Below are 57,671 nucleotides of genomic sequence, written 5' to 3' on the forward strand. Positions count from 1 at the left end.
ATGGAGGCGAAGCGCCTCAAGGAGCCATGTCCGGTGTTTCACGCGATAGTGTCCATTAAAAAATGATGGACACTATTTTCCCGGAACCGGAGCCCGCTGCACAGACGGTTTAAATGTGACGCTTACAAAAGAACTGACAACACCTGTGGTTGCGAAGGCATCCTGGCAGCGCAGGGGCTTTTATTAAAGCCGGACGGCAACGAACCCTGTAAATGGACTGCGGCACTGCGCGGCGTGCAGCTTCAGAATGTCCAGGTCACGCCTGAAGACAGCGTCCAGAAATACTGTTGATCCGTCATCGGGCTGTCGCGGAGGGCCCCTGTAAGGAAGGTGACTTTGGGTTGCAGGTAGACATGGAAGGATTTTACAGGGTGCCAGTCAAACGCCACGGCAAGCCATGGCGTTACGCCCTGATGGTTCCAGGTCGGTAAACCACTGCGGGCAGATTCCTCTTCGCTTACCCCGTAGTAATAGCTTGCCTGCTGTTTACTGAGCCAGTCCACACCGGCCTGAGGATAAACGTCCAGTTGCATCAGAGAGACCTGGCCTGCCCAGGCAACCGTACCCAGCCATCCCCGGCTTTCGTTCAGCGTATCGCCAGACAATTCGGTTCGAAACGCACCAAGGGGCGTGATCTTCTGGTAGCTCATGCCTCCCATCATGGTGCTGTGGCGGATGCGTAACTGGCGGAGTGCCGAATCAGAAGTCTGGTCCGGATCAAATTCGTTATCCAGATACCACCAGCGCGCTTTCAGTTGTGTGGTGTCATCTTTGATAAAATAGGCGCCCACTTCTGTGCCATCAATATAGACATGATCATTGTCATAGCCCACATAGGGCAGGCCAGAAAACTGAGTTTTATACGCGCGATAGGGCGTAAAGTTCGCTTTGCGCACCCAGGGTCAGTCCCTCAGCCCAGGCATGCGTAATATTACCGAGCAGGAGGCAACACAATGCCGTTCTGAAGCGTAATGGGATGGTCGTCATTTTGTCCGGTTATCGTCTGGCTGAGGCAGTGATCTGTCAGGCCTCACAGCCCGAAACGGGGCGTGAGCATACATAAAAATTTGTGCCGCCTTTTCATCCTGAGCGCGCGGGTTGTCTCAGAACAGGGCTGCCCGAAAGGTATATCGGACCCGCTGCAGCAATGCAAGAGATGGCTACGCTTATTCTCACGGAGTTCATCCCCTGTTTATACTGGTCACGACGGACAGGTTCAGGCTACTGCGCGAATGTGCCATTCCGTGGTGATGGGTAAGGGGAATAACGGAGACGTCGACAGCCCTTTACGTGGGAAAGCAAGGGTTGCAGACTGAAATGCGCTAAGGAAACAGGCTGTCAGCACCGCTACCGGCATCAGCGCTGACAGCCTCGCCGATCAGGATGCCGGCGGCGTGGTTCGGGCAAAACTTTCCCGTTGAAAGAGTGTTTCGGCCAGCCTGACCAGTGCGGGCCGCTGAACGCACCAGTTAGGGACAACGCGACGGAAATTCAGGTAGCCAATCATGCAGCCTGTGGCAATGTCGGCCAGATTCAGTTCGCCATTATCGATCCACTTTCCTTCACTCACTTCTTTTTCCAGGCTGTCCAGCCCGCGCTGAATCTTGTCGCGATGGCGTAACAGCACTTCTTCTGACTGGGCGTTACCTGACCGCATTTGCTCACGTACGATCACCAGTGCCGCATCGCTGATGCCATCGGCCAGCTTTTCAAGCTGACGAACCTTTAAAGACGCCAGCGGATCAGCGGGCAATAAAGCCGGTGCCTGACCACGCAGTTCGAGGTACTCCGCAATGATGCTGGAATCGAACCAGACCTGCTGATCCTCCGCGACCAGCGCGGGCACTTTCCCCAGCGGGTTATATTGCGGAACATGGCTGTCTTCGCTGTAGGGCGACGCATTAACAAATTCGAACATCATGCCTTTTTCCAGCATGATGACAGAAATCTTGCGGACAAAGGGGCTGGTATAGCTGCCAATCAGTTTCATTGCGTTACTCCCGTTTAGCGAGGTTTCATCAGCAAAAAACTATTCACCGGGAAACATAAAAGGATTCAGGCCACTGCGTACAAAACCTTCCTGCTCCATACGTGCATCCAGCACTAAAGAGGCGAGATCGTCGGCGACCGGTTCAATGGCCGGATTTTTTTCCTGATAAAGCATTTTCATGTAGCTGCCACAGTCGCCGCAGCTTTCTGCTTTGACGGCCGCGTGCTCGCTGTCCAGTGACCAGTAATGCAGATCGCGGTTTGGGTCGCAATGAGAGCAGGTGTTCTGCACGACGTGCCATTCACTTTCGCACAGGTTGCAGTGCAGGTAGCGCGCACTTTCATGCGAACCCATATGTACGATGCTGGCGACCGGCAGGCTGTGACATACCGGGCAGTGCTGGCGTTGTGCGCCCATCTCCGCCTGAGCCGTACCGGGAATCAATGCCGCCATTTGTGCCCAGTAGATCGACAGCGCAGCCCAGATAAAAGGGGCTTTATCACTGCTCACCTGCGCGTACTCACCCGCAAACAGGGCACTGGCCAGCGTTTCCAGCTCGGTCGCTGACGCTTTCTCCAGGTTCTCTAACACCGCCAGCGCCTGACCGCTCATTTCGGGCTTTAGCTCCGCAACTAACGAGTGCAGCAGGCGATGCCAGTGTGGATCGCGCGAAAGAGTATGAATATCCAGCGGCGCTTTATATTCCTGAGCGCTCCTGAGCAGATGTGCGTGAAGGTTCATCTGCAGAGGATGATCGTACAGAACGATTTCCTGCGCCTGGGCGATGACGGCGGCAAAGCGTAAATAGTCACCCAAAGGATTTTTTGCCGCCAGATCACGCAAACGCGCCGCCCGACGGCTGTATAAATTTTTCAGCCGGGGGAAGAGTAACGGCGGGATCATTTCCGCTGGGTTTTTTTCGCTCTTCTCCAACGGGTCTTTCGGGATAATGCGGATGCGCATAAAAGGCATTTTCCTGTTTGTTGGCTGATTACGCTACTCACGACACCAGCAAAAATGAGGTTGTCTGTATCGGCTACGAATAGCCGTTATGGGCCGGATCTTTCGCCATTTTCCCTCGTAAGAGGTTCTCAGCGAGCAAAGCAGGCGGAAAACCGCGTCAGGAAACCGCAGTGCAAAACAGCTCCCAACAGGCTGAGCATAGCAGTCCAGCCCTTTATCTTCAGTATGAAATACATTTTTCGCCGGCGACAACAGGCATAACGCATTGTGAATAACGGCAAATCGGTGGGCCTTTCACGCTTTATGCTGTCTGCCACCCACAGACTTGTTGCAGCACGGCGCAGGGTACAGAATAGAAGCTATTCAGCATGGCGCAACAGGGTTACCTTTACGCCATCCGCAACAGCTCAGGGTCAGAACAACGTGAAGAACAACGAAGTGAAAGAGGAAACCGGTGCGAGTGAGCGAGCAGGCTTGCGTGAAATCCATGTCTGGCAACGTGACGACCTGCACCATGCTCAGGCCGACTGGTTAGCCGAAGAAGTGCCCGTGGCGTTGGTGTATAACGGTATTTCTCACGTTGTGATGATGACAACGCCCAAGGACCTGGAGGCGTTTGCTGTCGGTTTTTCACTCTCAGAAGGCATCATCGATTCTCCGGCCGATATTTTCGGAATGGATGTGGTGACCGGTTGTCACGGCATTGAGGTGCAGATTGAATTATCCAGCCGACTTTTTATGGCGCTGAAAGCCCAACGGCGAGCGCTGGCCGGCCGGACGGGTTGCGGCGTATGTGGCGTGGAGCAACTGGAGCAGATCGGAAAGCCGCTGACGCCGTTGCCGTTTACGCAGACTTTTCCCCTGGCGCAGCTGGACAGCGCGCTGGCGCAGCTCAAGGACGTCCAGCCCGTCGGGCAAAAAACAGGCTGCACGCACGCGGCCGCCTGGATACATCCTGAGGGTGGACTGATTCATGGCTGTGAGGATGTCGGCCGCCATGTGGCACTGGACAAACTGCTGGGCTATCGCAGTCAGGCCGAATGGGGCAATGGTGCCGTACTGGTCTCCAGCCGGGCCAGCTATGAAATGGTGCAGAAATCGGCAATGTGCGGCGTTGAAATTCTGTTTGCCGTGTCTGCCGCAACCCAGTTAGCGGTGGAGGTGGCCGAACGCTGTCATCTTACCCTGGTAGGATTCAGTAAACCGGGCCGTGCCACCATCTATAGTCATCCGCAGCGGCTGAGATAACGTCTGCGTGTTCGGGGCGCTTTGCAGGTAATCCTCTTTACGCACCCAGGCTTTCCGCCACCGAAAAATCTGGCTGCTTTGCATGCTTTTTCAAAACCTTATGTTTAATAGGGCATTGATTACGCTTTTACCGATCATGAATTTAACTATAATGATACGACTGCTTACGCGGCACGTGCCGACATTGTCGTGCTGCTCAAACACTAAATGGAGAGGAAGAACATGAGTTATTCACTGCCATCCCTGCCTTACGCTTACGACGCACTGGAACCGCATTTTGACAAGCAGACGATGGAAATCCATCACACCAAACACCACCAGACTTATGTCAACAACGCCAATGCGGCGCTGGAAGGGACTGAATTTGCCGATCTGCCTGTCGATGAACTGATCACCAAACTGGATCAGCTGCCAGCAGATAAAAAAGGCCCGCTGCGCAATAACGCGGGTGGTCACGCTAACCACAGCCTGTTCTGGAAAGGCCTGAAAACCGGCACCACGCTGCAGGGCGAGCTGAAAGCTGCGATTGAAAAAGATTTCGGCAGCGTAGAAAAATTCCAGGAAGAGTTTGAAAAAGCGGCAGCGACCCGTTTCGGCTCCGGTTGGGCCTGGCTGGTTAAGAAAGGTGACAAACTGGCCGTGGTTTCAACCGCTAACCAGGACAACCCTCTGATGGGCGAAGCGATCGCTGGCGTATCGGGTTACCCTATCATCGGTCTGGATGTGTGGGAACACGCCTACTACCTGAAGTATCAAAACAAACGTCCGGATTACATCAAAGCTTTCTGGAACGTGGTTAACTGGGACGAGGCGGCAGCGCGCTTCGCATCCGCTAAGTAAGCGCTAAGCGCCACAGGTACTTTCAACCGGCAGAATGGCTCTGCCGGTTTTTTTACGCCCGCAGGATGTTCCTTACCCCTGATAATCCTCGTTGACGCAATAGTAACGCTTGCTTAGCGATGCTGCCGCCCCGCATTTTACAATTCTGAAACCGCCGTTCTTACCTGCAACAGCCAGACAGGCTTAGCATTCTAAACAATCATTAAACGAAGCGTGATTTTATCCCGCTAAATTTTTAACAATTTGAGTCATTAACCTGCCGTTGATGCCGGTCGTTTTATCATCAGTGTCACTATCAGACTAATAAGAACGTAGGCTATGTCTATTTATACTACACATGATGTGACGGCGGATTCCTGCGCCGGTTTATTTTTCCAGTTACTTAGCGGAAAGTACGTCCCCAACAAACTCTGGCGTAGCCGTCTTTTCCGGCTTAAATTTGCTTTAAGAACGCTTATTGCGCCTGTTACGACTTTGCGTTATTTACAGCAACTTTCTGCGTTACCAGGAATCACCCAGTTAATGCACGTACAGGGGCTGTTACCTGCAAAACTTCATCGCCCCTATCTGCGTGCGGGGATGAGCGTCGCGCAACGGGCGCAGGCGATTCTTGATCATTATGCGTTGATGGGAAGTCTGGAGAACAGTCAGCTTCGCCAGATTCTGCAAAGCGGAGAGGAGACAGTCCTTGCCAGGTTTGAAGGTAAAAATAATGAAGCGTTCAATATTACTTGTCGCTCCGGATATTTCGATCGTGAAGGGGAAGTCACGGTTGTTTTACGTTATGAAAATGAGGCGCTGGCTTCTCTGTCATTTACCATTATGAATGACGAAAAACAGCGAACTTTGCTGATTGGTGGTTTGCAGGGACCACGTAAACATATCTCAAATGATGTTATTCGTGATGCAACGAAAGCCGCATACGGCTTATTTCCTAAACGCCTGTTAATGGAAGTTGTATTTATTTTGGCTCAGCAATGCGGCGTTAAGAAAATTGCGGCGGTTGGCGACGAAACCCATGTTTTTCGTAGCCTGCGTTATCGTCACAGCAAAGGTGATAAGTTTTTCGCCAGCTACAGTGAATTCTGGCTGACGCTGAATGGTCAGGCCCGCGCTGACGGCATGTTTGCACTGCCGCTGATGTTGCCACGAAAAACGCTTGAGGACATTGCCAGCAAGAAGCGGGCCGAATACCGCCGTCGTTATACGCTGCTGGATACGCTGGCAGAGCAGGTGAATACGGCTACTGGCCAGCATGCGGTGGATCAGGCGGCTGCCTGATCGCACACATCAAAAGGCGCTTTTCGCAAAGCCTGTCATGACCTGCAGGTTCATTTCTCGCCCCAGCGCGGTCATAGGGTGCACGACAACCAGGCCGCGTACACTTTTCTTTAAGGCACCCAGATTGGCCTGTTCTTTTTTGGTAATTTCGCGGCTGAACGGCAATTTCTGCAGCTTTTGCGCTTCCTGGCTCAATTTGGCGTCGCGCTGATTGCGCAGACGTTCAATTTCCGTCACCAGCGTTTCTTTCTCTTTTAAAAGCGCGCCCAGCTTTTCAGCATCACCCGCTTCCAGTAGCTGAGGCTCTTTACGGTTCAGCGCGTCCAGTTGATCGCTGAGGCGTTTAATTTCGTTCTTTTCTTGCTCTTTCATGACAACAACTCGTTGAGGAAAACAGGCTAAGGATACACCAAATTCACGACAGATTCTCGGGAGAAGGGTGAAAGAGGGAGCGGTTCAGGCTCCCCGCAGGATTTAGCTGGATGCCTTCTTAAACGCCTGTTTCAGGCTGATACGGGAAATGAGTTCTGTCAGAGACAGGACCATCGTGGAGCGCACCATTTGCAGGTAGCGTTGCTGCTGCATCGCCTGTAAGGCGGGATCGTCTGCCTGTAAGGTGGGAACCGGCGGCCAGGCTGAGACGCAATGCAATTCACCGAAAGGATCCAGGATTTCATCATCGGTAAAACGATAATCGCCCGCGTCGTGATTCAGCTCTTCGCGCAGGGTCAGCAGCAGCTCACAATCTTCATATTCATGACGACTAATCACCCCAAGGCCATAAATCAGCTTAAGCCTGACCGACAGCTCGCCGAGCGGGCCGTCGCCCAGCAACAGGGGCTCCACGGCGTATTTCACGGCGTAGTCATCTTTACGGAATACTTGTAACACCAGCACATTAACGGCTTCGGCCAGCAGTTCAACTGCGGCGAACAGAAAGCTCCGCACCGATCGCCCCGCGTTCAGACGTTCAAGCACACGATTTTCAAAAGCCTGCTTTTCTTCCATTATGGCCTGCGTCAATGTCGTACTGCTGTCGGAGGCGACGTCATCGCCCCCGATCTGGATTGCTAACATGGCGTTATTATGCCATGGCGTGCCAGGCGCTAACGGCTTCTTTTACAATCTCACTGTCAGCCTCCAGGCCAGATACCTGAGCCAGGGTTGCCTGTGGCCCTTTTTCCGCCAGCAGTGCAGCCAGCTCTTGCGCCTGCGGATCCTGGTCGCTGTGGTAGTGCATGGCGGTCGCAATCCCTTTCACCAAATTGGCATGCGGCAATCCGTATTCCAGTGTGCCCAGCGTTGGTTTAATCAGGCGATCGCCCGCACTTAACTTACGAAGTGGCTGCCGACCCACGCGTTCAACATCATCTTTTAAGTAAGGATTTTCAAAGCGGCCCAGGATTTTCTGGATATAGGCAGCATGTTTATCGGCGTCGAACCCATAACGTTTGATGAGCACCGCGCCACTCTCTTCCATGGCACCCTGAACGACGGCGCGAATACCCTCATCAAGAATGGCATCGCGGATGGTCTGGTGGCCAGCCCGTTGTCCCAGGTAGGCCGTAATCGCGTGGCCGGTGTTGAGTGTAAAAAGCTTACGCTCAACAAAGGCCATCAGGTTGTCAGTCAGTTCCATGCCCGGAATGGTGGGCAGATCGCCCTTAAACTGGGTCTTATCCACAATCCATTCGCTGAAGGTTTCCACGGTGACTTCCAGCGGATCCTCACTGCCGGCTTCAGAAGGCGGTACAATACGATCAACCGCAGAATCGACAAAGCCAACATGCGCCTCAAGCCAGGCGTGATACTGGGACGGTAGTGCCTGGAGCACATGCTGTTTGAGCTGACTGGTACCGCGAACCATATTTTCACAGGCGATAATATTTAGCGGCTGAACATTGCCGTTATCACTGCGTTTGGCCAGACCTTTGGCGACGCTGGTGGCGATGCGTTCCAGGATTTGCGGGCCAACCGCAGTGGTAACGAGATCAACTTCAGCGATCAGAGGGATAATATCGTCGCTGGTACTGTTAACGGCGCTGACGCCTGTAACGATGTCGACGTTGGCCTGTTCACCGACGACATGCACAGGATATTCATGACGTGCATTCAGGGCATCCAGTACCGTCTGATTCACATCTGCGAAAACCAGCTCAATACCTGCGTCTGCCAGCAGTTTACCAATAAAACCGCGACCAATATTACCCGCTCCAAAATGTAACGCTTTCATAATTTTGTCCCATATCAAATGACAACGGGGCGGGCATGTCCGCCCCAACAAAGTGGGACGGGCATAACCGCCCCAGGGAAAATGTCGGACCGAATCAGGCTAACGCTGGCTTGCCTGATAACAGATCCAGCACATCTTGAACGCTGTTGGTATGAGCCAGTTTTTCAATGACCTGCTCATCGTCAAGTGCGTTGGTCAGGCTGGTGATCACCTGAATATGCTCGTTATTGCGGGCGGCGATACCAATGACCAGGCGCGCCACCTCATCTGGTTCATCACCAAACTGCACGCCAGCAGGGTACTGGCAGAAAACCACACCGGTTTTCAGCACCCGGTCTTTAGCCTCAACCGTGCCGTGCGGGACCGCGATCGACTCGCCAAGGTATGTCGGCGTCAGCTTTTCCCGCTCCAGCATCGCATCAACGTACTCGGGCTGAACATAACCCCCTTTCACCAACTGCTCACCCGCAAAGCGGATGGCCTGCTCTTTATTACTGGCATTCAGCCCCAGGAACACGTTGCTCGCCCCCAGTTTAAACAGGTTGGCACTGCCGTCATCATAGCTGTCACCCAATGTTTTCTGTACGACTTCCCGGTTCGCTTCACTCCGGTTTGCCGCCGCCAGGCGCTGGGTCAGCGTGCTGTACAGAGCACTGTCCAGAAAGTTATTCAGTGAAATGTGTTGGGCATGAGGAGCCTGACGAATGGCGCGTTCGGTCAAATCGCGATGCGTAATGACTAAGTCAACATCACCCGGCAGCGCGTTAATGGCGCTGTTGGTTACCGACACATGCGTTAAGCCTGCATCCTGAACTTTCTTACGCAGTACGCCTGCCCCCATAGCGCTTGACCCCATGCCGGCATCACAAGCCACGATGATTTTACGCACATGGTTCAGGTCAACGCTCATCGCATCGCTGGCAACCGCGGCACCTGACACCGCCTGCCCTTTTGACTCGGCTTTCATGTCATGCATGCGCTGCGTAGCCGCTTCGATATCATCGTCTTCTTTCACTTTGCTGGTTTTGAGCAAAATAGCAGAGACCACGAAGGAAACAGCAAAAGCAGCGAAGACGGCGGCAATATTCGCAAAATAAGCGCCTTTTGGCGTCATGGCTAATACTGCCAGAATAGAACCCGGTGAGGCAGGAGAAACCAGGCCGCCATGCAGAACCGTCAGAGTAAACACGCCGGTCATACCGCCGAGGATCACGGCCAGCAGCAGGGGTGGTGCCATCAGGACATAAGGGAAGTAGATTTCGTGAATACCGCCCAGGAAGTGGATGATAGCCGCACCGCCGGCAGACTGCTTCGCACTACCACGACCAAAGAACATATAGGCCATCAGTACGCCCATACCCGGGCCTGGGTTGGCTTCAATCAGGAAGAAGATTGACTTACCGGCTTCGCTTGCCTGTTGAATCCCCAACGGTGAGAAGATGCCGTGGTTAATAGCATTATTAAGAAACAGGATTTTCGCCGGTTCGACAAAGACAGACGTCAATGGCAGCAGGTTATTTTGCACCATCAAATTGACGCCAGCGGACAGAATATGTGACAAACCTTCGACAAGGGGACCAATCGCCAGGAAGGCCAGCAACGCCAACAACATGCCGATGATCCCGGCAGAGAAATTGTTAACCAGCATTTCGAAGCCGCTTTTGATTTTGCCGTCAACCATGCGGTCAAATGACTTAATTGCCCAGCCACCAAGCGGGCCTGCGATCATCGAGCCGAGGAACATCGGCATATCAGCACCGACAATCACGCCCATTGTCGTGATGGCACCCACCACACCGCCGCGATCGCCTCCCACCAGACGCCCACCTGTAAAGCCAATTAGCAATGGCAGCAGGTAAGTGATCATCGGGGCGACAAGTTTCGCCAGTGTTGCGTTTGGAATCCAGCCCGTTGGAATAAACAGCGCGGTGATAATACCCCAGGCGATAAACGCGCCGATGTTAGGCATCACCATATTACTCAAAAAGCGACCAAAGCTTTGAACTTTGACCTTTACTGATGAGGACATAAGCCCACCCCTTGTTGAGACGCGCTGCAACAGGAGCGCGCGTTTGTTTTTGTTTAGCCACTACGGCGATGCGCCGTCAGTATTACTGTATGCAGGCGGACTTTATCACGCGAATATTGGCCTGCGTAGTGGGTGAACCCATGAGTGATGCAGGTCACATTTATGATGGGGTGACAGGGGCGTTTTAAGTGATTTAGATCACAAAGTAAGGGTCATCCAGGAAAGTTTTGACCACTTTCTGACCGTTTCTTTTTACTTTAAGTGATATTGATCACATTTTTATTATGCTGCTTTGTTTATAAAATGTGATTAAAGTCACAACTTAATTTAATAAAAAACGGGCCAGATCACATTTTGATCTGGCCCGTTTTTATGAAGCGCAAGCGCGTGGTGAAGTGATTATGAGATGAAGAGTCGCTAATCTGTCCGTGTGAAATTTATTGTCCCGTGCCCTGAACGGCATTCTTGGCCTGAGTCAGTGCCTGGACATTCGCTGATAAACTGGTCATCAGGCTGTTGTACTGGGTAGCCTGTTCCTGAGTAGGGAACTGGACTCCGCCATTATTAAAACTGACGCGTGTCCCCTGTGCCTGAAGAAATTCACCAGTTTTAACCGCATCCTGACTAAGCGCCTGGAGTTTAGGTAACAATGGGATCAACTGAGCGGCAGGCTGAGTGACGACCTTGTCATAGGCGGTATCGAAAACCTTTTTCAGATCGTCAGACTGTTTCAGACCGGCTTTGCTCTTATCCGCCTGCATTTTGGCGCTTTCGAGTTGTTGGGTGGCGACGGTCAGGGCGCTGGTGGCCTGAGCCAGAGAATCCCGGCGACTCAGGTAGTCCTGCGGCACGCGAATAGCAGAAAGCTCATCCACGACCGGGCGCATGCCCTGATCGACCGTCTTATTCACCTGTTGTGAGAAACCATACAAAATCGCGTAATCCCCAGCAAAGGGACCAAAACTCTGTTTCTGGTTTTCACTCAGACTCGGCAGATGTTCACCGCTACGCATAACGGTATTTTGCATGAAATCGATAAACGCTTTGCGTTGTTCGCCTTCTTTATCACCACACGCGGTGAGTTGCAGAACGATAAGCACGCCAGCCAGCATAATGCCGCTGCGTGCCAGGACGCGGGAAATTCCTGAAGCCATGGGTTCAACTCCTGTCAGTAAAACTGGCTGATGTCCGGGTAAGCAGTGGCCTAAAGAATAGAACAAACGTTAATGGCCACACAATGTGAAAGCGCGCTGTCAGGCCATTATGGGTAAGAAAAAAGAGGTTAAACGTAAAATCAGGGCCTCATCCGTTTACAAAGCCTGTTAAAGAGCAGTGAAAAGGCTTTTTTCCATACCCGATAAGGGGCGGCTCGTGCTGTAAAGGCAGTAAGAATAAACCCTGAGCGGGGCCTGTTCAGACGCCCTTTGTTAAGCCTGCCCGGAACCGCGCTCACTGCCTGAGCATCCCGTACCGGGTGCAGGCTGTATTAACAACTATCTTGTAAATGCCCTCTCATTGTTCAGTTGCCTTAAAGTAGTGCAACCCGTTGCTCTGGCTCGCTATGGGAAGGGCCTGTCCAGATGACAGAGCAGGATTAATCGTACTGGTGATCGCCTGATAACCGTTATGTCTTTGGGCGCTGGCGGCACGACAGCCACGGCATCACCAGTGTGTAGCTTGATAAATTGCTGGTACTGACCGTTTTGTTGTAGAAAATCAAAAGATCTGGCGCATATTTTGCAAATTCTTTTGTTGTAAGCGCGTGCGGGGTTCTGACGATTTATTCACCGAAGAGGGTGAAGAAAAAAAGATCGGAACGCGAAATGGATGCCGTATCAACAAAATCAATTGCATCAAACGGTTAGGGTTTTTAGCCTTTTTTCAGAATTGTAAAGTTAAAAAAAATGTTTAATTTGCACTGCAAATTGTCAGGTCTCTATCCATACTTAGTCTCCCGGCATATGTTGCATTGCGTTGTCATGTTTAAGCAGCGGTGCAGTACAGGCTGTGTCCCATATGATTTTCATCATAAATACAAACTCTTATGGGATGCAGCTTGCTTAGTCCGGTTTCTGAACCTGATTTCAGGTTCGTGTACCTTCTTTCACGTGATTCATAGTGAGTTTTAAGGAGTTCTCTATGGAGTTAAAAGATCCTATGTTTGAATTGCTCAGCAGCCTTGAGCAGATTGTTTTGACACGTGATAACAGCCCTGTTGCGCTGCAAACTCAGCGTCAACCTGCAATGCCAGAGCCGCAACGTCTGCGCGAAATGGCGGGAATGCAGGTCGATGAGTTTGCAAAAATCATGGGTGTTAGCGTTTCTTCGGTTAAAAGTTGGGAAGCACAGCGTACGCGCCCTTCAGCAACGGCACAGAAATTGATGAAATTACTTCACGCCAATCCGTATCTTGGACGTCAGCTGCTTGATTAAGTTTTAAAACCCACCCGTTTACAGGTGAGGCCGGTCACAAGGGTGGCCGGCTGTTTAGCCTCCAGCACACAACGCCATCCGTATTTCCTGCCAGCGTCTTATCAGGCAAGCTTCGGTAACACGTCCAGTACGTTACCTACCCAGCAGACAATCACAACAACACCAAAAATGATGACCATGGCGGGAATGATTCTGCCACCCCACACGGTAAAAATTTGGTCGGGAAAGCGTCTCCGGGACTGCATTGCCAGTAGGGCAGGCACGATGACGGCCCACACCGTTGCGCATAAGCCTGCGCCGCCAATGCCATAGAGAAAGCCATTTGGAAAGATCAGGTACAAAAGGCTGGGGGGAAGAAAGGTGAGCAGCACCGTTTTGCCTCGCCCAACGGCGGTATTTTCTATGTTAAACAAGTCCGCCAGATAATCGAATAACCCCAACGTGACGCCAAAAAAAGAGCTGGCAACGGCAAGATTAGAAAAAACCAGCAGGAAAAAGGCAATAACTCTGTCGGGATGGGTGCCCATAAACGACTTCACCAGGGCGTCAACATTGCCCCCCGACGCAATAATGCCTTTAAAACTTTCGCGCGGGATATTGCCCATAGTGCAATACAACCAGAAAAGATAGACAAACAGCGCCAGTAAGGAGCCCAGAACCAGGCTTTTCACCAGCTTGTCTTTCTGCTTGCCATAACAAATTATCAGGCTGGGAATATTGCCATGAAAACCAAATGAAGCAAGGCAGACAGGGATAGCCATAAAGATACAGGCGAAGTAAGAATGCGTGTCACTGAGGCTGCTGGCATCGCTGAGAATGGCATAGTCAACGTCAAAAAATAATGAACCGAAAACAATGATAAAGGCGAGGATTTTAACGCCGAGAAAGAGGGATGTAATCCGGCTTGTTGCCAGTGAGCTTATCCACAGCACGCCAGCAACACCTGCCGCGGTGCCGATGCCGACGACGCGGGCAGGCAAAGTCAGGCCCGTGTGAGCGGACAGCGTTTCGCTGATAATCGCACCATTGGCTGAGATATAGGCGTACGTCAGAATATACAGCACAAACGCAACGGTAATGCCGCTAACTACATTCCATTTTTGACCCAGCAGATCTTTGGTTAATGTATTAAAGCTTGAGCCTGGTGGGTAATTTAAATTGGCCTCCAGCAATAACAGACCGGAATGCAGCATGGAAAACCAGGCGATCACCAGGATAAAAGTGCCCCAGAAAAACCAGGCGCCGGCCAGATCGACGGGCAGTGCAAACATGCCGCCACCGATGACCGTGCCGGCAATAACCATCACGCCCCAAAAGGCGGAATGTTTTTGATGTGGATGATCGTCCATGGTGTCCTCTCAATACGGTATCTCATGTTTATCATTTTTATTGTTGTGAGGTTAACAGAGCGATGCGGCAGAGCGGCTGTCGCTGACAGCCGCTCACTTTACAGGTATGACAGGGCTTTGTTGAATAAATGGATTTTATGCTGTGGTACTATGAAAACGGTTGTTTCAGATAACATAAAATCAATGCGTTACATGCTTGCGTATGACGGTGTTCTGTCTGGCATCAGCGTTTTCTACCAAAACAGTGCAGACAAAACAGAATGATTACCTATTATTCAACAAAGCCGTATGACAGTTAAATCTCTTTAAGTTTTGCAGTGAAGTGGCGCAATACCTCAGGCTCATAGATGAAGGTTAAGCCTTTTATGTTGGCCGCATTCTCTTTCACATGTCCGAATGCTTCAATGATGAAATCCATGTGCGTTTGCGTGTAGGTGGCCCTGGGAAGGGTCAGACGCAGCAATTCAGCCGGGCAGGGCAACTGTTTACCCGTTTTCGGATCGCGACCTAACAAAAATGATCCAATCTCTACCGCCCGAATGCCTGCCACCTTATACAGCTCACAGGCCAGGGCCTGAGCCGGAAACTGATCGGCGGGAATATGAGGCAATAATTTACCGGCGTCGACAAAAGCAGCGTGCCCTCCAGCCTGCTGACAGGTCACACCTGTGGATTCTAGCCCGTCTACCAGGTACTGAATCTGGCTGATGCGATAGGCCAGCCAGTCCTGACGCATCCCGTCGTAAAGCCCTACTGACAGCCGTTCCATCGCACCGCCTTCTAAGCCGCCATAGGTGGGAAAACCTTCCTGCACGACGCACAGTGTTCGGCAATCTGTATAGACGTCAAAGACGCGGTCGTCCTTGAAGGAGAGCAAGCCGCCCATTGGCACCATGGCATCTTTTTTGGCCGACATCGCCAGCATGTCGGCATATTGATAGCTTTCCCGTGTAATCACGTCGATTGTCCAGCCCTGGTACTCTTTTTCACGTTGCTGGATAAAGTAGGCATTTTCAGCGAAACGGGCTGAATCCATGACCACAGGAATGTCATATTGCTTTGCGATTTGGTACATGGCTTTTAAGTTGGCCAGGGAGACAGGTTGTCCTCCAGCCGAGTTGCAGGTGATCGTCGCCACAAAGTAAGGCACGTGACGGGCACCCACTTCCTTTATACCGTCTTCCAGACGTTGCAGGTCGAAATTGCCTTTAAAATCATGACGTACTGCGGTATCGAAAGCCTCTTTGATATAAACGTTTCGGACAGTGCAGCCGTTAATCTGGCTATGTCCTTGCGTGGTGTCGAAGAAGTAGTTAGAAAAAGCCACCATTTTGGTTCTGTCGAGGCCTTTTTCCTTTTCACGTTTTTTAATTAATACCGGGATATAAATTTGCTCTGCACCACGGCCCTGATGAGTCGGAATGGTATATTCATACCCAAAGATGGCTTTCACGGCATCGGCTAATGCATAGTAACTGCGGCTTCCACTGTATGATTCGTCGCCCCGCATCATGGCTGCCTGCATGTTTTGTGTCACTGCGCCAGTGCCGCTGTCCGTGAGGAGATCAATAAAAACGTCTTCACTGTCCAGTAAAAAGGGATTCATACCCGCTTTTATTATTGCCGCCTCGCGATATTCGCGGGTCGTCCGTTTAACGGGGGCTTTGTTGAATAATAGGTAATCATTCTGTTTTGTCTGCACTGTTTTGGTAGAAAACGCTGATGCCAGACAGAACACCGTCATACGCAAGCATGTAACGCATTGATTTTATGTTATCTGAAACAACCGTTTTCATAGTACCACAGCATAAAATCCATTTATTCAACAAAGCCTTTAACGGGCTCAATAACACGAATGCGAAAAGGTTCCGGTAAATGTTTAAAGTTATTCATTGCTCTTCCTTTTATTCAGACATGCCGGTGCCGTGACTTTTACAAATAAATAAAAATCAGGCGTGACCATTCTTTTAGATTTAAATGTCCATGAATTTCGCTGAGACGGCAGGGTACGTAACCTGTAAAAAGAGCGAGAAAAGCGATGCAACAGGACGACACTATTTATGCAGTCTTAATGAAATCAGGATGCGCATGCGTGCACCCGCGACACCGGAGGTATAAGCCAGCGAGTGCTCAGAACGGTAAAAGGAAAGGATTAAGGGCGATGATTGACGATAATATTGTCAAGGTTAAACCATTTAGATAACAGGGCAGGATTGTTTAAGATAATCATAATGTTTCAACTCTCATTAAACATCATATTACCCTATTCTATTATCTTTATAAGTCCATCGTTTTTGTAGGCTATCGTGATTATTATCACAGTAATAAAAGTGTGCTCGTTAAAGGTAAATTATTACTGATTTAACCTGGATTTGGATCTGTTTCAAAAGCATATTGCTGGCCCTGTCGTCGTTATTATTACACCGTTACGTTTCCACGGCGTCTGCCATCAGGAAAAAACAGCGGCGTACTCGCAGCACAGGGATTCGGACGACAGGCCTGGTGACGCATTTCGGGAACCGGAACAGCCAGCGCTGCGTTCAGATTCGACTATGGCTGGCGTTTACCTGCTGTGAGAAAGATACTCAGTCAGCGTCAACGTAACCCGCCGTAGCGCGCTGCCTGCTTTATAAACCAGTTCTCGGGCACGCTGTACGGTGCCTGACTTAGCTGTGCAATGCCCTTTTCAATATTTGTCGAGGCCTGATGCCAGAGTACTTCGCTGCCTTCTTTGAGCAGGCCAATCTGAATTTTCTTTTCAATCAGGTAAACGCGGGCGAAGTGCGGATCGAAGCGGACGATGGCCCGTGTGTTATCAATAATATCGGCCAGCTTAATAGTTTGCGCTTCAGGACTGGCCTGGGCAGTATGACGGAAATGCGCCATTTTTCTGGCAGCCCGATTTTTTGCCTGCGTGGGGGCGGTATCGGTCAGCATTTCAACCAGTCGGGCCACTTCCGGGCCGAAATGATTTTCAATATCGTTGAGTGTCGTCGCCGTATCTTCTACAGTATCGTGCAGCCATGCAGCGGCCAGCATAACCGGGTCATCGGTTACGCTTCTGACCAACTCCACCACGGCTGTCGGATGAACAATATAGGGCTCATCCGTATATTTACGCCGCTGTCCTGATTCAGCATGGACCTGTGTGGCATAGCGTCGTGCCTGTTCTTCCAAAGAATCCTGCATGCACTACCCCCGGCTGTTATAAATTGCTTGCAATTAACTAGTGTGCTATCTATATTACTTCCATGAACAGTTATCAAGATGACAAAAAAGTGAAAGCAGCGCCACTGTTGCTCGATCAGCAACTTTGTTTCGCACTTTATTCCGCCAATCTGGCGATGCATAAAGTCTATCGCAAGTTACTTAGCCAGATGGATATTACCTATCCGCAATATCTGGTCATGCTGGTGCTGTGGCAACAGGATTCACTCACGGTGTCAGAAATATGCGAACGGCTTTTTCTGGATTCAGCGACGCTGACGCCGCTGTTGAAACGTCTGGAAAATGCGGGCTTAATCAACCGTCAGCGTTCCCGTCAGGATGAACGTCAGGTGGTGGTCAGCTTAACGGATTCCGGGTGGGCTTTACGTCAGCAGGCTGAAAGTATTCCTGATGACATTCAGTGTGCGTCAGATTGTAGCGAGGACGAGATGTATGCGCTTAAGCTACAGCTCAACCAGTTACGTGACAAACTGATGGCTCCGCGCTAAATTTTCTAATGAGTACAGGCAGTAAATTAACCTTCACTGTTCGACTACGTTTTGATGAGTAGCGAGCGATTAAATAGTGCAATGGAGAAAAGCGATGTCTTTAGAACAAGTGGTTTACCGTGCAAAAGCTAAAGCTACCGGTGGTCGTGATGGCCGCGCAACGTCTTCTGACGGCGTGCTGGATGTCAAACTGGGTGTGCCAAAAGAGATGGGCGGCGCAGGTGGCGAAGTCACTAACCCAGAGCAGCTTTTTGCAGCGGGATACTCAGCTTGCTTCCTGGGTGCGATGAAATTTGTTGCTGGCCGCGACAAGATTGCGATGCCAAAAGATGCATGGATTGAAGGTGAAGTCGGAATTGGTCCAATCCCAAATGGTTTTGGTATCGAAGCGACGCTGAATATCCACTTGCCTGACATGGATGAAGCAGAAGCACAGAAGCTGGTTGACGCCGCGCACATCGTGTGTCCTTACTCAAATGCCACACGTAACAATATTGACGTAACACTGAACATTATTCGCTAAGCGATCAAGGGCCTGGTTCCGGGCCCTTCCTTACTTTCTCTTCTGGCCCACTTCCCGGATCGTGCTGAACAGGATTATTTTCTGGTTTATAGCGTGGCCGCGTGCTTAACTGTGCCGCTTTATATCAGGGCATGTCAAAACGCTCAGAATTCTCTTCTTATTTAACCGGCTTGCTTAATTCGCGAACTCTGCAGAAATATGGCAGTCAGATTAACGTTTGGTTAAGCGCTTAGTCCGGGGAAACTCCATTTTTCATGAATTATATAAAATCATTAACACAGCAAAAGCTGTCGCTCTTGCTGGCTTTGTATCTCGGTATCCTGCTGAATTTGCCGATTTTTTATCGCCGCTTTGCGGGACTGTTGACAACCTCAACCGTGACAGCCTGGCTCACCGCGCTTACAGAGGTTGTGGCTATCGTACTGTTAACGTTTTTCCTGATGCGGCTGTTATCGCTGGGTGGAAGAGTGTTTTACCGTATTCTGGCCACGTTGATCGTGCTGATTTCTGTCGCCGCCGCCTATTACATGGCCTTTTTTAATGTGGTTATCGGCTATGGCATTGTTGCATCCGTGATGACAACCGATACCGATCTGTCTAAAGAGGTCGTGGGCTATCACTTCATTTTGTGGATGGTCCTGGCCAGTGCGCTGCCGTTGTTCTTCATCTGGCGTAACAGTCTTAGCATGACGCTCAATGAGCAACTGCGCACACCAGGACAGCGTCTTAAGCCGACGCTTATCCTGCTGGCTTGCGTCGCCCTCGTCTGGCTGCCCATCCGCTACCTTGATAAGTTGCAAAAAAACAATGAGGAAGTGACCAATATCGATCTGCCCAGTTATGGCGGCGTAGTTGCGCACTCCTATTTACCCTCTAACTGGCTGGCCGCGCTGGGCCTGTTTACCTGGACGAAAGTCGACGAAACGCTGGAAAACCATGAACTGCTGGATCCTGCCCAAAAGTTTACCTATGTTGCGCCGCCGGGCTTAGATGATACTTACGTTGTATTTGTTATCGGCGAAACCACGCGCTGGGACCATATGGGATTGCTGGGCTACGAGCGTAATACCACGCCGAAGCTTTCTCAGGAGAAAAATCTGGTCGCATTCCGCGGTGAATCCTGTGATACCGCGACCAAGCTGTCTTTACGTTGTATGTTTGTACGTGAAGGCGGCACCATGGATAATCCTGGCCGGACGTTAAAAGAGCAAAATGTTTTCGCGGTAATGAAAGAGCTAGGCTTCACCTCAGAGCTGTTTGCGATGCAGAGTGAAGTCTGGTTCTACGATAACATCAACGCTAATAACTTCTCTTTCCGTGAGCAGATCGGTTCAGAACCACGCAATCAGGGCAAGTCAGTGGATGATATGCTGCTTGTACCTGAGCTGCAGGCATCATTGCAGCGTTATCCAAAAGGTAAGCATCTGGTTGTGTTGCATACCAAAGGTTCCCATTACCTCTATTCGCAACGGTATCCGCGCAGTTTTGCGCGTTACCAGCCTGAATGCATGGGCGTGGATGAAACCTGTAGCAAAGCGCAGTTGATTAATGCCTATGATAATTCGGTACTCTACGTCGACAGCATGCTGGACAGCGTATTGGATCAGCTGCGTGATAAGAAAGCGATTGTTTTCTATGCCTCTGATCATGGTGAATCGATTAGCGACAATATGCATTTGCACGGCACGCCGCGTGAGATGGCACCACCAGAGCAGTTCCGCGTGCCGATGATGGTCTGGGCATCGGACAAATACCTGGCGGACTCTACGAATCGCGAAAACTTTGAACGACTGCAGGCGCAACAGCGTACGGGCAAAACCCATCGTCATGTTGAGCTGTTTGATACGATTCTGGGCTGCCTGGGTTATACCTCGCCCGATGGTGGAATTAAGCAGGCGAACAACTGGTGTCAGGCGCCAGCCAGAACGGCGACTAAAGCGCTGTAATCACACAGGGATTTTGGATTGATAACGCCGAGAAGCCGCTGACCGCCTGCTTTCCAGGCGATTGGCCTTAAAAGCGCAAAAAGCGGTTGACGCTTATCAGGGGGAGCAGTAACATGCGCCCCCATCGGCGAGTAGCGCAGCTTGGTAGCGCAACTGGTTTGGGACCAGTGGGTCGGAGGTTCGAATCCTCTCTCGCCGACCATATTTAAGAAACCTGTCTGTAAAGACAGGTTTTTTTTCGCCTGAATAAAAGCGGGTGAGAACTGCCGAAGGCAGCTTGCGCCGTGCATGCGCAGGGTTTCGTTAATAAAGGGGCCGTCTTTACTCTTTCTGTTTAGTTTTTAACCCAATGATAAAACAGCTTTTTTGCTGCGGCCTGACATAGTCATCGTCACCTGTGTTTATGACGGGGCTTATGACGTGTTGTGAAAATTACGTCATCACAGCAAGCCTTTATGGGTTTGTTATTAGAAAATCTCATGTCAGTAATTTTGTGAAAAACCAATAACACATCCTTGCAGCGCAATTTCATGACAGACCGCTATTTTGCCATCTCAAGGCGATGCAGGCCTTGTTGCCTGAGGGATGCTGGCAGGCGAAATATAAGTTTTGGTTATGCTGTAAAAAAGCAAAATGTTAAATTTTTGCGAGAAAATATCAGCATTTTCCGCTGTATGAACGTCATAACGCACAGGAAATCGTTCAGATATCCAACATTTGGCGCTAAATGATGTACGATTTTATTTAGTGGTAATGACTGCTTAACGATGACTGTCGTAGCAGAATACGCGGAAATAAAGCCACGCCACTGTGCAATATAGGGCGTTAGCGCGCGCAGGGTTTTTTTTATCGTTGCTTGCTATTCCTCACACTCTGTGTAAATAACTAACCGTTGTATTGACGTTCTTTGCAACTGTTGACAAATTGATGCGTCAATAACGGTGCAGATACAGATTTTTCTGATGGGTACTTATCAATCAGCATTATCAAAACAAAAATATCTCACTCTTATCACCCGCTCAGGGTGGACCGCCTGAACCGCATAAAAAAACCAGAGGTCGGGCAATGCACACAACAACACATCACAATGGAGCAAAAGCATGATCAACTCCCTGGCCAAATCCAGGATGCTGAAGGTCGGTCTGAGCCTCGTCGCCATGACCGTAGCCGCAGGTGTTCAGGCGAAAACCCTGGTTTATTGTTCTGAAGGTTCTCCGGAAGGGTTTAACCCGCAACTCTTTACGTCGGGTACGACGTACGATGCCAGCTCTGTTCCAATCTATAACCGTCTGGTTGAATTCAAAACGGGTACGACCGAACTGGTACCTGGACTGGCTGAAAAGTGGGACGTCAGTGCTGACGGTAAAACCTATACCTTCCATTTACGCAACGGCGTGAAATGGCAAACGACTAAAGATTTCAAACCTACGCGTGAATTTAACGCGGATGACGTCGTGTTTTCTTTTGAGCGTCAGTTAGACAAAAACAACAAATACCACAACGTCTCTGGCGGCAGCTACGAGTACTTTGAAGGTATGGATATGCCAAAGCTGATCAGCAAAATCGAAAAAGTAGACGATCATACCGTTCGCTTTGTGCTGACACGTCCTGAAGCGCCTTTCCTGGCTGATCTGGGCATGGATTTCGCCTCCATCATGTCCAAAGAATACGCTGACAACATGCTGAAAGCCGGCACGCCTGAAAAAATTGACCTGAATCCAGTGGGCACCGGGCCGTTTGTGCTTCAGCAGTACCAGAAAGACTCACGTATCCTGTACAAAGCCAACCCGGATTACTGGGGAACCAAGCCAAAAATCGATCGTTTGGTTTTCTCGATTACCCCCGATGCGTCAGTACGTTACGCCAAGCTGCAGAAAGGCGAATGTCAGATCATGCCGTATCCGAATCCGGCTGATATCGCCAGCATGAAGAAAGACAGCAAAATTAACCTGATGGAGCAGCCAGGTCTGAACGTCGGTTACCTGTCATTCAACACCGAGAAAAAACCGCTGGATAACGTGAAAGTGCGTCAGGCACTGACCATGGCGGTAAACAAGAAAGCCATCATTGATGCGGTTTATCAGGGCGCCGGCCAGCCAGCGAAAAACCTGATTCCACCGACAATGTGGAGCTATAACAACGATGTTAAAGACTATGCCTACGATCCAGAGAAAGCCAAAGCGTTGCTGAAAGAAGCCGGTATGCCGGATGGTTTCTCTATCGATCTGTGGGCAATGCCGGTTCAGCGTCCTTATAACCCGAACGCGCGCCGTATGGCAGAGATGATTCAGGCTGACTGGGCGAAAATTGGCGTGAAAGCCAAGATTGTCACCTATGAATGGGGCGAGTACCTGAAACGTGCCAAAGCGGGTGAGCACCAGACGGTCATGATGGGCTGGACTGGCGATAATGGGGATCCCGATAACTTCTTCGCAACGCTGTTCAGCTGTGCGGCGGCGAAAGACGGCTCTAACTATTCGCGCTGGTGCTACAAGCCGTTTGAAGATTTGATTCAGCCAGCACGTGCGGAATCCGATCACAACAAACGTATTGAGTACTACAAGCAGGCTCAGGTTGTAATGCATGACCAGGCGCCTGCGCTGATCATCGCTCACTCAACCGTTTATGAGCCTGTAAGCAAGAAAGTTACTGGTTATGTCGTTGATCCATTAGGTAAACATCACTTCGATACCGTCGATATTCAGGAATAACCTTTCGGATTACTGCAGTCAGGGCCGGTTTTACCGGCCCTCAGGCGACCGTGTCAGGTCGCCTGTTATCTGCTCTTTTTTTTCCGGCTAATTACTTTTACAAAAAGAAGCGCTTCCTGCGTCGCGTTCTGCTGTCGCGGGATGCGGTTAATGAGCAATGTTATCTCTGGCCAGGGCCAGAGGAAAACGACTGAGAATTACGCCTATGCTGCAGTTCATACTCCGGCGTCTGGGGCTTGTCATCCCAACGTTCATCGGTATTACATTATTGACCTTCGCGTTTGTGCATATGATCCCGGGCGATCCGGTGCTGATCATGGCAGGTGAACGCGGTATCTCCCCCGAGCGCCATGCTGAGTTAATGGCGATGATGGGGCTCGATCAGCCGCTGTGGAAACAGTATCTGCACTATATCAACGGTGTGCTGCACGGTGATTTAGGTATTTCACTGAAGAGCCGCATTCCTGTATGGACTGAATTCGTCCCGCGCTTTAAAGCCACCCTGGAACTGGGGATCTGCGCCATGATGTTTGCCGTCGCCGTGGGGATTCCGGTTGGCGTTCTGGCCGCAGTAAAACGTGGTTCTGTATTCGATCACACCGCGGTCGAGATTTCCCTGACCGGCTACTCGATGCCGATTTTCTGGTGGGGCATCATGTTGATTATGCTGGTGTCGGTCCAGCTCAATCTCACACCGGTTTCAGGTCGCGTGGCAGATACGGTGTTTCTGGACGACAGCCATCCGTTGACCGGTTTTATGCTGATTGACACGTTCATCTGGGGAGAGCCTGGCGACTTCAAAGATGCCGTCATGCATATGATTCTGCCCGCGATTGTGCTGGGCACCATTCCGCTGGCCGTCATCGTGCGCATGACGCGCTCCTCTATGCTGGAAGTGCTGGGTGAAGACTATATCCGCACCGCCCGGGCGAAAGGCCTGACGCGTATGCGCGTTATCGTCGTTCACGCTCTGCGTAATGCGATGTTGCCGGTTGTGACGGTCATCGGTTTGCAGGTGGGCACCTTGCTGGCAGGGGCCATCCTGACCGAAACCATCTTCTCCTGGCCGGGTTTGGGGCGCTGGCTGATCGAAGCGCTGCAACGCCGTGATTATCCGGTCGTGCAGGGCGGTGTGCTGCTGACGGCCATCCTGATTATCCTGGTCAACCTGTTGGTTGATCTGCTGTATGGCGTGGTGAACCCGCGCATACGTCATAAGAAATAAGGGGGCACCATGTCTGTCGTTGATCCCGCGAGTGTGAATGTCGCACCTAAGCCGATGACCCCGATTCAGGAGTTCTGGCACTACTTTAAACGTAACAAAGGCGCGGTTATCGGGCTGGTTTACATCATTCTGATGCTCTTAATTGCCATTTTTGCCGAGGTGCTGGCACCGCACGGCCCGGCGGAGCAGTTCCGTGATGCCCTGCTGCATCCACCTGTGTGGCAGGAGGGAGGAAGCTGGAGCTATATCCTGGGCACCGACGATGTGGGGCGCGATATCCTCTCGCGTTTGATGTACGGCGCGCGCCTTTCCTTGCTGGTGGGCTGCATGGTCGTTGTGTTGTCGCTGATTTTTGGCGTGATTTTCGGCCTGCTGGCGGGCTATATCGGTGGAGCGGTTGATGCCACGATTATGCGTCTGGTCGACATTATGCTGGCGCTGCCTAGCCTGCTGTTAGCCCTTGTTCTGGTCGCCATTTTTGGTCCGTCGATCGTCAATGCTTCTATTGCTCTGACCTTTGTCGCGCTGCCGCACTATATCCGTCTGACACGCGCGGCGGTACTGGTTGAGGTCAATCGTGACTATGTGACGGCCTCAGGTGTCGCCGGTGCCGGTATGCTGCGTCAGATGTTTGTGAATATTCTGCCTAACTGCCTGGCCCCGTTAATTGTTCAGGCCTCGTTAGGGTTTTCCAACGCCATTCTTGATATGGCGGCGTTGGGCTTTCTCGGTATGGGTGCGCAACCGCCAACGCCGGAGTGGGGCACTATGCTCTCCGACGTATTGCAGTACGCGCAAAGTGCCTGGTGGGTGGTGACGTTCCCCGGATTAGTCATTCTGCTGACCGTGCTGGCATTTAACCTGATGGGCGATGGTTTGCGTGATGCACTCGACCCGAAACTCAAGCAGTAAAGAGGCACCGAGATGGCGTTATTAAATGTAGATAAGTTATCGGTGCATTTCGGCGACGATAAGGCACCGTTCCGCGCAGTAGACCGCATCAGTTATCAGGTTGAACAGGGCCAGGTGGTGGGCATTGTCGGTGAGTCGGGTTCGGGTAAATCCGTCAGTTCTCTGGCTATCATGGGGTTGATCGATTTCCCCGGTAAGGTGATGGCGGAAAAGCTCGAATTCAACCAACGCGATCTAAAACGTATCTCTGAAAAAGAGCGCCGTCAGCTGGTGGGCGCCGAAGTGGCCATGATTTTTCAGGACCCGATGACCAGCCTGAATCCCTGCTATACCGTGGGTTACCAAATCATGGAAGCCATTAAGGTCCATCAGGGCGGTAATAAAAGTACCCGCCGCCAGCGGGCGATTGATCTACTGAATCAGGTGGGGATTCCCGATCCGGCCTCGCGGCTGGATGTGTATCCGCATCAACTGTCTGGTGGGATGAGCCAGCGCGTGATGATCGCGATGGCGATCGCCTGTCGTCCAAAGCTGCTGATTGCCGATGAACCGACGACCGCGCTGGACGTGACGATTCAGGCGCAGATCATTGAACTGCTGCTGGACCTGCAAAAGCAGGAAAACATGGCGCTGATCCTGATCACACACGACCTGGCACTGGTGGCAGAAGCGGCCCACCATATCATTGTGATGTATGCCGGCCAGGTAGTAGAGAGCGGCAAAGCGTCCGATATCTTTAAAGCCCCCCGTCATCCTTACACGCAGGCGTTATTGCGTGCGCTGCCAGAATTCGCGGCCGATAAAGCACGCCTGGCCTCATTGCCGGGGGTGGTGCCAGGCAAATACGATCGTCCAATGGGCTGTCTGCTGAATCCACGCTGCCCTTATGCTAACGATCGCTGCCGTAAAGAAGAACCTGAACTGCGGACGATTCCGGGACGTCAGTCCAAATGTCACTATCCGCTGGACGATGCCGGGAGACCAACCTATGAGTCCTGAGAAAACGAAGCACGCCTATCTGCTGCAGGCTATTGACCTGAAAAAACACTATCCGGTGAAAAAAGGCTTATTTGGTCAGGAGCGGCTGGTCAAAGCGCTGGATGGTGTCTCTTTTAACCTGGAGCGCGGAAAAACACTGGCCGTGGTGGGGGAGTCAGGCTGCGGCAAATCCACGTTAGGTCGTTTACTGACTATGATTGAAACGCCGACGGAAGGGCAGCTTTACTGGCATGGTCAGGATTTATTAAAACACGATCCGCAGGCGCAAAAGCTGCGTCGACAGAAAATTCAGATCGTGTTTCAAAATCCCTATGGTTCGCTAAACCCGCGTAAAAAAGTCAGCCAGATTCTGGAAGAGCCGCTGATCATTAACACTTCGCTCACTAAAGCCGAGCGGCGTGAAAAAACGCTGGAAATGATGGCCAAAGTCGGTCTGAAAACCGAGCACTATGACCGTTATCCCCATATGTTTTCCGGAGGACAACGTCAGCGTATTGCGATTGCGCGTGGCCTGATGCTCGATCCGGATGTCTTAATCGCAGATGAACCGGTTTCGGCGTTGGACGTGTCAGTGCGTGCGCAGGTGCTTAACCTGATGATGGATCTGCAGCAAGACATGGGGCTGTCTTATGTCTTCATCTCTCACGATCTGTCGGTGGCTGAACACATTGCAGATGACGTGATGGTGATGTACCTGGGACGCTGCGTTGAAAAGGGCAGTAAAGAGGCGATTTTTGCTCATCCCCGCCATCCTTACACCCAGGCGCTTCTGTCGGCCACGCCACGTCTGAATCCTGACGATCGTCGTGAACGTATCAAGCTGACCGGTGAACTCCCCAGCCCGCTCAATCCGCCTCCGGGTTGCGCGTTCAATGCGCGCTGCCGTCGCCGTTTTGGCACCTGCGTTCAGTTACAGCCGAAACTGAAGCAGTACGGCGACCAGCAGATAGCCTGCTTTGCGGTTGATCAGGATGAAAACCAACTGATTGCGTCAGGTGATGTGACGCGCTAGAGATGTCCTGTCAGGCGGAATCCTTGTAGGTAAACGACAGGTGATTCCGCTTGACTGTAGAAGCCCGCAACGCTGTCGTTACCTTCCTGGCGTCACTCATCGCCAAAATGCACCGCTGGTTAGTGGCATGTTCTTCCTCTGCCCGTTCGCGACATTCATAAATCCTGGGATGTGACGTGCCGCCGGATTTGAAGAATACAGGTTTTGTTGGCCACGCATTCGCGTAGTAATACTTTACCAACCATAATTCAATATTCTCACAACCCTTAAGCGGCTTTGTTGAATAAATGGATTTTATGCTGTGGTACTATGAAAACGGTTGTTTCAGATAACATAAAATCAATGCATTACATGCTTGCGTATGACGGTGTTCTGTCTGGCATCAGCGTTTTCTACCAAAACAGTGCAGACAAAACAGAATGATTACCTATTATTCAACAAAGCCCCCTTAAGCACCAATGTCAGAATGCTGTAAAAACGACAGTACACGAGACAGCTTTTTTTTGCTTTCCAATACAAGGAGTTGTGTTAGCCATGCTCCCCGGGTTAGTAGATACTTAGATGTTAATCATTGAGGCTGATATTTTACTTAAGGCTGTCTCAATAATTTTACGAAATATATGTGAGTTAGTGCTCATTTTTTGCTAAACACAACTAATTAGCATTAAGCTTTCTTATTGAATCTGTTGGTTTTGTAATCAGAATTATCTCACTGTGTTCAAATTATTATGATATATTCCTGGAAAAATCCTCCCTATGTTTTAGGTTGTGGTGTATGAAGAATTACGACGACTTACAGCGTTTTAAGGAAAAGACAAAAACGCTCGATATCGCCTTTCAGGATATGTCAGGCCAATCGCAGGAAGCGGCGGAGAAAAGTAAATGGTCTCTCATTCGTCAACTGGCAAGTGACGATCAGCAAATGCCGTTTAGTGGTGGCCAGCGTATTGATTTACCCCAGCCACAACCGATTCAGGGTGATGAGTTTAGTCTGGACATGGGTTCAGCGTTAACTCAGAGCGCGCAGGTGTCGACGCCTGCATCTGCCTCTTCCCGTTCCCTCATAAACAGCCTGTCAGCCAGCGAGCCGCTTCCTGACGTGACTGAGCCTGCTTCACACGCTTCCTCTTCCCTGTTCCCGACATCCTCAGCAACGCCTCAGGCCGGGGTCGCCGTACAGAAGACGCATGCGCCGGTAACGGCACCTGACACTGCCCCCTCAATCCCGGCACGTCCTGAAGCAGAGAACGGTCGCTTCAGCGATCTGTTCCGTGCGCGTAACAGCGCGTCAGAGAATTTACCTAAAGAAACGTTATTAAAACCGTTACTGGAGAAGATTGCCTTATGCCGTTAGTTTGTGTGTGCTCGCCCAAAGGTGGGGTGGGAAAAACTACGTTGGCAGCCAATCTGGCTTGGAGTCTGGCCCGATCGGGTAGCAAGGTATTGGCAATTGATTTTGATGTACAGAATGCATTGCGTCTTCATTTCGGCGTTCCCCTGAATGACGGACGGGGTTTCGTTGCTCGCTCAGAGGAGCAGGCTGACTGGAGCCAGTCTATTTTGACGACCGGAGGGAACATTTTTGTTCTGCCTTACGGCAATGTTACCGAAGCCCAGCGTGAGCGGTTCGAAGAGAATCTGACTAAAGACCCGCATTTTCTCAAGCGAGGCCTTGATACGTTACTGAACTATCCCGGCCTGGTGATGGTAGCGGACTTTCCTCCCGGACCCGGACCTGCGCTTAAAGCCATCAGGGCGTTAGCCGATATGCATTTGGTCGTTATGTTGGCGGATACCGCCTCCGTGTCACTGTTACCCCATATTGAAGAAAACCGCCTGATTGGGCAGCCGCTGAACAGCCGGCACGGTCACTATTTTATCCTCAACCAGTGCGACAATCGCCGGAATATCAATCGCGATGTGACCGCTTTTCTTCAGCAACGGCTGGGCGATACGCTCCTGGGGCAGATTCATCGTGATGAAAGTGTGGGTGAGGCCAACGCCTCGCAGCAATCCGTTTATGATTTCAGCCCTGCCTCTGCTGCTGCCTTTGATATCGAACTGATCACCAAGCGTGTCGCCAGTATTCTGAATATCACGGTGGGGAATGGCGAAGTTCAGGCGCAAATTAACACCGGTAACTACTAAATGTAATGACCTGCTCCGGCAGGTTAAAAAAACAGCTCTTTCAGGGTGGGTCATGGGTAAACTTGGGTTTTACCTGCTGCTGCTGGTGCTTGCACCTGTTGCTGCGGTGATTATTATCACGCCGATGGATAGTCAAAAACAGTATATTTTTGGCTTGATTAGCATTGGTATGGTGTTTTTATTGGGGTTCAGTAAAAGCCGTAAAATAACGGTAGTGATGGTTATTCTTTCCGCCCTGATGTCATCCCGCTATATATGGTGGCGGACGACGGAAACACTGTATTTTAATTCTGAAATCGAAGCGATTCTTGGCATTGGCTTATATATTGCGGAACTGTATGTCTGGCTGATCCTTATACTCGGCTTCCTGCAAACCACATGGCCATTAAAGCGAACGATTGAACCCCTGCCGGAGGACACCAGCCTGTGGCCAACGGTTGATGTCTATATCCCCACGTATAATGAAAGTCTTGATGTCGTACGTGACACTGTTCTGGCCGCACAGTGCATTGACTATCCGCGTGACAAGATAAAGGTTTACCTGCTTGACGATGGAAAACGCCGGGAGTTTGCTGTATTCGCGGCCGACGTGGGTGTGGGCTACATCACGCGCGACGATAACAGCCATGCCAAAGCCGGTAATCTTAATCACGCAATGAAGATCACAAAAGGTGAACTGATTTGCGTGTTTGACTGCGACCACGTAGCGACCCGCACATTTTTACAGGCAACGGTGGGCCCGTTCCTGAAAGATCCTAAGCTGGCGCTGTTACAGACGCCGCACTATTTTTATTCGCCCGATCCTTTTGAACGCAATCTGCGCGCAGCGCGCAGTATTCCTAATGAGGGTGCGCTGTTCTATGGTCCGGTGCAGCAGGGTAATGACAACTGGAACGCGACTTTCTTCTGCGGTTCCTGTGCCGTCATTCGTCGTTCTGCGCTGGAAGAGATTGGCGGTTTCGCCGTCGAAACGGTGACCGAAGATGCCCATACGGCGTTGAAAATGCAGCGTCGTGGGTGGGGATCGGCCTTTCTGGCCATTCCTCTGGCTGCAGGTCTGGCGACTGAACGTCTGGGCCTGCACGTAATACAACGTACCCGCTGGGCCCGCGGAATGACGCAGATTTTCCGCGTCGATAACCCACTTTTGGGTCGTGGCTTAAAGTGGCAACAGCGGCTTTGCTATCTCAATGCCATGCTGCATTTCCAGTTTGGTCTGCCGCGCGTCATCTTCCTGACCGCGCCGCTGGCTTATCTGTTGTTCAATCTGAATATTATCCATTCGTCAGCATCGCTTATTTTTGCTTATGTCCTGCCTCATCTGGTGCTGTCGTTGTCGGTAAACTCGCGTATGAATGGCCGTTTCCGCTACACCTTCTGGGGGGAAATTTATGAAACCGTCATGTGTTTCCACCTGGTGATTCCGACGATTTTGACATTGCTGTCACCTAAGCATGGCAAATTTAACGTAACGGACAAAGGCGGCGTACTGGATCAGGGCTTCTTCGATTTCCATATTGTTCGCCCGCACGTCATCGTTGCGCTATTGCTCAGCATTGGCATCGTAGCGGGTATCGTGCGTGCGACGATGCATGACTATTTTGGTGTCGATCCTTACGTGATTGCCCTTAACGTAGGCTGGGCGATCTTCAGCTTAATTATTTTAATGGCCGCGATTGCGGTCGCGCGTGAAACCAAGCAGGTACGAAAAACGATTCGTATCGAGGTGCAAATTCCGGCCATTATTCATTACGCCAGCGGTATTTCCTCGCGCACTATGACCAGCGATCTCTCAATGGGAGGCGCGCATCTGGACGCACCGGATAACCGTCATGAGCATGACACGATTGAAGAGATCGATCTGTTGCTGAAATCCGGCACGATTACTATCCCGGCAAGCAAAATTTCCGGCGATGAAGAGAGCATTCGTCTCAGCTTTGGCGCAATGCCGCTGTCGCGTCGTCGCGAACTGGTGCGTGTGGTACTGGCGCGAGCGGATGCATGGATTCAGCCTGAATATAAGCAAGATAACCCCCTTACTTCTTTGGGTACCATTATTCGTACTGTTTTCGAACTGTTCTGGCTGACCTGGTTAGATCGCCGTGAGAAACGTAAAGGCGGAGCGCAAAACGTGGCGGTGAAAGAGGACAGTGCAGTATGAGAATGTTGATACAGTCGATGCTTGCAGGGTCGCTTTCGGCTGCATTGTGGGCTCTGCCGGCGTCGGCAGAGGCGCCCGTTGCCGGTAATAACGCCAGCCTTACTGCGGTAAATAACGGCCAGACCACGGACAGCAATGCGGTGTTAAACAACAGCGCGGCACCGGAAAGTGGCGCGGTGCCGAATAACAGCGCAGTAATCAACAACAGCCCTGCGACAGGTAGCAGTGCTGCCCCGATCATGAGGACTGCAGCGGATGGTAATACCACCCTCAACAACAGCGCCGCACCTGGCAGCAACGCAGTAATCAACAACAGCCCTGCGACAGGTAGTAGTGCTGCCCCGATCATGAGGACTGCAACGGATGGCGATACCACCCTCAACAACAGCGCCGCACCTGGCAGCAACGCAGTAATCAACAACAGCCCTGTGCCAGATAGCAGTGCTGCCCCGATCATGAGGACTGCACCGGATAGCAATACCACACCAAACAACAGCCCAGCGCCAGACAGCAATGCCGGGCTGAATAACAGCGCAGCCCCAGCAGCCAGCACCGGGGCAGAGAACCCTGCGGTATCAACCTCAACTCATGAGGCGACTTCCGGATCGGCGATGCCGAATGGCGGGACAGCCGCTGCGCCGTCTGCCAGCAGCCCTGCTACCGTCACCCATGACAGCAGCGCGCTGTCGAGCGTACCGCCACCGGCGGGGCTTGATAACGCAGAACCGGCCCTGGAAGCGGCGGCGGGTGCAACCCCTTATGCACCGGGTCAGGCTACGGCGACCGCGATGGCCAGCAGCATGCTCAATCAGCCCGTCAGCAGCACGCTGAGCGTGGCGCAAATGGGGCAGCGGCAGGGGATTACGCTGACCGGTGGTCAACTGCAATCGGGTATCCTGTTTACGTTGCCAGGCGATGAGGTAGTGACCAACGCACGCCTTAACCTGTCGCTGCGCGTTTCCCAGGCGCTGGCGGCACGTAATACTTCTCTGCAGTTAATGTTAAACGGCCAACCGCTCGGTACGCTGCCGTTAGGTTCGGGCGACAGTGATGAAAGCGATTACCAGCTGGACATTCCGGCGGCCATGATCGTGTCCAACAACAACCTGAGTTTTAAAATTAACGACGCCGATAAGCTGTTGTGCGAAAAAGACAGTGCGGAACAGTATCAGGTGACTATTCTGCCCAAAACGATGTTGAGCCTTGAAGGCCAGCAGTTAAATATTGGCACCAGCCTGCGTAACTTCCCGCGGCCATTTATTGACCCGCAACGTATGACCGCAGCGGATGTCACGTTTGCCTTTACCAACAGCGTTTCACCCGACACGGTCACTGCGGCAGTGCTGGTGGCATCCTGGTTGGGCATTCAAAGTGATTACCGCGGCATCAGCTTCCCGGTTGTCCGCGGTACGCTGCCGGAAAAAAACGGCATCTTGTTTGGTCATCCCGGTGACAAGATTGGCACACTGACCTTTCCTGCCAGTTCAGGGCCCACCCTGCAAATGGTCGATAATCCAGGCAATCCGGTGTATAAGCTGCTGCTGGTGAGTGGCGCAGACGAAAATCAGTTGCGCCAGGCCGCGAATCGTCTGACAACCCAGCCCCTGACCACCGATGGCAGCATGTTACAGGTTAAGCCGCAATCCATTGCCAGTCGCAGTCCTTACGATGCGCCTCGCTGGATCAATACGCTCCATCCTGTCCGTCTGGGTCAGCTGTTGCGCAAAGATCAAAGCCTTACCGCGACCGGTATCTGGCACGATGCGATGCGGGTTAATTTCCGCGCAGCGCCCGATCTGTTTTTGTGGGATGGGGATACGGTTCCGCTCCATTTGCATTACCGCTTTCCGTCAGAGACCTGGATTGATGAGAAAAACTCACTGCTCAATGTCACCCTGAACGGAACTTTCCTGCGTAATCTGACCGTCAATAAAGAGGGGCTTCTGGAAAGCGTCTGGCACCGCCTGGGTGGCGATGCGCGTCAGGAGCATTACCAGATTAACCTCGATCCCTATCTGATTTACGGCGATAACCAGCTGGCGCTCTATTTTAATATTAAGCCCAAGGCCGATGCGCCCTGCGGCGTGTTACTCAACAACAATATTAAGAGCCGAATTGAAGAGGACTCCTGGATCGATCTGAGTCACACGCGGCACTTTAGCATGTTGCCTAACCTGTCCTATTTTGTGGGCGCTTCGTTTCCGTTTTCCCGTCTGGCGGACTTTTCACAAACCACACTACTGCTGCCTGGGCAGCCCAGCGATGCGGAAATTTCCACGCTGTTAAATCTGTCCGCTCGCGCGGGAAATGCGACGGGTGTTGTCCTGGCACAGAATCAGGTGTTGTTTGGTCTGCCAAACGGCGGCAATAACCTGGCACGGGTTCAGCAAACGGATTTACTGGCCGTGAGCACGACCGGAAACAGCGCATTCAATCAGGCAATGCTCGAAAACTCGCCTTATGACGCTAACGGCAGCGCGCTGGGTGTGAAAGAACCGACCACGCTTGAAAAACTGCGCAGCTGGCTGATGGGTGACTGGTATCGTCAACCACTGGATGCCGATCGCTATTTCTCTTCGAATGAGTCCTGGCGTGGTTTTCTGAGTTACCGCTCGACATGGAACCCGGATCGTCTGGTCGTGATGGCGGTTGCTACCAGTGACGACCAGTTGCTGAGATTACATGGTGACCTCAGCTCTGCCCGTATTAATGCGGCGGTAAGAGGCGATACTGCCATTATTACCGATGAGAATGGCATCCGAAGCTTCCGGGTTGGGCCGCAGTTTCCCAGTGGGGAAATGCCGTGGTACATGATGGTGGTATGGTATGCCAACCAGCACTCGGTATTAATGGCGCTGGCTGCGCTGCTGTTTTCCGCCGTGGTGGGCAGTGCCGCGTGGGCCATGTTGAAACGACATGCCTCGCGTCGACTGCAGGCAAATGATAATCGCGATGCCGGTAAGAAGTAAGGGCCATAATAATGAATAAAAACCAAATCAGTGCCGGGATCTGTCGTGCGTTAGTGCTGGGCGGGACAATCGCCCTATCTCTGCCGCTTCAGGCAGCGGAGAGCAGCAATCCTGCGCTGCAGGCGTTATTTGATCAGGCAACCTACTGGCATCAAAAAGCGCACGATGATCTGGCGAAGGCGTCCCTGCAGAAAGTGTTAATGGTGGAGCCTGATAACACCCAGGCACTTTACCTGCTGGCGCTCTATTCTCAGCAAAGTGGCGATAATGCGGGCGCGATGCAGTACCGTGCGCGCCTCAGCCAGGTTTCGCCCAACGATCCGCACCTGGCTGAACTGGATAACGCTCGCCAGCTGCAAAGCATTCCTCAGGCACAGCTCTCCCTGGCTCGCCAGCAGGCGCGGAGTGGCAATATCGCGGCGGCCTTGCAAACCTGGCGCAATACCTTTAGCGGCAATGAGCCGCCCCCCAGCGTTGCTGCGGAATATTACCTGACCATGGCGGGTGACCGTGCCCTGCTGCCGCAGGCGATTGAAGCATTGCGCCAGTTTTCGGCTCAGCATCCGCAGGATATGGGGGCCAGACTGGCGCTGGGAAAAGCACTGACATATCAGGATTCAACCCGACGTGAAGGGATTGAGCTGCTCAGTACACTGGCCAGCGGCAATCAGGATGCCGATCGCTCTCTTCGCCAGGCACTTTTATGGCTGGGGCCCCAGGCTTCAGATGCGCCGCTTTACCAAACCTGGCAGCAGCGTCATCCCCAGGATACTGCGGTGATGGACTATTACCGTAAAAATGTCGGCGGCGCGGAGAAGGGGGCAGGTTTTAGCGCGCTGAACAGCGGTGATGTGAACAGCGCAGAAACCAGTTTTGGCAAAGTGCTGCAGGCGAACCCCCAGGATGCGGATGCGCTGGCTGGCATGGGTTATGTGGCTCAACGAGAAGGCCGTTATCAGGAGGCGGCGGACTACTTGCAGCGCGCGGCACAACTGGGCGGCGATCAGAGCGCCGATCGGCAGAAGCAGGCTGCTGATGCGCGTTTTTATGCCCAGTTAGCCAACGCCCAACAGGCATTTAAAAACGGTGACAGTGCGCAGGCACTGGCACTCAGCGCCCCCCTTACTCAGGCGGAAGGCGAAAAAGGCGTGGCAGCAGGCTTATTCCGCGCTGATGTGTTACGTCGAAGCAATCAACCTGAGCAGGCTTATCGCACGATCTTAAAAAACGATCCGGATAACCGCAATGCGCGCGAAGGGCTGTTCTATGTGTTACGCCAGCAGAATCGCACTGCGGAGGCCAATACATTACTGGCTTCGCTGCCAGAAAGCGTCACACAAAGTGTGGCGCCGCGTCGCAGCAGCGTCGATCCTGTTCGCCAGTTGGCGAAGCGGCAGGTAGCAGCGGGCAACATCAGTGCGGCTATCGCCACCTTGCAGCAGGGCATTCAGCGCTATCCGCAGGATGGCTGGTTACGCCTTGATTTGGCTCGACTTTATCGGCAGCAAGGTGATTCAATCCAGGCGGCGAGCGTGATGCAGCCAGTGATGCGCGACGGCGCCAGCACGGCTGAGCTTTATGCCGGTGCGTTAAACGCCAGCGAAAGTGGTGCCTGGCAGCAGGCAAGCGCATTGCTGGCCCGTATTCCCGCCAGTGCACAAACGCGTGATATGCGGGAACTGGCACAGCGGGTAAATTTTAATCTGCAAATGGCCACGGCCGATCAGTATCTGGCTCAAGGATCTGATGCGGCAGCGGCGAATACGTTAAAAGCCCTTGCCGTCAACCCGCCGGATAATCCGGTTGATGCGGGAAATCTGGCACAGAAACTGGCAAAAGCCGGCAATCTTGCCGGTGCCGTAGCGGTCGTGCGTGGCAATATGCAACGGGGTGTTCAGGGCAATGCCGGTGACTATGCTGCACAGGTGGCCGTGCTGAACCAGGCCGGACTTGAGAGTGAAGCACAACGTTTTCTGAGCACGCCTGCGCTGCAGGCACGCAGTACGCCTAAGCAACTGGCCGACTTGCGTGAAGGCTATTTGATTAACGAGGTGGATCGTCTGCGTCAGCAGAAACAGTACGCCGCCGCGTACGATAAGTTAATTGGCGCGCTGCAGCGCGATCCACAAAACCGCGATTTAATGTTTGCCATGGCCCGTCTCTATCAGGACGGCAAAATGAATAAAGACGCGGGCGTCGTCTATGACTACTTAATGACGCAGGATACGCCGTCGCAGGACGCGCGCGTTGGCGCGATCAATGTTGCCCTGGCGCAAAACGATGTGCAGCGTGCCAATGAACTGGCCCGTGGCCTGACGCCCGACCCGACGCCGCAACGTCAGTTGCTCCTCGCGCAGGTGGCAGAAGCCAATGGCGACCATAGCCAGGCCATGCGTTATCTGCGAACGGCGCGGGGACAAATTATCGGTCTGCAAGGTGCGCAGCCCGGCACCACGCCAACCATCGGCGGACTGGCACTCGCCGACAACCCATTTGTGAACCGCAGCACCTCGCCTGTTGGGCGCACGCCGTCGACGTATGGCACGGTATTGCCCTGGCAGGTTGCGCCGGCCTCATCAGGCACATCGCCGGATGCCACCGTGGCCAGTACGACGAATGTTCCCTCTCAGCAGGCTCAGACGTTACATGATATTGATGCCATGATGGAAACCCTCCAGGAAAAAACGGGCACCTGGGCACAGGGCACGGTACAGGTACGCGGACGTGACGGTGAGTCGGGCCTGAGTCAGCTGACGGAAGCGAAAGCTCCACTCACTTTCTCAACTGTGCCGTTCGGCGACGCACGGTTCGACTTTACCATGACGCCAGTGTCACTGACGGCGGGCAGCGCTGCGGGCGATGCATGGCGGCGTTTCGGCACCAACGCGCTGGAACAAGGCAAAGTGGTGGCGGCCAATGGCGCAAAAGTGGACGATGTGCCGACGGCCTCGACCAATTCGCAAACGGCCTCTGGGGTTGAGCTAAGCCTGGCGCTTAAGGGCGACAGCTACAAAGTGGATTTAGGCAGTACGCCGCTGGGCCAGGACCTGAATACGCTGGTCGGTGGTGTGCAGTGGTCGCCCAAAATCACGGACTTCCTGACGCTTATCCTGACCGGGGAACGGCGTGCGATTACTGACAGTCTGCTGTCCTATGTCGGGACTGAAGATAAATCCAGCGGCAAGCGTTGGGGGAACGTCACCAAAAACGGCGGTAATGCCTTACTGAGCTACGATAATGGCGACGCCGGCATGTATGTCGGGGCTGGCGCTTACAGCTATGTAGGTGAAAACGTAGCCAGTAACAACAACCTGCAAGCCAATGCGGGCGTCTATGTTCGTCCATTCCATGCTGACGATCGTGAACTTAAAGTCGGTATGAGTTTATCGTGGATGGATTTCTCAAAAAATCTCAGCTACTTCAGCTACGGACAGGGTGGCTATTTTAGCCCGCAGGATTATGCGTCCATCTCCTTCCCGATCGACTTCACGCGCACCTTCGATGACCTGAAGGTGAATATTGGCGGCGCGTTGGGTTACCAGAGTTACAGCCAGGATAAGAGTGCGTACTTCCCGAACGATCCGTCCCGTCAGGCACAGCTGGAAGCGCTGGCCGCCAACGGGCATGTCAAAAGCGCCTTCTACGAGGGCAACAGTAAAAACGGTGTAGGTTACAACCTGCATGCAGGTGCCGATTATAAAATCGATAAAGATGTCACGATTGGCGGGCAACTGGGTTATGACACCTTTGGTGATTATAACGAAAGCAGCGCGCAGCTCTATTTCCGCTACCTGTTCGGAGACAACTAATGAGTGAAGCTTTGAGTGGGCCGAGCCACCCACATCAGCCAGGCTGGTTTGATCTGGTCAGCGTTCTGGTCGAAGGCATGATTGCCAACGCGGGCCAGGAGCAGGCCATGGCTTTTTTATATAACATGGGTGAATCACTTGCGGCACGTTATGCGTTGCCCGCAGCCCGTACCGTGCAGGATCTGGAGCGTGAATGTAACCTGCAACTGGCCCGCTTCAACTGGGGGTTTGTTCAGTTACAGCCGCAGGATAGTGCCATCTTAATTAAGCACCACGCTGCACCCGCAGGCGACAGTTATCGGCCTGCCGCCGACTGGCAGACGGCATTTGCTGCCATTCTCGCGGGGCTTTTCTCCGGCTGGCTTCAGGGACAGGGCGGCAGTAAAGCCGTACCGGTGACGCTGGAGCTTAATGACGGCAATACGTTGCATTTCCGATATCAATAAGGTGCTCTGATGAGACTTAAGTCAGTGTGGTCAGGAATTCTGGTCTGTTTTATGGTGATGTTTTTTAGTGCTCAGGCGATGGCCAACGGGTGGGATACCTACAAAAGCCGCTTCCTGCAGTCAGACGGGCGCATTATTGATACGGGAAATAATAATGTCAGCCATACCGAAGGGCAGGGTTACGGCATGTTGCTGGCGGTCGCCTACGATGACCGCGCGGCTTTTGACCGGCTCTGGAAATGGACGCGCACCACGTTGCGAAATCCGCAAAACGATCTGTTCTACTGGCGCTATATTCCCGGAGCACAGGATCCGGTAGCGGATAAAAACAATGCTTCTGATGGCGATGTGTTAATTGCCTGGGCGTTACAGCGTGCGGCGCAAAAGTGGAACGTCGCAGATTACCAACAGGAATCAGACCGCATTCAGCGTGCCATTGTAAAACTGGATGTGGCGAATTTCGGCGGTTACACCGTGTTGATGCCCGGTGCGCAGGGTTTCAACAAAAACAGCTATGTGGTGCTGAACTCGTCTTATTTTCTGTTTGTTGCCTGGCAGGAGTTTGGCCAGCGCAGCCATCTACAGGTATGGAATAAGCTGATTGACGGTGGAATGGCCTTGCTGGGCAAAATGCATTTCGGCAACAGCGACCTGCCGCTGGACTGGGTAGCGCTGAATGCGGATGGTTCCGTTGCGCCAGCGGTGGGCTATTCAAACCGATTCAGTTATGACGCGATTCGCGTCCCGCTCAACATCTGGTGGTACGATCCGCAAAGCCTGGCGCTGGGCCCCTTTCAGCGCCTCTGGCAAGGTTATAGTCGCACGAATACGCCAGCCTGGTTTGATGTTCTGGCCAATACGGCGGCCCCTTATAATATGGACGGCGGCTTACTGGCGGTACGGGATTTGGTGCTGAACCAAACCGGCTACCTGAGCGACAAGCTGTCGCCCGGGCAGAACTACTTTTCTGCCAGCCTCCAGTTGCTGACCTGGACAGCCTGGCAGGAGAAGCACTAAGCGCCTGATGCCCGCTCTGCGGCATGCTGTTCCGGCATGCCGCTTTTCTTATGGTCACTGACGTGACCGCAATTCCGATTCGTCTGCTTCCGCCCCCTTAAGCCACAAATACATCTTGCGATATGATATACTTGACGCGCTTTTCTTTTCTGATGTCTACGCTCGTCACGAGCCGGGAGTGAATTTTTGCGCGTAAGCCGATCGCTGACGATAAAACAGATGGCGACAGTCTCGCTGATTGCGACAGTGACCATCAGCATTTTTATCGTTATCCAACTGTTTCATTTTGTGCAACAGCGCAGAATCGACTACGCCCAGCAGATGGAGAATATCGCGCATACCGTGCGTCAGCCGCTGTCTGAAGCGGTGCTGAAAGCGGACATCCCTCAGGCTGAACGCATTCTTAATTCGTTAAAACCTGCCGGGATTTTGTCGCGTGCTGATGTGGTGCTGCCGAATGCGTTCCAGGCGCTGCATGCGAACTTCGAAAACGAGAAACCCGTTCCCAGACTGATCGCCAGAATCTTTGAACTGCCGGTGCAAATCACCTTACCGCTTTACTCTGTTGAGCATACCGGTTTACCGAAGCCGCTGGCTTATCTGGTACTGCAGGCGAATTCATTTCGTGTTTACCAGTTTATTCTGAGCACGTTCTCCACGATGATCATCACCTATTTGCTGCTGGCACTCATCCTGTCCGTTTCAATTAGCTGGTGTATAAACCGGTTGGTGGTGCATCCGCTGCGCCGTATCTCCCGCGAAATACAGGAACTGCCACCGCAGGCGATTCTGACCCACAAACTGTCTGTGCCTGCCGATCACCGTGACGATGAAATCGGTATGCTGATTCGCAGCTATAACCGCAACCAGCAGGTGCTTGAGTCCATTCATGATCAGATGAGTCGGTTAACAACGCATTTCGACGTCACCGATCTGCCGAATCGGGCGCTGTTTTTAGCTTTACTGGAACAGTTTATCCGCGCTCGTCGCCATGCTTTTAGTGTGATGGTGATACGCATCGAAACCCTGCAGGAAGCGAATGGTGTACTGAGTGATGAACAGCGCGATACGTTGATGCTGACGCTGGCCGAGAAAATTCGCAGCACCATTGATGATCAGACATTGCTGGCACAGACTGCTACCAGTGATTTTGTCTTACTGATGAAATCAGCCAGCAACCCCTTTCGCGCGATGCGACTGGCCCGCAATCTGATGATTCGCCTTAATCAGCCTGTCACTCTGCATCAGCTACAACTGCGACCCAATGCCAGTATCGGTCTGGCGTTAAGCGAAGAAGATGAAACGACGGGGGCTAATGAGATGCTGGATCGTGCGACCTCCGCAATGATGTCAGCCCGTCGTCAGGGCAAAAATCAGATCCTGTTTTTTGATGCCGCCCTCACCGAACGGGCGCAAAAGCGCTTAACTCAGGAACACGATATCTTACAGGGCTTGCACGACGAGCAGTTTGCCCTCTATTTGCAACCCCAGATTGATATGCGCACCGGCAGGCTGGCGGGTGCGGAGGCACTACTGCGTATGCGTCAGGCGGACGGCCGGTACGGATTACCCGAAGAGTTCATCGCCAGCGCGGAAGAAATCGGGGTGATTTCAGCGATTGGCCGCTGGGTATTTGAAGAAGCATGCCGCATTCTGGCTGGCTGGCAGCGCCATGGGGTGAGGGTCCCGCTGAGTATCAATATTTCTGCCGTTCAGTTACGCGATGTCAGCATTGTGAATCATCTGCAATCCTTGCTGGCGCACCATTCAATTGCGCCAGGCACATTAGTGCTGGAGATTACCGAAACCGCGCAAATGGGCGATGCTGAGCAGGCTATTTCCCTGCTGCGGATGTTGCAAAAAACCGGCGTTGCCGTTGCACTGGATGACTTTGGGATGGGCTATTCCAATCTTAACTACCTGCATCAGTTTAAAGCCTTACCGGTTAACAAACTGAAAATGGATCGCAGCTTTGTTGCCGCGTTGCCTGAGGACGACACGATGGTGCGTATCGTGGCGGCCATTGCTGACATTATTGACCTGGATGTCATTGCTGAAGGGGTAGAAACCAGTGAACAGCGTGACTGGCTGCTGGCCCGCGGTATCACGATTGGTCAGGGCTATCTTTATTCTGAAGCCGTGCCGCTGGCGCAATTTACTCATCAATGGCTGGATAATGCCCTGGAGGAGGAATAACGCCCTGATTCCTTGATTTTGCGAGAAATTTAGTTACAAAACCCCTTGCTGAAGCGTTTCAGTTCAGAATTACGCGCCTATCATTTCCCCTGACTTTGCAGCCCTGTATTAATCACGTAAACAGAGTGTTATTTTCTGTCCACTGCCTGACCTGCCAGCCCTGTCAGACAGTCACAATAAAAAATCCGACAACATTACCTCTCGTTAGTGGATACCTGTTTATGAAACTATTTAAAAGCCTTTATTTCCAGGTTCTGGTCGCCATCGCCATCGGCGTGCTTCTGGGCCATTTCTATCCTGATTTAGGGACGCAGATGAAGCCGCTAGGGGATGGCTTTGTTAAACTGATCAAGATGATCATCGCCCCCGTGATTTTCTGCACAGTCGTTACCGGTATTGCCGGAATGGAAAGCATGAAAGCCGTGGGCCGCACCGGTGCGGTTGCGCTGCTTTACTTTGAAATCGTCAGTACCCTTGCGCTGATTATCGGCCTGATCGTCGTTAACATTGTGCAACCTGGCACGGGAATGAACGTTGATCCTGCGACGCTGGATGCCAAAGCGGTTGCCATCTATGCGCAACAGGCTGAGCAGCAAGGCATTGTGGCCTTTTTACTGGATGTGATTCCGGGTAGCGTGATTGGCGCCTTCGCCAGTGGCAATATCCTGCAGGTATTACTGTTTGCCGTGCTGTTTGGCTTCGCATTGCATCGTCTGGGCAACACGGGCACATTGATTTTCAATGTGATCGAGAGTTTCTCAAAGGTCATTTTCGGCATTATCAATATGATTATGCGCCTGGCGCCTATCGGGGCCTTTGGTGCCATGGCCTTTACCATTGGTAAATATGGCGTAGGTTCACTGGTGCAGCTTGGCCAGCTCATTATCTGTTTCTATATTACCTGTGTGCTGTTTGTCGTCGTTGTGCTGGGGCTGATTGCCCGCCTCTTCGGTGGCTTTAGCATCTTCAAATTCATTGCCTACATTAAAGAAGAACTGCTGATTGTTCTGGGAACGTCCTCATCCGAATCGGCGCTGCCGCGTATGCTGGATAAGATGGAGCGGCTGGGTTGTAAGAAATCCGTGGTGGGACTGGTCATTCCCACAGGTTACTCCTTTAACCTGGACGGTACCTCTATCTACCTGACGATGGCGGCCGTTTTCATTGCTCAGGCAACAAATGCGCATATGGATATCTTCCATCAGGTTACCCTGCTGGTGGTGTTACTGCTCTCTTCTAAAGGGGCGGCGGGCGTTACAGGCAGCGGCTTTATTGTTCTGGCTGCAACACTGTCGGCAGTGGGACATTTACCCGTTGCCGGCCTGGCGCTGATTTTGGGTATCGACCGCTTTATGTCAGAAGCCCGTGCGCTGACGAACCTGGTAGGTAATGGCGTAGCAACCGTTGTGGTCGCGAAATGGGTTGATCAACTGGATAAAAAACAGTTGGGTGAGACATTAGCGGGCAAAAATGGCGCAAAAGACCCGTCTGAATCCACGATTTAATCCTTGAATGTGATTTAATCCTCTCAAATGCCCGCTGTCACTTGCCCTGACAGCGGGCATTTGGATAATAACCCCACTTGTTTTTTTCAACGTTTTTCACTTCGTTGCGTGACATCCCGGTCTTCCTGTGGTCAAACCTGTTGTTAATGATCGGCAGTGCGAATCGGCAATGACCGGTTCGCTTATAAACGCGGCTAAACGTGCCAGTGATAACGATTTTTTGAATTGTTTGAGTAGGGGTTCACATGCAGGGCACCAGAATTCGGCTTTTGGTTGGTGGACTAGTGCTGGCAGCGACCAGTTACGGTGCATCCGCTGAAACGCTGCAACCTGATCCAGCCTGGCAACAGGGAAAACTGGACAACGGATTTAGCTGGCAACTGTTGGCAACACCGCAACGGCCAAGCGACCGCATTGAATTGCGTATGGTGGTTAACACAGGCTCATTGGTAGAAAGTGCGCAGCAAACCGGTTTTAGCCACCTTTTGTCACGTCTGGCGCTGGTTCATAACACCGCACTGGATACAAATCAGCAGCGTGCTTTATGGCAGCAGGGCATCGATCCACAGCGCCCGTTACCGCCCGTCATCACATCGTATGATTACACGCAGTATAACTTAAGCTTACCCAATAACCGTCCAGACCTGTTAAAGGAAGCCCTGAACTGGCTGGCCGCGACGGCTGGCGATATGGCGATCACTAATCAGGTGGTGGGCACCGCGTTATCTGCTTCCGATCCGGTTAAAACCTGGCCAACGGATACGCAGGATGTCTGGTGGCGCTACAGACTGAAAGGGTCCGCGCTATTAGCGCACGATCCGGCAGAGAAACCGCGCGCGCCGGTGGATATCGCACAGCTAAAAAGCTTTTATCAGCAGTGGTACACGCCGGATGCCATCACTCTGTATGTTGTCGGCAATGTCGACAGCCGTAGTTTTTCTGAGCAGATCAATAAAGCGTTCTCCTCGCTGGAAGGCAAGCGCAGTTCGGCTGCGCCGGTGCCGACCTTGTCCCCGTTACCGCATGATCCAGTGAATCTGGTAAGCGGCAGCGGCGCGCAGGACCGCCTTTCTCTGGTGTGGGATACACCCTGGCAGCCTATCCGTGATTCACAAAACCTCCAGCGTTACTGGCGGGGCGACCTGGCGCGTGAGGCGCTGTTCTGGCACGTTCAACGTGCGTTGAGCAATAGCAAAGCGCAGGGCGTTCAGGTTGGCTTTGATTGCCGGGTGCTTTATCAACGCGCCCAGTGTTCCATTAATATGGACACGCGCAACGACAGCCTGGAACAGAATATGAATCTGGTGGCACGTGAGCTGGCCGCCGTACGCGATAACGGTTTACCTCAGGAAGAGTTTGACGCGCTGATGGCTCAGAAGCTGCTGGAACTGAATAAGCTGTTTACCACCTATGCCCGCACTGATACGGACGTGCTGATCAGTCAGCGCCTGCGCTCGCAACGTAATTCCGTGGTGGATATCGCGCCGGAACAGTATCAAAAGCTACGGCAGGATTTCCTGGCAGGTCTGACACGTGATCAGATGAACCAGGAATTACGGCAGCAGCTCAGTCAGGAACTCATGATGGTGCTGATTCAGCCGGAAGGCGAAACAGAAACCAATGTGAAAAGCCTTAAAGCTGACTGGGACAAACTGATGGGGGGACCTGCTCCGTCGGCAGCGCAGTCAGGCGGCACTGACGTCAGCCAGCCGGAGAGCAGCCCCGCAGGTGACGCTGCCCCACCGGCCTCCTGATTGATCAGGTTTTTGCCCTGAGCCATTCGGTCACCAGCATCGGCCAGCTGGCAAGGGGCAAATCCGCTACACCACGAATGCCAAAGCCGTGCCCGCCTTTCTGATAAAAATGCACTTCTACGGGGACGTTATGTTCCCGTAACGCGCTAAAAAATACCATGCTGTTATTCACTGGCACGTCATCATCATCGGCGGCATGAATCAGCAACGTAGGCGGCACCTGACTGTGAACCCGGGTCTCGAGTGAATAAGCATCAATAGTTTTTTGATCGGGCCAGGCACCTAATAAGCGTGTGCGTGATCCTTCATGGGCCAGACCATCGCGCATACTGATGACCGGATAAACAAGAACCATTGCATCCGGCCGAGGCGACAGGTTTTCTGCACTGTCCTGAACGGGATAAAGTTTTTCGCCGAAACGCGTACCCAGGCTCGCGGTGACGTGGCCGCCAGCAGAAAAGCCCATCATCACAATATATTTTCCGTTTAGCCCGCGCTGTGCCCGTTCACGTAGTACGCGCACGGCGCGCTGTGCGTCGGCCAGCGGTGCATCTGGTCCTTCGTGATGTCCATCATAGGGCAGGCGATAAGTCATTACCGCCAGGGTATAACCCATCGAAGTAAAGAACGTTGCCAGCGCACTGCCTTCACGATCAATCATGATGCGCTGGTAGCCGCCCCCTGGCGCAACCAGCAAGGTGATGCCATTGGATTCAACAGGATGCCAGATAGCCATTTCCGGGCAGCGTACACCGGTTGCTACGCGGTCGTAGGGTTCATACTCTTTTGCGGTATCCACAATCTGGGGCTGAGCACGAGAATCGCTGGCGCCTGGCGCATCACCATTTGGCCAGATATTAATAATTTCTGTATTCATAGCAGTGTCCTGATGCGAGAGATGTTGTCGTTGTTTTGTTCGCGGCCGTGAGAACAGCATCCTGCTGTCGCTGTTTAAAAGATGGCCTGTTTTAATGTAATCGTCCAACCTAAAAGCGGTTTATACATGAGATTCGGACTATGCCTGGCGTTGAAGCTGCTTGGCTAACTTGATAATTTAAAAGGAATAAAAACGCATTAAGATTAGAAACTGTTAACAGATGAGGACCAGAGGCGACGGCGTTAAAACGGCTGAGCTGACTTAAGCTAAATGAGCGGTTTTTCATGTTGCCCTGACGGAAATAGCAGGAATTTATTCCCCTGTGATGTTTCAGGAAACATAATGTCTGGATGCCGGACGGTACGATGCCATTGCGGCTCAATATATCGTCCCGCTTCATGGGGGCTTATTAATCGTCAGTGTATCCTGACCGTCAACTCTCCAGAAGGCGTTCAGGTGGCGTTTCAGTAACAGCCCTCCGGATCACGGAACTGTACCCTTGATTTACCTTCGTGAACAGTTTTGGCGGCTTTACTACGGTGTCCCACGGTTTTCTGCCAACGCTGTTAGCGCATCGACGTCATTCTGCGCCTTTGCGTTGATGGCAAAAGCCATGCCATCGAAGCTCTCTTCAGCGAGCGCAGGCGGTACCGTATCGTTGAATATCCTTTGCCTGCGGATAACGTCTGGGCTTCGTACCGCGGTTTTTGAAAAACAGGATGGGGGGATTTGGCTCAATAATCTGCGTCTTACACCCACTCGCTTTGTAAAAGCCTGACGCTTTTTCCCTGTCGCGTATACCAGACAGACCAGATTAATGTGCTTCGTATCCACCCCCGTTTTCCTTCAGGCACAGACATGCTGCCTGTACCGGTGTCCCCGTTATGAGCGACTGGCAATCATTCCGGCATTGCCGAACGCGGAATGATCGCACCGCGGTACTGAATCACTGTGCTGGCGGTGAGATGACCGCGCCGTGCCGCTTCTTCTGTCGTCGCGCCGACAAGTCGCCTGGCCAGGTAGCCCGCACTGAATGAATCCCCGGCGGCCGTGGTATCGACAATCTTTTCTTTTGGCAGCGCGACGGAAGGCACCTCGGCCAATGGCTGGTCTTCAAACGCAATCAGGCACGATTCCGCCCCGCGTTTGATGACGACTTCCTTTACGCCCGCATCGCGTGCGCGGGCAATGACGTCCTCAACAGACTGTTCGCCCCATAACTGGTGCTCGTCATCCAGCGTCAGGAACGCCATATCCGTGTTTTCGAGCATTGTCTGGTAAGCCTGGCGAGTAGTGACCTTATCTTTCCACAAGCGCGGGCGGTAATTATTATCAAATATCACTTTCCCCCCGTTTGCCCGACAGTCTGCGAGCAGTTGCATGAGCCGGGCGCGACTGTCGTCAGGCAGGATAGCCAGGCTGATTCCGCTCAGATAAAGATAGTCGTAATGTTTAAGCTGTTGGCAAATGTCGTCGGCACCCGGGCCATCAAGCCAGTAACGGGCTGCCGCATCACTGCGCCAGTACCAAAAGGAGCGTTCGCCCCGATCGTCGGTTTGGATCATGTACAAACCCGGCATTTTGTTTTCAAGGCGCTGGATCAGTGCAGTATTGACATTTTCCGCCTGCCAGCGAGTCATCATCTCTGCGCTAAAGGGATCAATGCCCAGTGCGGTGACATAATCAACCCGTACATCCTGTTGACTGACCTGCCGGGCCAGATAAACCGCAGTATTCAGCGTGTCACCGCCAAAGCCGCGTTTGAGGTTCTCACCCTTCTCGGACAACTCAATCATGCACTCACCAATAATAGCGATCTTTATTTGCGTCATGGTTTCAGGCCTGTAGTAAAAATTCGCTTCAGTCTCGCGTTTGTAAGGCCTGTCGTCAACTTGTTAAAACAGTGTTTTAATTTAATTTAGGGCGCTAAAACATGATAATTAACCCGATAACGCGCCCTGTTTCGGCGATTGTCGTGTCAAAACTCGCGTAGACTCGTGGCTCCTATGTGGCCAGATTTTCACTATGTATCGAAATACAAACGATAATTGCCGCTAAGCCGCCCAAATGAAGGCGCTTACTATCAACCAGGAAAAGACCATGGTTATGGAGAATATTAGTCAATGGCTACCTTCTTCAGTTGACATCACTCCCCAGCAGAAAAAGCGCCTCTTCTGGCGACAGTGTCAACGCCAGTATACCTTTCAGCCTATCTACAAAGTCTCTGGGCGGCTGTTGGCGATTGAGTTGCTGACGGCGGTCATGCATCCGTCTGAACCTGAAAAAAAACTCTCCCCGGAAGCGTATTTTGCTGAGCTGGAGATAGCAGAGCGCCTTGACGTTGTGCAGGAGCAGTTAACGTGGCTCAGCCAGTGGGAAGCTTTCTTTGCCGATAATGAGGTCATGGCATCAGTCAATATTGACGGCCCCTCTCTGTCATTAATACAACATCATCTGCCGATTCGCAGCCTTATCACCCGATTGCCCTGGGTGCGCTTTGAACTGACCGAGCACCACGTTTTGCCTCAGGAAGAGATGGTGGCGCAAATGCCGGAGTTGGGGCCGCTCTGGCTGGATGATTTCGGCTCAGGGATGGCAAATTTTTCTGCCCTGACGGAGCTGAAATACGACTACATCAAGTTGTCGCGCGAATTGTTTATTTTGTTGTGTGCATCGGGGGAAGGGCGAACACTCTTTCCTATGCTGTTGTCGCTGATTAACCGCTACTGTAACGGCGTTATTGTTGAAGGCGTGGAAACGCAGGATGAATGGGAGCAGGTAAAAGCCTCTCCGGCCATTGCGGCGCAGGGATATTTTTTCTCACGCCCCGCCCCTTTTTCGGAACTGGCGTACCTGCCTGTCCAGCTTGATTGATCCCTTCCGGCTCGCTCTCGACTATCTTTAACGGAGACCGTGAAAGAGCAGGGAGGATGCCTAATGTCACGCGCTGGAAAAATAGTCAGTTGGATAGCGGGAATTTTAGTCCTGGTGATCGTCGTCGTGGTCATTGTCATTGCCACATTCGACTGGAATCGCCTGAAGCCGACCATCAACAAAAAAGTCTCAGCAGAACTGAACCGACCTTTTGCCATTCGTGGTGATTTGGGTATCGCGTGGCAACGACAACGCGACGAACCGGGATGGCGCAGTTTTATCCCCTTGCCGCATCTGCATGCCGAAGACATCATGCTGGGCAATCCGCCTGATATTCCCGATGTCACTATGATTCATCTCCAGCGCGTCGACGCAACGCTTGCGCCGCTGGCACTGCTGCACAAACAAGTCTTTATCCCCTGGATAAAGCTACAGCAGTCGGATGCCCGATTGATTCAAACCGCCGACAAGAAAAACAACTGGACGTTTACGCTCGCTGAAAGTGACAGCAAAGACGACAATGCACCGCCTTCCGCCTGGTCATTTCGGCTGGACAATATTCTGTTCGATCAGGGAACTCTGCTTTATCGCGATGCGGTTAACAAGGCTGATGTCACTGTAAAACTCAATTCGCTTGGCAAACCTGTGCCTTTCGCGCAAATCGCGGGTGGAGACGACAGCCAAAAAAGGGCGGGTGACTTTGTTTTCGGCTGGCAGGCTGAAGGGCGCTTTAACAATGAAAAACTCACGGGCCAGGGTAAGCTCGGCGGCATGTTATCACTGCGAAGCCAGACGACACCGTTCCCGGTGCAGGCGGATGTCCGTAACGGTACTACACGGGTACAGCTTTCTGGCGGTGTGCAGGATCCGTTAAATCTGGGCGGACTGGATGTGCGTTTGCGTTTTTCTGGCGACACGCTGGCGAATCTGTATGGCCTGACGGGCGTGTTATTACCGGATACGCCGCCCTATGAAACAGATGGTCGCCTTATTGCTAAATTCACTGGTAAAGATGGGTCTGTTTTCCGCTATCAGGCATTCAATGGGCACATTGGCGATAGCGATATTCATGGCTCCCTGACCTACAGCCAGGGCAAACCTCGCCCTAAACTGGTAGGGGAACTGCGATCTGACCAATTGCGTATGGCAGATTTGGGGCCGCTTATTGGCGTTGACTCCGGCAAAGGCAGTGAGAAAACGCAACAGGCTAAGGCAAAGCACGGCGAAAAATCGACACAGCCTGCCGATCGTGTTTTGCCTCATGATCAATTCGATACGAAAAACTGGTCGGTGATGGATGCTGACGTGAAGTTCAGTGGCAAACGTATCGAACACAGTAATTCCTTGCCGTTAAGCGATCTTTACACGCATTTGCAGCTTGATAACGGTAATCTACTGCTCGATCCGCTGCGTTTTGGTATGGCCGGGGGCAACCTGAACAGCACTATTCGTTTAGAAGGCGATCGCTCTCCCATGCGAGGCCGCGCGGATATTCATGCGCGCAAACTTCGCCTGCGCCAGTTGTTTCCCAATGTACAGGCAATGCAAAACAGTCTGGGACAGCTTAACGGTGATGCCAGCTTGACGGGCACGGGCAATTCCGTGGCTGACCTGCTCGCAACCAGTAACGGCCAACTCAAGCTGCTAATGAACGACGGGCTGATTAGCCGCAATCTGATGGAGATTGCCGGATTAAATGTCGGTAACTATCTGGTTGGTAAGCTATTCGGTGATGATGAGGTGCGCATCAACTGTGCGGTAACGGATCTGAAATTGCAAAACGGTCTGGCCACGCCAAACCTGTTTGTGTTCGATACGGAAAATGCGGTCATCAACGTGACGGGAAATGCGAATTTCGCCACTGAACGTCTGGACCTGTCTGTGAATCCAGAGAGTAAAGGCATTCGTATCGTGACCCTGCGCTCACCGCTGTACGTCCGTGGTACGTTTAAAAATCCGGATGCCGGTGTGAAGACCGGGCCACTACTGGCGCGTGGTGCGGCAGCCGTTGCCCTGGGTGCCGTGGTAGCACCGGCGGCGGCCTTACTGGCACTGATTTCCTCCAGCGATAATGATGAAAATCAGTGCAGCCGGGTATTGCAGCAGATGAAAAGCAAAAAATAATCAGTTGCGATAGAGCACTTTGATGATGTGGTAACCAAACGCGGTTTTCACCGGCCCAAAGGGTTGTAACAGTGGGCAGGTGAAGGCCGCTTTATCAAATGCAGCTACCATCTTTCCCCGCCGGAATTCACCCAGATCGCCGCCGTTTCGGCCTGAAGGGCAGATGGAGTGTTTTTTAGCAAGCTGCTGGAAATTCTCCCCTTTTTTCAACTTCTCCAGCAAGACTTTCGCCTCTGCCTCCTGTTTCACCAGAATATGTAAAGCCGCGGCAGTTTTCGCCATGATGGTGTCTCTGTTGTGTATAATTGCCCTCCATTATAAACCCGTCTTTTCAAATCGCAGAGACGTTAACGGCACCGCGTTCATGCCGTTGGCACGCGTGTGAGGCGAAGCGGGTATCTTATTTCAACAGAGCGATTCCCTATGCGTTTAAACTCCAGCCAACAACGTGCCGTCGAATTTGTCACCGGTCCCTGTCTGGTGCTGGCGGGGGCTGGCTCGGGTAAAACCCGCGTTATCACCAATAAGATCGCACATCTGATTCGGGAGTGCGGTTACCAGGCGCGCCACATTGCGGCCGTGACGTTCACGAATAAAGCCTCACGTGAAATGAAAGAGCGCGTCGCGCAAACGCTGGGGCGTAAGGAGGCGCGCGGCCTGATGATCTCGACATTCCATACCCTGGGACTGGAGATTATTAAGCGCGAATATGCGGCGCTGGGAATGAAGTCTAACTTTTCCCTGTTCGACGACCAGGATCAACTGGCCCTGCTTAAAGACCTGACCAGCCAGTGGCTGGAAGAGGACAAGACCTTACTGCAGCAGTTGATTTCCACCCTTTCCAACTGGAAAAATGATTTGGTTGATCCGCCCAAGGCGGCGGCATTAGCCCGTTCGGAGCGCGATAACGTTTTCGCGCACTGCTATGCCCTGTATGATCAGCACCTTAAAGCCTGTAATGTGCTGGATTTTGACGACCTGATCTTGTTGCCGACCCTTCTGCTACAGCGTAATCAGGAAGTGCGCGAGCGCTGGCAGCAACGTATTCGCTATCTGCTGGTCGATGAATATCAGGATACCAATACCAGCCAGTACGAACTGGTTAAATTGCTGGTGGGTGCCAGAGCGCGTTTTACTGTCGTTGGCGATGACGATCAGTCGATTTATTCCTGGCGCGGAGCGCGTCCGCAAAATCTGGTCCTGCTGAATGAGGATTTCCCGACGCTGGAAGTGGTGAAGCTTGAGCAGAATTACCGATCTTCACAGCGTATCCTTAAAGCTGCCAATATCCTGATTGCCAACAATCCGCACGTGTTCGAGAAGCACCTGTTTTCTGAACTGGGTATCGGTAGTGAACTGAAAGTGCTGAGCGCAAACAGTGAAGAACACGAAGCCGAGCGGGTAACGGGTGAACTGATTGCTCATCACTTTATCAATAAAACGCAGTATAAAGATTACGCCATTCTGTACCGGGGGAATCACCAGTCCCGGGTATTCGAAAAATTCTTGATGCAGAACCGTATCCCTTACCGGATTTCAGGTGGCACCTCCTTTTTCTCACGGCCAGAAATAAAAGATCTGTTAGCGTATTTACGCGTACTCACTAACCCCGACGATGACAGCGCCTTTTTACGGATTGTGAATACTCCCCGGCGTGAAATTGGCCCGGCGACGCTGCAAAAACTGGGTGAATGGGCCACTATCCGCAGTAAAAGTCTTTTTAACGCCAGCTTCGATGTGGGACTGGGGCAGACCCTGACCGGCCGCGGTCTTGAGCATCTGCAGCGCTTCACTCACTGGCTCAATGAGATTATCCAGCTCAGTGAGCGGGAACCCGTCAACGCTGTCCGTGATTTGATTCGCGGCATCGATTATGAAAGCTGGCTGTTTGAAACCTCCGGTAGCCCTAAAGCCGCTGAAATGCGCATGAAAAACGTCAATACGCTGTTTCAATGGATGACGGAAATGCTGGAAGGGAGCGATCTGGATGAGCCGATGACGCTGGCCCAGGTCGTCACGCGGTTTACGTTGCGCGACATGATGGAGCGCGGGGAAAGTGACGACGAGTCAGACCAGGTGCAGCTGATGACGTTGCATGCGTCTAAAGGGCTGGAATTCCCCTATGTTTTCCTGGTTGGCATGGAAGAAGGATTGCTCCCGCATCAGAGCAGTATTGATGAAAATAACGTTGAAGAAGAGCGCCGTCTGGCCTATGTCGGTATCACCCGTGCGCAGAAAGAGCTGACGTTCACCTTATGCCGTGAGCGCCGTCAGTACGGTGAACTGGTTCGCCCCGAGCCCAGCCGCTTTTTACTGGAGCTGCCGCAGGATGATGTGGTGTGGGAAACCGAGCGTAAGGTGGTCAGTGCTGAAGAGCGAATGAAAACCGGCCAGAGTCGGGTGGCCGGATTACGGGCGATGCTGGAAAAGGCGAAAAAGGGTTAATGCGCCGATCGGGCGTAACCGCAAGTACTCAGGTCAGCGATAACTGCCAGTGTACATAGGACTGGTAATGACTTTCCTGTTCAAGCAGTTCCGCCCGAAGCGGATGTACATCCAGCCAGCCCGCCGGCAATGTGACATTCAGCGCTTCATCATCGGCCTGCATACGTACGGCAGGCAGGGTGTCATCGCGACGGCGACTGGAAAAGATAATCGACAGGCGCAGCAGGCGACACAGGCGCTCTGCCAGACGCGGCGGTACGGCATTTTGTTGGGTCAGTAACGCAAGATCGATGCTGCCGCTTTGGTTTTGCAGTAAGCAGGCGATCAGCTTTTTTTGCGCGGGCGTAAAACCCGGCAGATCAAGATGGCGAACCAGGTAGGCAGCATGCTGAGGTGCCTGACGGAAATCGACGCTCAGCCCGATTTCGTGGATAGCACAGGCGCTCAGCAGTAATTCGCGACAGCGCTGATCCAGTTTCCAGACCACGCTGACCTGGCGAAAAAAACTTTCAGCCAGCTGACGTACCCGATCGGCCTGGCACACATCGATGTTGAACCTGCGCTGAACATTTTGCAGAGTACGGCTGCGAATATCACGATCAACAGGTAAGTGCAGCATTCCGTACACCAGCCCTTCGCGCAGTGCACCACCGGCCAGCGTCATGCTGTCGATATTGAGTTCCTGAAAAATGGCGATCAGGATTGAGAGCCCACTGGGGAACACAAGCGCACGTTCCAGCGTCAGTCCTTCGATTTCAAGCTCTTCCAGCTTGCCACATTGAATAGCGCGCTGCTTTAACTGCTGGAGTTTGCTCAGGGTGATGCGCTCATCCATGCCCTGTGCCACCATGATTTCCTGTAACGCCTGCACGGTGCCGGATGCACCGACGCAAACCTGCCAGCTCTGTTTGCGCAGTTCTGCCGAAATGGGCTGCAGCATGGCTTTGGCGGCCTGTTCTGCCTGGTCAAAATTTTCCTGCGCCAGGTGACGATCGCCAAAGAAGCGTTCCAGCCAGGTGACACAGCCCATCTGCAAACTAAACAGCACGCTGGCATGGGAGCCGTCACCGGTGGCTAACTCGGTACTGCCGCCGCCGATATCGACAACCAGACGTTGATCGGAGCCGCCGGTGGTGTGCGCCACGCCTTGATAAATCAGACGGGCTTCTTCTTCACCGCTAATCACATTGACGGCGCAGCCCAGAATCTGTTGAGCCTTATCCAGAAAGACCTGTGCATTTGCTGCAATACGCAGCGTAGCCGTCGCCACCACCCGAATCTGGTCAGGCGGAATATCCTGAAGTTGTTCCGAGAAAAGCCGCAAACATTGCCAGCCCCGCGCCATCGCTTCAGCTGACAAATGATTGGCGCTGTCCAGGCCAGCAGCCAGGCGCACCTTGCGTTTGATTTTGGCGATAGTCTGAATACTGCCAGACACTTCGCTGACTACCAGCATGTGGAAGCTGTTAGATCCTAAATCAATCGCAGCATAGAGTGTCGATGCGCTTAGCATGGTGAACTTAACCCGAACGTTTACGGTTGTTATGACGTGGAGCACCGCGACGACTGGCGTTATTTCCGCCACGACGCTGACCGTTGCCTGTACGATTACGCGTCAGACGTTTCGGCGGTGGGAGTTCACTTAACAGCGCATCGCTGTTGTATTTGCTCACCGGAATAGTGTGACCAATGTACTCTTCAATACCCGGCAGATTTAACGCGTACTCTTCGCATGCCAGGCTGATTGAGTGGCCGCTTGCCCCTGCGCGTCCTGTACGGCCAATGCGATGAACGTAGTCCTCGCGGTCATCAGGCAGATCGTAGTTAAAGACATGTGTCACTGCGGGAATATGCAGGCCACGTGCCGCAACATCGGTCGCCACCAGGATATCGATGTCACCTTTGGTAAAGTCATCCAGAATGCGTAAACGCTTCTTCTGAGCCACATCGCCGGTCAGCAAGCCTACACGGTGACCGTCCGCAGCCAGATGGCCCCAGATATCTTCACAGCGATGTTTCGTATTGGCGAAAATAATCGCGCGATCGGGCCATTCTTCTTCCACCAGCGTTTGCAGCAAACGCATTTTCTCTTCGTTGGAAGGATAGAAAAGCTCTTCTTTAATGCGGTGGCCCGTTTTTTGTTCCGGCTCGACTTCAACGTATTCGGCGCTGTTCATGTGCTCAAAGGCCAGTTCACGCACGCGATAAGAGAGCGTGGCCGAAAACAGCATACTCAGGCGTTGAGTTGCGGGTGACATGCGGCGGAACAACCAGCGAATATCTTTAATAAAGCCGAGATCGAACATGCGATCGGCTTCGTCCAGCACCATGACCTGTATGGCGCTGAGGTTGACGTGATTCTGCTTCGCATAATCAATTAAGCGACCCGTGGTGCCGACCAGAATATCGACACCGTTTTCCAGAACTTTTAACTGCTTGTCATAGCCGTCGCCACCGTAAGCCAGGCCTAGTTTCAGGCCGGTCGATGTCGCCAGCGGTTCTGCATCCGCATGAATTTGCACGGCAAGTTCACGCGTAGGTGCCAGAATTAACGCGCGTGGTTGGTTAACCTGGCGTCCCTCTGGTGCAGGGTGAGAAAGAAGATGATGAAACGTTGACGTTAAAAACGCCATCGTTTTGCCGGTACCGGTTTGCGCCTGACCTGCGACATCACGCCCTGAAAGCGTAAATGGCAGTGCTAACGCCTGAATAGGCGTGCAGTTATGAAACCCTTTTTTATCAAGGGCTTCCACTACCTGTGGGTGCAGGGCGAAGTCGGAAAACTTCTGTTCAGTTAAGTGTGTTTTGCTCATAGTGTGGTAGAATATCAGCTTACTATCGCTTTACGAAAGCGTATCCGATGAAATAAAGTCAACCAACATTGGTTTATATTACGCCAATTCGCCAGGCATAATCTTGTGGAGTAAAACATGAGCAGCGATAAAATCGTTCATCTGACCGATGACAGTTTCGACACCGACGTGCTGAAAGCCGACGGCGTTATACTGGTAGATTTCTGGGCTGAATGGTGTGGTCCTTGTAAAATGATCGCCCCAATCCTTGATGAAGTTGCAGAAGAGTATGATGGCAAGCTGACCATCGCTAAGCTGAATATTGACGATAACCCAGGTACCGCACCGAAATACGGCATTCGTGGCATCCCGACGCTGCTGCTGTTTAAAAACGGTGAAGTCGCTGCAACGAAAGTGGGCGCATTGTCCAAAGGTCAATTAAAAGAGTTCCTGAACGCCAACCTGGCGTAAGCGGGCTGAACGTTCGGCAGTGGTTAAATTTTTTCCTCCTGCTGGACGTTCGCTTTTAAGCGTGCTAACTTATTTTCACTGCACTATGATCATACCTTGTAGTTAGCATTCAAAGTTTTCCCTTGTTAAACCCTGTCGCACTGTACCTACCAGCGGTTTAGCAATCTAACGACTAGCTCTACTCTGACTTAAATCGACCGACTCCTCGCTTCCAGTCATCATTCAAGACAACGATCGTTGAGAAGAGTTGAAAAGTCATTAACAGAACAGGCATGGATTAACTGCCATACCATTCACGACAAACATTTCGAGTATTACCCCGAGTTTAAGAACCCATCACTATGAATCTTACCGAATTAAAAAATACGCCGGTTTCTGAGCTGATTACCCTCGGCGAGAATATGGGGCTGGAAAACCAGGCTCGTATGCGCAAGCAGGACATTATTTTCTCAATCCTGAAGCAGCACGCGAAAAGCGGCGAGGACATCTTCGGTGATGGTGTGCTGGAGATATTGCAGGATGGATTTGGATTCCTCCGCTCTGGAGACAGCTCCTACCTCGCCGGTCCTGATGACATCTACGTTTCTCCCAGCCAAATTCGCCGCTTTAACCTCCGCACTGGTGACACCATCGCCGGCAAAATTCGCCCACCAAAAGAAGGTGAACGCTATTT

44 protein-coding genes and 1 tRNA gene (1 of these 45 running past the window's edge) are annotated in these 57,671 nt (G+C 52.2%); 28 read left to right on the plus strand and 17 right to left on the minus strand.

Going from position 1 to position 57,671, the window contains the following annotated elements; all coding sequences use genetic code 11:
* Nucleotides 1-242: 242 nt before the first annotated feature.
* From F7Q90_RS05190 to fdhE, 3 genes are all read right to left on the minus strand, one after another.
* Nucleotides 243-896: a MipA/OmpV family protein gene (locus tag F7Q90_RS05190; RefSeq protein WP_237166091.1), complete on the minus strand. Its 654-nt coding sequence runs from the start codon at nt 894-896 to the stop codon at nt 243-245.
* A gap of 482 nt (nt 897-1,378) precedes the next feature.
* Nucleotides 1,379-1,990 (minus strand): glutathione S-transferase, encoded by a 612-nt coding sequence (locus F7Q90_RS05195; RefSeq protein WP_006121390.1) that lies wholly within the window; start codon nt 1,988-1,990, stop codon nt 1,379-1,381.
* Nucleotides 1,991-2,029: 39 nt separating this feature from the next.
* Complete coding sequence (gene fdhE / locus F7Q90_RS05200; protein WP_006121391.1) at nt 2,030-2,953, minus strand: formate dehydrogenase accessory protein FdhE; 924 nt, start codon at nt 2,951-2,953, stop codon at nt 2,030-2,032.
* A 474-nt stretch (nt 2,954-3,427) separates the two neighbouring features.
* Here fdhE and fdhD point away from each other — a divergent pair, with 474 nt between their 5' ends.
* From fdhD to F7Q90_RS05215, 3 genes are all read left to right on the plus strand, one after another.
* Nucleotides 3,428-4,201 carry a formate dehydrogenase accessory sulfurtransferase FdhD gene (fdhD, locus tag F7Q90_RS05205; protein WP_394350271.1) on the plus strand — a complete coding sequence of 258 codons (774 nt, stop codon included), beginning with the start codon at nt 3,428-3,430 and terminating at the stop codon, nt 4,199-4,201.
* Between the two features lie 222 nt (nt 4,202-4,423).
* Nucleotides 4,424-5,041 (plus strand): superoxide dismutase [Mn], encoded by a 618-nt coding sequence (gene sodA / locus F7Q90_RS05210; protein WP_006121393.1) that lies wholly within the window; start codon nt 4,424-4,426, stop codon nt 5,039-5,041.
* 318 nt (nt 5,042-5,359) lie between these two features.
* On the plus strand, nt 5,360-6,322 hold the full coding sequence (locus tag F7Q90_RS05215) for a VirK/YbjX family protein (protein WP_006121394.1): 963 nt from the start codon (nt 5,360-5,362) through the stop codon (nt 6,320-6,322).
* Between the two features lie 9 nt (nt 6,323-6,331).
* Here F7Q90_RS05215 and F7Q90_RS05220 read toward each other — a convergent pair whose 3' ends face one another.
* The 5 genes from F7Q90_RS05220 to F7Q90_RS05240 all read right to left on the minus strand — a co-directional run bounded on the left by F7Q90_RS05220 (nt 6,332) and on the right by F7Q90_RS05240 (nt 11,738).
* The gene (locus F7Q90_RS05220; RefSeq protein ID WP_006121395.1) at nt 6,332-6,694 is read right to left on the minus strand and encodes a YibL family ribosome-associated protein; all 363 of its coding nucleotides are present in this window, start codon (nt 6,692-6,694) and stop codon (nt 6,332-6,334) included.
* A gap of 102 nt (nt 6,695-6,796) precedes the next feature.
* Complete coding sequence (locus F7Q90_RS05225; RefSeq protein ID WP_006121396.1) at nt 6,797-7,399, minus strand: MltR family transcriptional regulator; 603 nt, start codon at nt 7,397-7,399, stop codon at nt 6,797-6,799.
* A 7-nt stretch (nt 7,400-7,406) separates the two neighbouring features.
* Nucleotides 7,407-8,555, minus strand: a complete 1,149-nt coding sequence (gene mtlD / locus F7Q90_RS05230) for a mannitol-1-phosphate 5-dehydrogenase (RefSeq protein ID WP_006121397.1) — start codon at nt 8,553-8,555, stop codon at nt 7,407-7,409.
* A 94-nt stretch (nt 8,556-8,649) separates the two neighbouring features.
* Nucleotides 8,650-10,584 (minus strand): PTS mannitol transporter subunit IICBA, encoded by a 1,935-nt coding sequence (locus F7Q90_RS05235; RefSeq protein ID WP_006121398.1) that lies wholly within the window; start codon nt 10,582-10,584, stop codon nt 8,650-8,652.
* A 437-nt stretch (nt 10,585-11,021) separates the two neighbouring features.
* Nucleotides 11,022-11,738 carry a DUF3053 domain-containing protein gene (locus F7Q90_RS05240; protein WP_006121399.1) on the minus strand — a complete coding sequence of 239 codons (717 nt, stop codon included), beginning with the start codon at nt 11,736-11,738 and terminating at the stop codon, nt 11,022-11,024.
* 985 nt (nt 11,739-12,723) lie between these two features.
* On the opposite strand from F7Q90_RS05240, the gene F7Q90_RS05245 reads away from it, so the two are divergent.
* Nucleotides 12,724-13,017 carry an HTH-type transcriptional regulator gene (locus F7Q90_RS05245; RefSeq protein ID WP_006121400.1) on the plus strand — a complete coding sequence of 98 codons (294 nt, stop codon included), beginning with the start codon at nt 12,724-12,726 and terminating at the stop codon, nt 13,015-13,017.
* Between the two features lie 101 nt (nt 13,018-13,118).
* On the opposite strand, the gene tnaB is transcribed toward F7Q90_RS05245, so the two are convergent.
* From tnaB to F7Q90_RS05270, 4 genes are all read right to left on the minus strand, one after another.
* Nucleotides 13,119-14,366, minus strand: a complete 1,248-nt coding sequence (gene tnaB / locus F7Q90_RS05250; protein WP_006121401.1) for a low affinity tryptophan permease TnaB — start codon at nt 14,364-14,366, stop codon at nt 13,119-13,121.
* A 295-nt stretch (nt 14,367-14,661) separates the two neighbouring features.
* A complete protein-coding gene (tnaA, locus tag F7Q90_RS05260; RefSeq protein WP_237166090.1) occupies nt 14,662-16,110 on the minus strand; it encodes a tryptophanase in 1,449 nt (482 codons plus the stop codon).
* 408 nt (nt 16,111-16,518) lie between these two features.
* Nucleotides 16,519-16,596 carry a tryptophanase leader peptide gene (tnaC, locus tag F7Q90_RS27805; protein WP_071988795.1) on the minus strand — a complete coding sequence of 26 codons (78 nt, stop codon included), beginning with the start codon at nt 16,594-16,596 and terminating at the stop codon, nt 16,519-16,521.
* A gap of 365 nt (nt 16,597-16,961) precedes the next feature.
* Nucleotides 16,962-17,555, minus strand: coding sequence for an HD domain-containing protein (locus F7Q90_RS05270; protein WP_006121403.1), 594 nt, complete (start codon nt 17,553-17,555; stop codon nt 16,962-16,964).
* Between the two features lie 62 nt (nt 17,556-17,617).
* Here F7Q90_RS05270 and F7Q90_RS05275 point away from each other — a divergent pair, with 62 nt between their 5' ends.
* From F7Q90_RS05275 to F7Q90_RS05370, 19 genes are all read left to right on the plus strand, one after another.
* The gene (locus F7Q90_RS05275; RefSeq protein WP_006121404.1) at nt 17,618-18,082 is read left to right on the plus strand and encodes a MarR family winged helix-turn-helix transcriptional regulator; all 465 of its coding nucleotides are present in this window, start codon (nt 17,618-17,620) and stop codon (nt 18,080-18,082) included.
* Between the two features lie 94 nt (nt 18,083-18,176).
* A complete protein-coding gene (locus F7Q90_RS05280) occupies nt 18,177-18,605 on the plus strand; it encodes an organic hydroperoxide resistance protein (RefSeq protein ID WP_006121405.1) in 429 nt (142 codons plus the stop codon).
* Nucleotides 18,606-18,859: 254 nt separating this feature from the next.
* Nucleotides 18,860-20,551, plus strand: a complete 1,692-nt coding sequence (gene eptB / locus F7Q90_RS05285; RefSeq protein WP_006121406.1) for a kdo(2)-lipid A phosphoethanolamine 7''-transferase — start codon at nt 18,860-18,862, stop codon at nt 20,549-20,551.
* Between the two features lie 125 nt (nt 20,552-20,676).
* Nucleotides 20,677-20,753: transfer RNA gene (locus F7Q90_RS05290), tRNA-Pro, on the plus strand.
* An 898-nt stretch (nt 20,754-21,651) separates the two neighbouring features.
* On the plus strand, nt 21,652-23,262 hold the full coding sequence (dppA, locus tag F7Q90_RS05295; RefSeq protein ID WP_006121407.1) for a dipeptide ABC transporter periplasmic-binding protein DppA: 1,611 nt from the start codon (nt 21,652-21,654) through the stop codon (nt 23,260-23,262).
* 205 nt (nt 23,263-23,467) lie between these two features.
* Nucleotides 23,468-24,487 (plus strand): dipeptide ABC transporter permease DppB, encoded by a 1,020-nt coding sequence (gene dppB / locus F7Q90_RS05300; RefSeq protein ID WP_006121408.1) that lies wholly within the window; start codon nt 23,468-23,470, stop codon nt 24,485-24,487.
* Between the two features lie 9 nt (nt 24,488-24,496).
* A complete protein-coding gene (dppC, locus tag F7Q90_RS05305; protein WP_006121409.1) occupies nt 24,497-25,399 on the plus strand; it encodes a dipeptide ABC transporter permease DppC in 903 nt (300 codons plus the stop codon).
* A 12-nt stretch (nt 25,400-25,411) separates the two neighbouring features.
* The gene (gene dppD, locus F7Q90_RS05310) at nt 25,412-26,398 is read left to right on the plus strand and encodes a dipeptide ABC transporter ATP-binding protein (RefSeq protein ID WP_006121410.1); all 987 of its coding nucleotides are present in this window, start codon (nt 25,412-25,414) and stop codon (nt 26,396-26,398) included.
* Nucleotides 26,388-27,410, plus strand: a complete 1,023-nt coding sequence (gene dppF, locus F7Q90_RS05315; RefSeq protein WP_006121411.1) for a dipeptide ABC transporter ATP-binding subunit DppF — start codon at nt 26,388-26,390, stop codon at nt 27,408-27,410. Before dppD ends, dppF begins: the two co-directional genes overlap by 11 nt.
* Nucleotides 27,411-28,185: 775 nt before the next feature.
* Nucleotides 28,186-28,764, plus strand: a complete 579-nt coding sequence (gene bcsO, locus F7Q90_RS05320) for a cellulose biosynthesis protein BcsO (protein ID WP_006121412.1) — start codon at nt 28,186-28,188, stop codon at nt 28,762-28,764.
* Entirely contained in the window at nt 28,755-29,558 is an 804-nt protein-coding gene (gene bcsQ, locus F7Q90_RS05325) for a cellulose biosynthesis protein BcsQ (RefSeq protein WP_006121413.1), read from the plus strand. The genes bcsO and bcsQ overlap by 10 nt, the downstream gene beginning before the upstream one ends.
* A 52-nt stretch (nt 29,559-29,610) precedes the next feature.
* Entirely contained in the window at nt 29,611-31,719 is a 2,109-nt protein-coding gene (gene bcsA / locus F7Q90_RS05330; RefSeq protein ID WP_006121414.1) for a UDP-forming cellulose synthase catalytic subunit, read from the plus strand.
* Nucleotides 31,716-34,688, plus strand: a complete 2,973-nt coding sequence (bcsB, locus tag F7Q90_RS05335) for a cellulose biosynthesis cyclic di-GMP-binding regulatory protein BcsB (protein WP_006121415.1) — start codon at nt 31,716-31,718, stop codon at nt 34,686-34,688. Before bcsA ends, bcsB begins: the two co-directional genes overlap by 4 nt.
* Nucleotides 34,689-34,699: 11 nt before the next feature.
* Nucleotides 34,700-38,497 (plus strand): cellulose biosynthesis protein BcsC, encoded by a 3,798-nt coding sequence (locus F7Q90_RS05340; RefSeq protein ID WP_006121416.1) that lies wholly within the window; start codon nt 34,700-34,702, stop codon nt 38,495-38,497.
* Nucleotides 38,497-38,943 carry a cellulose biosynthesis protein BcsD gene (gene bcsD / locus F7Q90_RS05345; RefSeq protein WP_006121417.1) on the plus strand — a complete coding sequence of 149 codons (447 nt, stop codon included), beginning with the start codon at nt 38,497-38,499 and terminating at the stop codon, nt 38,941-38,943. The genes F7Q90_RS05340 and bcsD overlap by 1 nt, the downstream gene beginning before the upstream one ends.
* Before the next feature lie 9 nt (nt 38,944-38,952).
* Nucleotides 38,953-39,960, plus strand: a complete 1,008-nt coding sequence (locus tag F7Q90_RS05350) for a glycosyl hydrolase family 8 (protein ID WP_006121418.1) — start codon at nt 38,953-38,955, stop codon at nt 39,958-39,960.
* A 186-nt stretch (nt 39,961-40,146) separates the two neighbouring features.
* Complete coding sequence (gene hmsP / locus F7Q90_RS05355) at nt 40,147-42,156, plus strand: biofilm formation regulator HmsP (RefSeq protein ID WP_006121419.1); 2,010 nt, start codon at nt 40,147-40,149, stop codon at nt 42,154-42,156.
* A 215-nt stretch (nt 42,157-42,371) separates the two neighbouring features.
* Entirely contained in the window at nt 42,372-43,661 is a 1,290-nt protein-coding gene (locus tag F7Q90_RS05360; RefSeq protein WP_170317982.1) for a dicarboxylate/amino acid:cation symporter, read from the plus strand.
* Nucleotides 43,662-43,906: 245 nt separating this feature from the next.
* Nucleotides 43,907-45,415, plus strand: a complete 1,509-nt coding sequence (locus F7Q90_RS05370) for a M16 family metallopeptidase (RefSeq protein WP_006121421.1) — start codon at nt 43,907-43,909, stop codon at nt 45,413-45,415.
* A gap of 4 nt (nt 45,416-45,419) precedes the next feature.
* On the opposite strand, the gene F7Q90_RS05375 is transcribed toward F7Q90_RS05370, so the two are convergent.
* Both F7Q90_RS05375 and kdgK read right to left on the minus strand, forming a co-directional pair.
* The gene (locus F7Q90_RS05375) at nt 45,420-46,292 is read right to left on the minus strand and encodes an alpha/beta hydrolase (RefSeq protein ID WP_006121422.1); all 873 of its coding nucleotides are present in this window, start codon (nt 46,290-46,292) and stop codon (nt 45,420-45,422) included.
* An 899-nt stretch (nt 46,293-47,191) separates the two neighbouring features.
* Nucleotides 47,192-48,124, minus strand: coding sequence for a 2-dehydro-3-deoxygluconokinase (kdgK, locus tag F7Q90_RS05380; RefSeq protein WP_006121423.1), 933 nt, complete (start codon nt 48,122-48,124; stop codon nt 47,192-47,194).
* Between the two features lie 268 nt (nt 48,125-48,392).
* Between kdgK and pdeH the strand changes: the two genes are divergently transcribed.
* Nucleotides 48,393-49,166 carry a cyclic-guanylate-specific phosphodiesterase gene (pdeH, locus tag F7Q90_RS05385; RefSeq protein WP_006121424.1) on the plus strand — a complete coding sequence of 258 codons (774 nt, stop codon included), beginning with the start codon at nt 48,393-48,395 and terminating at the stop codon, nt 49,164-49,166.
* Between the two features lie 63 nt (nt 49,167-49,229).
* A complete protein-coding gene (locus F7Q90_RS05390; protein ID WP_006121425.1) occupies nt 49,230-51,290 on the plus strand; it encodes an AsmA family protein in 2,061 nt (686 codons plus the stop codon).
* Here the strand turns inward: F7Q90_RS05390 and ppiC are convergent, their stop codons facing one another.
* Entirely contained in the window at nt 51,291-51,572 is a 282-nt protein-coding gene (gene ppiC / locus F7Q90_RS05395; RefSeq protein WP_006121426.1) for a peptidylprolyl isomerase PpiC, read from the minus strand. It abuts the gene before it with no gap.
* Nucleotides 51,573-51,713: 141 nt separating this feature from the next.
* Between ppiC and rep the strand changes: the two genes are divergently transcribed.
* Entirely contained in the window at nt 51,714-53,735 is a 2,022-nt protein-coding gene (gene rep / locus F7Q90_RS05400; RefSeq protein ID WP_006121427.1) for a DNA helicase Rep, read from the plus strand.
* 28 nt (nt 53,736-53,763) lie between these two features.
* Here the strand turns inward: rep and gppA are convergent, their stop codons facing one another.
* Together gppA and rhlB are read right to left on the minus strand one after the other, a co-directional pair.
* A complete protein-coding gene (gene gppA / locus F7Q90_RS05405) occupies nt 53,764-55,248 on the minus strand; it encodes a guanosine-5'-triphosphate,3'-diphosphate diphosphatase (protein WP_006121428.1) in 1,485 nt (494 codons plus the stop codon).
* Between the two features lie 7 nt (nt 55,249-55,255).
* On the minus strand, nt 55,256-56,548 hold the full coding sequence (rhlB, locus tag F7Q90_RS05410) for an ATP-dependent RNA helicase RhlB (protein ID WP_006121429.1): 1,293 nt from the start codon (nt 56,546-56,548) through the stop codon (nt 55,256-55,258).
* Nucleotides 56,549-56,665: 117 nt separating this feature from the next.
* Between rhlB and trxA the strand changes: the two genes are divergently transcribed.
* Together trxA and rho are read left to right on the plus strand one after the other, a co-directional pair.
* Nucleotides 56,666-56,998, plus strand: coding sequence for a thioredoxin TrxA (gene trxA / locus F7Q90_RS05415; RefSeq protein WP_006121430.1), 333 nt, complete (start codon nt 56,666-56,668; stop codon nt 56,996-56,998).
* A gap of 341 nt (nt 56,999-57,339) precedes the next feature.
* A protein-coding gene (gene rho / locus F7Q90_RS05420) for a transcription termination factor Rho (protein ID WP_006121431.1) crosses the window boundary here: on the plus strand, nt 57,340-57,671 show its start. 928 nt of this gene lie beyond the right edge of the window; the window shows 332 of its 1,260 coding nt (coding positions 1-332); it begins with the start codon at nt 57,340-57,342; its stop codon lies off the right edge, out of view.

Source organism: Pantoea stewartii subsp. stewartii, assembly GCF_008801695.1.
Taxonomy (GTDB): Bacteria; Pseudomonadota; Gammaproteobacteria; order Enterobacterales; family Enterobacteriaceae; genus Pantoea; species Pantoea stewartii.

Bases quoted from the DNA above. Each gene is read 5' to 3' on its own strand.
- rep (WP_006121427.1), top strand. From the start codon at position 51,714: ATGCGTTTAAACTCCAGCCAACAACGTGCCGTCGAATTTGTCACCGGT.
- dppB (WP_006121408.1), top strand. From the start codon at position 23,468: ATGCTGCAGTTCATACTCCGGCGTCTGGGGCTTGTCATCCCAACGTTC.
- F7Q90_RS05220 (WP_006121395.1), bottom strand. From the start codon at position 6,694: ATGAAAGAGCAAGAAAAGAACGAAATTAAACGCCTCAGCGATCAACTG.
- bcsA (WP_006121414.1), top strand. From the start codon at position 29,611: ATGGGTAAACTTGGGTTTTACCTGCTGCTGCTGGTGCTTGCACCTGTT.
- F7Q90_RS05240 (WP_006121399.1), bottom strand. From the start codon at position 11,738: ATGGCTTCAGGAATTTCCCGCGTCCTGGCACGCAGCGGCATTATGCTG.
- trxA (WP_006121430.1), top strand. From the start codon at position 56,666: ATGAGCAGCGATAAAATCGTTCATCTGACCGATGACAGTTTCGACACC.
- F7Q90_RS05235 (WP_006121398.1), bottom strand. From the start codon at position 10,584: ATGTCCTCATCAGTAAAGGTCAAAGTTCAAAGCTTTGGTCGCTTTTTG.
- F7Q90_RS05195 (WP_006121390.1), bottom strand. From the start codon at position 1,990: ATGAAACTGATTGGCAGCTATACCAGCCCCTTTGTCCGCAAGATTTCT.
- dppF (WP_006121411.1), top strand. From the start codon at position 26,388: ATGAGTCCTGAGAAAACGAAGCACGCCTATCTGCTGCAGGCTATTGAC.
- bcsB (WP_006121415.1), top strand. From the start codon at position 31,716: ATGAGAATGTTGATACAGTCGATGCTTGCAGGGTCGCTTTCGGCTGCA.
- F7Q90_RS05270 (WP_006121403.1), bottom strand. From the start codon at position 17,555: ATGCAGGATTCTTTGGAAGAACAGGCACGACGCTATGCCACACAGGTC.
- dppC (WP_006121409.1), top strand. From the start codon at position 24,497: ATGTCTGTCGTTGATCCCGCGAGTGTGAATGTCGCACCTAAGCCGATG.
- tnaC (WP_071988795.1), bottom strand. From the start codon at position 16,596: ATGATTATCTTAAACAATCCTGCCCTGTTATCTAAATGGTTTAACCTT.
- tnaA (WP_237166090.1), bottom strand. From the start codon at position 16,110: ATGACGGTGTTCTGTCTGGCATCAGCGTTTTCTACCAAAACAGTGCAG.
- kdgK (WP_006121423.1), bottom strand. From the start codon at position 48,124: ATGACGCAAATAAAGATCGCTATTATTGGTGAGTGCATGATTGAGTTG.
- rhlB (WP_006121429.1), bottom strand. From the start codon at position 56,548: ATGAGCAAAACACACTTAACTGAACAGAAGTTTTCCGACTTCGCCCTG.
- F7Q90_RS05245 (WP_006121400.1), top strand. From the start codon at position 12,724: ATGGAGTTAAAAGATCCTATGTTTGAATTGCTCAGCAGCCTTGAGCAG.
- ppiC (WP_006121426.1), bottom strand. From the start codon at position 51,572: ATGGCGAAAACTGCCGCGGCTTTACATATTCTGGTGAAACAGGAGGCA.
- F7Q90_RS05280 (WP_006121405.1), top strand. From the start codon at position 18,177: ATGTCTTTAGAACAAGTGGTTTACCGTGCAAAAGCTAAAGCTACCGGT.
- mtlD (WP_006121397.1), bottom strand. From the start codon at position 8,555: ATGAAAGCGTTACATTTTGGAGCGGGTAATATTGGTCGCGGTTTTATT.
- F7Q90_RS05215 (WP_006121394.1), top strand. From the start codon at position 5,360: ATGTCTATTTATACTACACATGATGTGACGGCGGATTCCTGCGCCGGT.
- sodA (WP_006121393.1), top strand. From the start codon at position 4,424: ATGAGTTATTCACTGCCATCCCTGCCTTACGCTTACGACGCACTGGAA.
- F7Q90_RS05275 (WP_006121404.1), top strand. From the start codon at position 17,618: ATGAACAGTTATCAAGATGACAAAAAAGTGAAAGCAGCGCCACTGTTG.
- bcsQ (WP_006121413.1), top strand. From the start codon at position 28,755: ATGCCGTTAGTTTGTGTGTGCTCGCCCAAAGGTGGGGTGGGAAAAACT.
- fdhE (WP_006121391.1), bottom strand. From the start codon at position 2,953: ATGCGCATCCGCATTATCCCGAAAGACCCGTTGGAGAAGAGCGAAAAA.
- F7Q90_RS05340 (WP_006121416.1), top strand. From the start codon at position 34,700: ATGAATAAAAACCAAATCAGTGCCGGGATCTGTCGTGCGTTAGTGCTG.
- F7Q90_RS05370 (WP_006121421.1), top strand. From the start codon at position 43,907: ATGCAGGGCACCAGAATTCGGCTTTTGGTTGGTGGACTAGTGCTGGCA.
- pdeH (WP_006121424.1), top strand. From the start codon at position 48,393: ATGGTTATGGAGAATATTAGTCAATGGCTACCTTCTTCAGTTGACATC.
- eptB (WP_006121406.1), top strand. From the start codon at position 18,860: ATGAATTATATAAAATCATTAACACAGCAAAAGCTGTCGCTCTTGCTG.
- F7Q90_RS05390 (WP_006121425.1), top strand. From the start codon at position 49,230: ATGTCACGCGCTGGAAAAATAGTCAGTTGGATAGCGGGAATTTTAGTC.
- F7Q90_RS05350 (WP_006121418.1), top strand. From the start codon at position 38,953: ATGAGACTTAAGTCAGTGTGGTCAGGAATTCTGGTCTGTTTTATGGTG.
- bcsO (WP_006121412.1), top strand. From the start codon at position 28,186: ATGAAGAATTACGACGACTTACAGCGTTTTAAGGAAAAGACAAAAACG.
- F7Q90_RS05375 (WP_006121422.1), bottom strand. From the start codon at position 46,292: ATGAATACAGAAATTATTAATATCTGGCCAAATGGTGATGCGCCAGGC.
- tnaB (WP_006121401.1), bottom strand. From the start codon at position 14,366: ATGGACGATCATCCACATCAAAAACATTCCGCCTTTTGGGGCGTGATG.
- dppA (WP_006121407.1), top strand. From the start codon at position 21,652: ATGATCAACTCCCTGGCCAAATCCAGGATGCTGAAGGTCGGTCTGAGC.
- dppD (WP_006121410.1), top strand. From the start codon at position 25,412: ATGGCGTTATTAAATGTAGATAAGTTATCGGTGCATTTCGGCGACGAT.
- gppA (WP_006121428.1), bottom strand. From the start codon at position 55,248: ATGCTAAGCGCATCGACACTCTATGCTGCGATTGATTTAGGATCTAAC.
- bcsD (WP_006121417.1), top strand. From the start codon at position 38,497: ATGAGTGAAGCTTTGAGTGGGCCGAGCCACCCACATCAGCCAGGCTGG.
- F7Q90_RS05225 (WP_006121396.1), bottom strand. From the start codon at position 7,399: ATGTTAGCAATCCAGATCGGGGGCGATGACGTCGCCTCCGACAGCAGT.